The organism is Bradyrhizobium centrolobii (assembly GCF_001641635.1).
Classification (GTDB): Bacteria; Pseudomonadota; Alphaproteobacteria; order Rhizobiales; family Xanthobacteraceae; genus Bradyrhizobium; species Bradyrhizobium centrolobii.
Genome location: NZ_LUUB01000125.1, coordinates 56,302 through 112,260, shown reverse-complemented (window position 1 = coordinate 112,260; position 55,959 = coordinate 56,302). Strand labels below are relative to the sequence as shown.

Below are 55,959 nucleotides of genomic sequence, written 5' to 3'. Positions count from 1 at the left end.
CGGCGTTTCCACGATCGTGTGAATCGATCGCCGCAAGCGGCGGTGCAGCAAGGATTGCGAGCGCTTCTGAGTAATCCTTCGGCGGTATTGTATCGTCTGGCACAAACACCACCTGAATGAGTTGTAGAGGGCATAATCGCTCCGGGAGTGCGAGCGTGGCCAGCCGAAGGGTAAACCAGGATCTCCCCGTCATCGCGCGCTTCGAGGTGCGTCACCGCAATTACCTCGCGCCAGACGGTTCGATCCAGCGGCCGCTTCCTGCCTTTGCCTCTGACGCCAAGCTGCTGATTGCACTTTACCGGTCTATGGTGCTGCTGCGCCTGTTTGACCGGAAGGCTGTTGCGTTGCAGCGCACAGGCCGGCTTGGGACTTATGCCGTTTCGCTCGGCCAGGAGGCAGTATCGGTCGGGATCGCCAGTGCGATGCGGAAAGAGGACGTGCTGTTGCCGTCGTATCGCGACAACGGGGCTCTGCTCTGGCGCGGCGTCAAGCTGGAGGAGATCCTCCTGTTCTGGGGCGGCGACGAACGCGGCAACCGGTTTTCAGGGCCGGTTCACGATTTCCCATTCTGTGTTCCGGTCGGATCCCAGGCGCCGCATGCCGCCGGTGTCGCCTATGCTCTCAAGCTACGCAGGGAACCGCGCGTCGCCGTGTGCCTGTTCGGCGATGGCGCCACCTCGAAAGGTGACGTCTACGAAGCGATGAATTTTGCGGGCGTGCACAAATTGCCGCTCCTGTTTGTGGTTGCCAACAATCAATGGGCCATATCAGTACCGTTGCGACTGCAGACGGCGTGCGAAACGCTGGCGCAGAAGGCGATTGCCGCAGGCTTCGTTGGTGAGCAGGTCGACGGCAGTGACGTGGTGGCGATGCGTGCGGCCGCTGAAGAGGCTATCGCCGCCGCCCGCGACGGCAAGGGCCCCCGCTTCATCGAGGCGGTCACTTACCGGCTCGGCGACCATACAACGTCCGACGACGCGGCGCGCTACCGTTCGGCTGAGGAGGTCCAGGCGCATTGGAAGGAAGAGCCGGTCGCGCGGCTGAGGGCCTATCTTGTCGCGCAGAAAATGTGGAGCAAAGCGGACGAGGAGCAACTCGCCGCCGAATGTCATGAGCGCGTCGAAGCCGCCGCCGAACGCTATCTGGCAACGGCAGCGCGCCGGCCGGAATCCATATTCGATCACCTTTATGCCGATCTGCCCGAGGTCTACGCCGCGCAACGTCGCGAACTTGCGGGAGAGCACGATGCCTGAGGCAACGTTGGTCGAAGCCATCAACTTAGCGCTCGCTCGCGCGATGGAAGATGATCCTGACGTGGTCGTGCTTGGCGAGGACGTCGGCGTCAACGGCGGCGTCTTCCGCGCAACTGCAGGCTTGCAGAAGCGGTTTGGGGCGGAGCGGGTCCTCGATACGCCGCTTGCCGAGCTCCTGATCTCTGGGCTCTGCGTCGGCATGGCGGCGCAGGGACTGAAACCTGTCGGCGAGATCCAGTTCATGGGGTTTATCTATCCCTGCCTGGATCAACTGGTGAATCATGCTTCCCGATTGCGCAACCGGACCCAGGGACGGCTCACCTGTCCAATGGTTCTGCGCACGCCGCACGGGGCCGGCATCCGCGCGCCCGAGCATCATTCCGAAAGCACCGAGGCGATGCTCGCCCATATTCCGGGCTTACGCGTCGTCATGCCTTCCTCGCCGGAACGCGCCTATGGACTTCTGCTCGCTGCCATCCATGATCCCGATCCCGTGGTGTTTCTGGAGCCGACGCGCCTGTACCGCGCGGCCAAAGGCGAGGTGGAGGACAATGGGGAAGCCTTGCCGCTGGATGTCGCGTTTGTCCTGAGGGAAGGAGGAGACGTCACGCTGATAGGCTGGGGTGCCGTGCTGAAGGAAACCATGGCCGCGGCTGATGCACTGTCGGCCGAAGGCATCGCCGCCGAGGTCATCGATCTCGCCACGCTCAAGCCCTATGACGAAGACACCGTGCTGGGTTCGGTCGCAAAGACCGGCCGCTGCGTCATCGTGCACGAGGCGGCGCGCACCGGCGGATTTGGCGCCGAGATCGCCGCTGATATCGCCGAGCACCGCCTGTCCTCGCTGCTTGCGCCCGTGACCCGCGTCACCGGCTACGACACCGTCGTTCCGATGGCCCGCCTGGAGCAATACTATATGCCCTCCGTCGAACGCATCATGACCGCCGCCCGCAAGGTTTGCCAGTTCAGCTAGATCTCAACGGACCGGATTTTAACGGACTTGAGCCCATGCGCCAGTTCACGCTGCCGGATCTTGGAGAAGGGCTCGAGGAGGCGGAGATCGTCAGCTGGTATGTCGGCGAGGGCGATCACGTCGTCACCGATCAGCCCCTCGTTTCCGTCGAGACCGACAAGGCGGTCGTTGAGATACCGTCTCCGTCGAGCGGGCGCATCGCGCGCGTGTTCGGTGCCAAGGGCGACATCGTCAAGGTCGGCGCGCCGCTCGTCGAATTTGCCGAGGGCGCCGAACAGGACACGGGCACCATCGTTGGCGAGCTCGGCGGCGGCGAACATCTGCCCGCTGCAGGAATGCCTTCCGGGCCCCCGACCGCACCGCGGGTGTTTCCGGCCGTGCGTGCACTCGCGCGCAAGCTCGACGTAGATCTTGAGAGCGTGGAGCCCACGGGGCCTGGCGGCACCATCACGCGCGCCGACGTCGAGCGGGCTGCGAAGAGTTTGTCCCAAGCCGGTGACGCCGAGCCGCTGCGAGGCATGCGGCGTGCCATGGCCCAGCGCATGGCAACGGCCCATGCGCAAGTTGTTCCGGCCACGGTGACCGATGAAGCCGACATCGACGATTGGCCGACGGGCGAGGATGTGACGATCCGTCTGGTGCGGGCCATCGCTGCTGCCTGCACGACAGAGCCCGCGCTGAATGCCTGGTACAATGCCGGCGCAGGAGAACGGCGCCTCATGGCGCGTGTCGATCTCGGCATTGCCGTGGATACCGAGGGCGGCCTGATTGTTCCTGTGCTGCGCAATGTCGCGGCGCGGAGCGTATCGGACTTGCGGGTGGGACTTGACCGGCTGCGGGCCGACGCGATGGCGCGCTCGATACCGCCAGAAGAGCTGCGCGGCGCGACGATTACGCTATCGAACTTCGGGATGATCGGCGGCCGGTTCGCAAATCTGATCATCGTGCCGCCGCAGACGGCCATCATCGGTGCCGGACGGATTTCGCCGGGCGTGGTCGCGCATCGGGGGCAGCCTGCTGTGAGGCGCACGCTGCCGCTGTCGCTCACCTTTGATCATCGCGTCGTGACGGGCGGTGAAGCTGCCCGCTTCCTGGTCGCACTCAAGTCGGATCTTGAGCAGATGTCGTGAATGCTGTTTGCGGCGCGCTCGCACCAAAAGTCCTTCGGTCGCCTCTATCCATCGCATCGCACAACGACGCGCCCATGATTCCCTTTGTGGCTGTCCTGGCATTGAGGTTCCGGAACGGGGCGCCATATCTTTCGGCAAGGGAGTGCTTGCCGTGCAGACCATAAAGGCGGCCCTCATTGCGGCGATTGCCATCGTTGCTCTGGTTGTCTCCCATCTTCCCGGTTCGGCGGAGGAGAACGGCCGTCTCGCACTGACAGTCACGATCGACGGAGCCATTGGCCCCGCGTCGGCCAGCTACGTGAAGGAGGCCTTGGCCAAGGCAGGCGAACGTCGCGCAGAGGTCGTGATTCTGAGAATGAACACTCCCGGCGGTCTCAACTCCAGCATGCGCGAGATCATTGCGGATGTGCTCGCCTCACCCATCCCCGTCATCGGCTATGTCGCGCCGTCCGGAGCCCATGCGGCGAGCGCGGGGACCTATATCCTTTATGCGACCCATATCGCGGTGATGGCGCCAGGCACCAATATCGGTGCCGCGACGCCGGTGCAGATTGGCGGACCGCTGCCGGGTCTGCCGAGCGGTACCCCCGACAAGGGCGGCAAGGACAAGAAGGACGGTGACCAGCAGGGCGAGCCGAAGGATGCCATGACGGCAAAGGTGACGAACGATGCCGTCGCCTTCATCCGTAGCCTCGCCGAACTGCGTGGCCATAATGCCGACTGGGCCGAGAAGGCGGTCCGCGAGGCCGCGACCCTCTCCGCCAACGGCGCATTGCAGGCCCATGTGATCGACCTCATCGCACGCGATCCAGCGGACTTGCTCGGGCAGATCGATGGCCGCGTGGTGGAACTTGCAGGCGGCAAGACGCAACGTCTGGCAACGAAGGATGACGTCCTCGAGGACATCGATCCCGGATGGATCTCGCGCTTCCTGGCGGTCATCACCGATCCCAACGTCGCCTTCATTCTCCTGATGGTCGGCATCTACGGCCTGCTCTTCGAATTTATGTCCCCCGGCGCCGTTGCCCCGGGGGTAGTCGGCGCGATCTGCCTGCTGGTCGGCCTCTATGCCCTCAATCTGTTGCCGATCAACTATGCCGGGCTTGCCTTGATGCTGATCGGAATCACGCTGCTCGCCGTCGAAGCCTTCAACCCGACCGTCGTGATCGGCATCGGAGGAGTGATCGCTTTCGTGCTGGGAGCGCTGATGCTGTTCAGGATCGAGGCGCCCGGCTACCGCCTGTCGTGGTGGGTTATCGGCATCACTGCGGCGGTCTTCATCGGCTTTTTTCTCGTCGTGCTTGGCTCGCTTCGCCGCGCTGGCAAGGGTCCTGTACGGGTCGGCGCGCAGGCCATGCGCGGCCTGCCTGCCGAGGTCCTCGACTGGAACGAGAACGAAGGTCACGTGTTCGCCCACGGTGAGCGTTGGCAGGCGCGCAGCGCCGAGACGTTCAAGCCCGGAGAGGTGGTCGAAGTGGCCAACATCGTCGATTTGACGCTGGTGGTGCGGCGGGCGTCCGCCGCCCGCGAAGGAGGACCAGCATGATGCTCGAATATTTGACCTATGCAGCGCTTGCGCTGATTGTCATCATATTTCTATCCCAGGCCATTCGCATCCTGCGAGAGTACGAGCGCGGCGTCGTCTTCACGCTCGGTCGCTTCACCGGCGTGAAGGGGCCAGGCCTCATCATCCTTATTCCGGTCGTACAACAGCTCGTAAAAGTCGATCTCAGGGTGATGGTGCAGGTCGTCCCGCCCCAGGACGTGATTTCGCGGGACAACGTCTCCGTCAAGGTCAATGCCGTCCTGTACTTCCGCATCGTCGATCCCGAGCGCGCCATCATCAAGGTCAGCGACTACATGGCCGCGACCAGCCAGCTCGCCCAGACCACGTTGCGCTCGGTGCTCGGCAAGCACGAACTCGACGAGATGCTTGCCGAACGCGACAGGCTGAACGCCGACATCCAGGAGATCCTCGACAAGCAGACCGACGTCTGGGGCATCAAGGTCACCGGAATCGAGATCAAGGACGTCGATATCAACGAAACCATGGTGCGCGCGATCGCCAAACAGGCCGAGGCGGAGCGGCTGCGGCGCGCCAAGGTGATCAATGCGATGGGCGAGCAGCAGGCTGCCGAAAAGCTCGTCGAGGCCGGCCGGATTCTCGCTCAGGAGCCGCAGGCGATGCAGCTACGTTACTTCGCGGCTCTGCACGACATCGCCGGCGAACGGTCGTCGACCGTCGTCTTTCCGCTACCGACGGGCCTGCTCGACCATTTCATGCCGCGGCGTGACAACCCGTAGCCGGGAACATGCGGGATTGGTGGTACGTAGGATGGGTAGAGCGCAGCGAAACCCATCGCCTTTGCAAAGTGTGAGATGATGGGTTTCGCAAGAGCTCTCTACCCATCCTACGTACAGGTCGCTCCGCAGCAGGATGACCCATCTTCGGCCCAAATGGGCGTATCGAATGTCGATCCCAACTTAAACGGGAGGAAAGTTCGATGATGAAGCATGCCGTCAGACCAGCAAGCCGCCGCCGAAGTCGGAGATTGATGCTCTCCGCCACAGTGCTCACCTTCGCACTCTGGTCATGGGGAATCGGTGGCGCGGCACAAGCCGCAGAGCCAGGCAAGGATGCGACGACCGCCAATCTGCCGCGTATTCTCGTGCTTGCGACGGGAGGGACCATCGCAGGTCAGGCCGACCCACGGGCGACGGGTGCGTACAAATCCGGCCAGGTCACGGGCGACCAACTGGTCCAGTCTGTCCCGGGCCTGGACAAGCTGGCGAGCCTGAACGCCGAGCAGATTTCGTCGATCGGATCTCAGGATATGAACGACAAGGTCTGGTTTGCGCTGGCCCGTCGCATTCAGGACGCCCTCGACAAGAATGAAGCCGACGGAGTCGTGATCACCCACGGCACGGATACTCTCGAGGAGACCGCGTTTTTTCTGGACAATGTGGTCCGCGGCGACAAGCCGGTGGTGATCGTCGGTTCAATGCGTCCAGCTACGGCGGTGAGCGCAGATGGTCCCGGCAATCTCTACGAAGCGGTCCAGGTAGCGGCCGATCCCCGCGCTCGCGGGCGCGGCGTCATGGCCGTGTTGAACGACAAGATCCAGGGGGCTCGCTCGGTGACCAAGACCAACACCACGAGCATCGAGACGTTCAATTCTCCCAATGACGGGCCGATCGGCTATGTCGACACGGCCGGCGGCATTCGTTTCATGGCGCAGGCTCCCGGCTTCAGGCGCACGACCTATCAGCTCCCGGCCGGCGAGCAATTGCCCCGCGTCGAGATCGTGTACTCGCACGCCAACATGGACGCCGTTCCGATCGAGGACGCCATTTCTCACGGCGCGAAGGGCATCGTGCTGGCCGGCGTCGGCGATGGCAACACGTCGAAGCAGGCCCTCGATGCGCTCGAGCAGGCGGCGAAGAAGGGCATCATCGTCGTCCGTTCCACGCGGGTTCGATCCGGCTTCGTCACCCGAAACGTCGAGGTTGACGACGACAAGAACGGGTTCGTCGTTTCCGAGGACCTGAATCCCCAGAAGGCGCGCGTTCTCAGCCAATTGCTGATCGCGAGCGGCGTGACGGCCCCGGCCGAGCTGCAGCGGGCGTTCACCGCGACTTGGTAACTGGACCGGCGTAGTCGCAGGAGTGGCGAGACTTGTTGTGCCGTGCGTAGTGCGTAGGATGAGTACAGCGAAGCGAAACCCATCGTCATCGCAAGTTGCGAGATGATGGGTTTCGCAAGAGCTCTACCCATCCTACGATCCCATAAACGAAAAGGCGCTCCCCTCGGAGCGCCTTTTGTTTGTCGCGCCGTTGCAGGCCCGCTCAGCCCGAATAGTACATCTCGAACTCGACCGGGTGCGGGGTCATCTCGAAGCGCTCGACTTCGGTCATCTTCAGCTCGATGTAGCTGTCGATGAAGTCGTCGTCGAACATGCCGCCGGCCTTGGTATTACGGTATTAGTATTACGGTGACAGTGCACTTAACTATCCTCCGGCCCGAAGCGCGGCTTCGGGCCGCGTTTGGCCGGCTTGAGAACGCGCCGCGTCTTGCGCTCGACGGCATCGAGGAACTTGCGACTGCCGACCGGTCGGCCGATGGTCTCGGCCCGGCGCAGCCGGTTGATCATGTCGGCATCGGCCTCTTCCGACAGGAAGCCAGCGAAATCGGGATAGCGCTCGCGAACCGGCGCAATCGCCGTCACCCCGTCGTCGCGCCCGCCTGTTTGCGCACGCACGCTGGACCAGCGCCAGTCGCGCGCGCGCTCGACCAGCCGCGCCCGCACGGGGTTGAGCGACACATAGCGCAGAGCCGCTGCAAGGTGGTCCTCGTCCATCGCCACGCAGCCGAACCGCCCTTGCCAGAAATGGCCGGTCCGCTTGCGGCGGGCATGAATGATGCCCGCGTAGCGGCGATGCACCGGCGCCAGTGCCCGGCGCAGCCCGTCCGCATCGGGCGGCACGAGGATGAGGTGGACATGGTTCGGCATCAGGCACCAGGCCCAGATCTCCACCCCGGCGGCGCGGCAGGACGCCGCGAGCAGATCGCGATAGAGGGCGTAGTCGTCCTCGCCAAAAAACGTCCGTGCGCGGCCATTGCCGCGCTGCGTGACGTGGTGCGGCAATCCGGGAATGACGACACGGGCTAGACGGGCCATGCCGCCGCACCATGGGCGGCGCACCGCGATAAGTCAATTAAGTGCACTGTCACCGTAATTCCCCGCGAGCAGATCGCGATAGAGGGCGTAGTCGTCCTCGCCAAAAAACGTCCGTGCGCGGCCATTGCCGCGCTGCGTGACGTGGTGCGGCAATCCGGGAATGACGACACGGGCTAGACGGGCCATGCCGCCGCACCATGGGCGGCGCACCGCGATAAGCCAATTAAGTGCACTGTCACCGTAATTCCCGTAGACTTGTCACCGTAACCCAGAGACCTATCTCGCGGAAAGCGCGTTCAGGTTTCTTTGTACTTCGTTCGCGAACTCGTGCGGGTTTCGAGGAAATAGGAAGATGTAGCGCAGCAAGCCGCCCCTCATCTTCAACATCACTCTCGTGAGTCGTGGCCATCCTCCTATGGTTAGCGCGAGGAGCAACGTGGAAAGCCTTCCGTCAAACCAGCTAAAATCAAACAGCTTGCGAGTTTCACACTTTTCGATCTTCTCATATTTCAGCTCAAAGATTTTGAACCTCCGGAAGAGGTGAAAATCGATTCCGCGGACGCCAGGCTCGTAGTCGATCAGATGCGAAATGCCGAAAACAGTGAAGTACAGCACGACCGCCACTGCAGCAAACGTTGTGGTGACAACAGCGAGCCAGGTCATTTTTGTGGACCTACGATCATTGTGTTGCTCAGAATAGTGGTGTTTGTGGGATAGGCACCGGCCGCAACGCCTTCACCGATTCCGAAGCCGGGAGGGCTAACGGAAAGCGTCACGATTCCGCTGCTGCTCCTGCTTAGTTGTCCTCCAACACCCAATCCCAATCCACCGTTAGCACTGCCGGTCCCTGACAAATCCTTCAGATCATTCGCTGTATTTGCATTGGTGGCGCCAAACGATATTCCGGCACCTGCGTAAGCTCCCACGATAACTCCTCCTTGAGACAAGGTGCCAATAGGATTGGTTGGGTCCGAGTATACAGGCCCATTTGATCCGCCTGCGCCGGCGATGCGCTGGTTGGCCTTGTTGTAGCTGTGGCCAAAGGTGATGCTGCTGGCTGTGGTCGCGGCCTGCGCGGGCGCCGGGGTCCAGTGCGTAGGATGGGTAGAGCCCTTGCGAAACCCATCATCTCGCAACTTGCGACAACGATGGGTTTCGCTTCGCTCTACCCAATCCCTGAAACGAAAAGGCGCTCCTCTCGGAGCGCCTTTTGCTTGTTGCGTTCTGTTCGAGCCGCTCAGCCCGAATAGTACATCTCGAACTCGACCGGGTGCGGGGTCATCTCGAAGCGCTCGACTTCGGTCATCTTCAGCTCGATGTAGCTGTCGATGAAGTCGTCGTCGAACACGCCGCCGGCCTTGAGGAAGGCGCGGTCCTTGTCGAGGTTTTCCAGCGCCTCGCGGAGCGAGCCGCACACCGTCGGGATCTGCTTCAGCTCTTCCTTCGGCAGGTCGTAGAGGTCCTTGTCCATCGCCGGGCCCGGATCGAGCTTGTTCTTGATGCCGTCGAGGCCGGCCATCAGCATCGCGGCGAAGCCGAGATAGGGATTGGCGAGCGGATCGGGGAAGCGCACCTCGACGCGCTTGGCCTTTGGCGAAGCGGTGTAGGGGATGCGGCAGGAGGCCGAGCGGTTGCGCGCGGAGTAGGCGAGCAGCACCGGTGCTTCATAGCCCGGGACCAGACGCTTGTAGGAATTGGTCGTCGGGTTGGTGAAGGCGTTGATCGCCTTCGCATGCTTGATGATGCCGGCGATGTAGGACAGGCAGGTCTCCGACAGGTCGGAATACTTGTTGCCGGCAAACACCGGCTTGCCGTCCTTCCAGATCGACTGGTGCACGTGCATGCCCGAGCCGTTGTCGCCGAACACCGGCTTCGGCATGAAGGTGGCGGTCTTGCCGTAGATATGGGCGACCTGGTGGATGCAGTACTTGTAGATCTGCAGGTGGTCGGCCATCAGCGTGAGCGTATCGAACTTCATGCCGAGCTCGTGCTGGGCGGAAGCCACTTCATGGTGATGCTTCTCGACCTTGACGCCCATCTTGGCCATGGCGCCGAGCATCTCGGAGCGCATGTCCTGCACGGAGTCCTGCGGCGGAACCGGGAAATAGCCCATCTTGGTGCGGATGCGGTGACCGAGATTGCCGCCCTCATACTCGGTGTCGGAGTTGGTCGGGAACTCCGAGGAGTCGAGCCTGAAGCCGGTGTTGTAGGGGGTCGCCGAATAGCGCACGTCGTCGAACACGAAGAATTCGGCTTCGGGACCGACGAAGACGGTGTCGCCAACGCCCATCGACTTGACCATCGCCTCCGCCTTCTTGGCGATGCCGCGGGGGTCGCGGTTGTAGGGCTCGCCGGTGGTCGGCTCGAGCACGTCGCAGGTGATGACCATGGTGGTCTCGGCGAAGAACGGATCGATCGTCGCGGTCACCGGATCGGGCATCAGGCACATGTCGGACTCGTTGATCGCCTTCCAGCCGGCGATCGAGGAACCGTCGAACATCGTGCCTTCGGCGAAAATGTCCTCATCGATCATGCTGACGTCGAACGTCACGTGCTGCCACTTGCCGCGCGGATCGGTGAAGCGCAGGTCGACGTATTTGACGTCGTTGTCCTTAATTGATTTCAGGACGTCTTTGGCGGTCTTCATGCATACCCCTTTTGGCTCTGCGGGTCGGTTTCCAGATGAGCAGATTCATTCTCGCTTTTGGCGAGTTCGCGCGTCCGCACACAAACGACATCAGGCCGCCGAAGCAGCCTTATTTCCTGTCAGAGTGTCGCAGAATGCGGGATAGCACCCGCCTTAAATAGCGTCCAGCCCGGATTCACCGGTTCGGATGCGGATCGCCTCTTCGATATTGGAGACGAAGATTTTGCCGTCGCCGATGCGGCCGGTCTGCGCGGCGCGGCGGATCGCGTCGATCGCGCGCTCGACCAGGTCGTCGCCGATCACGATCTCGATCTTCACCTTGGGCAGGAAGTCGACGATGTATTCTGCGCCGCGGTAGAGCTCGGCATGACCCTTCTGGCGTCCAAAGCCCTTGGCCTCGGTGACGGTGATGCCCTGAAGGCCGACCTCCTGAAGCGCTTCCTTCACCTCGTCGAGCTTGAACGGCTTGATGATGGCTTCGATTTTCTTCACTGCGCGCCTCCCGGCCTTTCGATCAAATAGCAACGTCTTCGTCAGGATGCGCTTTTCTTAACGCATGGTCTTGTCTTCGCGGTCCCGGGTCGCCTGACCAGCCCGGCGGCGGCCGGCCACACTCTAGAGGATGCCAGTGAGCACGACGAACCGAAGCGGCTTCCTCGAAAGCAGGGTCTATGCCAAATTGCAAAGCCCCTGATTATTGGAGCGTTATCAGCCTTTTAACGAGCATCTCCGATAGGTGGAGCCGACTGGCTCAAAATAGCGAAGACTACGAAATAGGCAAACGGTTCAATCGCTGTGCAGATTCGCGTTCTGAGTTTCGGTCCGGCACGGAAAATGCCTGTTGAAGAGGCGTTTGTACCAGGGAAGTGGCATGGAAGTTCTGACCAACGCTGAAATGCAGCGGGCCGACCAGCTCAGCATCGCGGCCGGCACCCCCGGCTTCAAGCTGATGCTGAGCGCGGGCCAGGCGGTCGCCGAGGCGGCCCAGGCGCTGGTGGAGGAGGGGCCGATCCTGGTCATCGCCGGGCCCGGCAACAATGGCGGCGACGGTTTTGTCGCGGCCGCCGAGCTTGCCGCCCAGGGGCGCGAGGTCTCGGTGATCCTGATGTGCGAGCGCGATCAGCTCCAGGGCGATGCGGCCTCCGCCGCGCGCGGCTGGAAGCACCCGGTGCTCCCGTTCAATCCGCAGGCGATCGGCAGGCCGGCGCTGATCATCGACGCGCTGTTCGGTGCGGGCCTGAGCCGCGCCGTCGACGGTGAGGCGCACGAGATGATCGCCGCGATCAATGCCAATGGCGCACCGGTGCTCGCGGTCGATCTGCCGAGCGGCATCAACGGCACCAGCGCGGGCGTGATGGGCGTTGCCGTGAACGCCACCGAGACCGTCACCTTCTTCCGCAAGAAGCCGGCGCATCTGCTTCTGCCGGGCCGCGCGCATTGCGGGCGCGTGCGCGTCGTCGACATCGGCATCGACGCGCAGGTGCTCGATGAGATCAGGCCGCAGATCTTCGAGAATGATCCGGACTTTTGGGGCGCAGCCTTTCCGGTGCCGCGCATCGACGGCCACAAATATGCGCGGGGCCATGTGCTGGCGGTCTCCGGCGATGCGGCCGCCACCGGCGCGGCGCGGCTTGCCGCGCGCGGCGCGCTGCGTGCCGGCGCTGGCCTCGTGACGCTGGCCTCGCCGCGCGATGCGCTCGCGATCAATGCCACCGCGCTCACCGCGGTGATGGTCCGCCCCGTCGACACCGCGGTCGAGTTCGCCGAGCTGCTCGGCGATAAGCGCTACAACACCTGCATGATCGGCCCCGGCGCGGGCACCGGCGAGCGCACCTGCGACTTCGTCCACACCGCGCTGTCGGCGCAGCGGCATCTGGTGCTGGACGCCGATGCGCTGACGAGCTTTGCCGCGACCCCTGAGCGGCTGTTTGAATCGATCAAATCCTCGCGGGACACGGCGGTGGTGCTGACGCCGCACGAGGGCGAGTTTCCGCGCCTGTTCTCCGACCTCAGCAACAAATATCCCGGCCGTTCCAAACTCGAGCGCGTGCGCGCTGCGGCCGAGCGCTCCGGCGCGGTGGTGCTGCTCAAGGGCCCGGATACCACGATCGCCGCGCCCGACGGCCGCGCCACCATCGCCGCCAACGCGCCGCCCTGGCTCGCCACCGCCGGCGCCGGCGACGTGCTCTCCGGCATCATTGCCGGGCTGCTGGCGCAGGGCGTGCCGGCCTTCGAAGCCGCCAGCATCGGCGTATGGATGCATGGCGAAGCGGCGAGCGAAGCAGGGCCGGGGCTGATCGCGGAGGACCTGACCGAGACGCTCCCGGCCGTGCACCGGCGGATCTATGATGCGCTGGGGGTGGAGTACTAGTGCTCAGGCAACTCGCGCTCGCCGACATGGGCGCCGCTGCGCAGGTCCATCGGATCGCATTTGACCAGGCGATGCCGTGGCTCGTCGGGTTGCACACGCCTGACGAGGACCGCTGGTTCTACCGCGAGCGGGTCTTCGCGACGTGCCGCGTGTGGGGATGCTTCGACGGTGACGTCCTGAGCGGGATCATTGCTTTCCGTGAAGGCTGGATCGAGCAGCTCTACGTGCTGCCCGCTGCGCAAGGTCGCGGCGCCGGCACCGAACTCCTCGATGTCGCCAAACGCGCATGTAAGCGGCTTGAGCTCTGGACCTTCCAGCGCAACGCGCGGGCGCGGCGCTTCTACGAGGCTCGTGGCTTCACGCTGGTCGAGCAGACCGACGGGGCAAGGAACGAAGAGAGGGAGCCCGATGCTCGCTATGTCTGGGTGCGTCCACCGGCTTGACCGGCAAATGCATGTAGTCGGGCAGGATGGGTAGAGCGAAGCGAAACCCACCATCTCAAATCCTGGCAAGGACGATGGGTCTCGCTTCGCTCTACCCATCCTACGCAGGTCACTCCACCGCGTACCAGCGCACCAGACGCGGCGCGGCCCAGTCGGCCGCGACTGACTCGATCAGCCAGCGGCCGGAAGCGGTCGTCGCGAACGCGATGCGCTGGGTCTGGCCGGGCTCGACGGCCAGCGTGTCGAGCCAATAGGGCTTCCAGCCGTCGTCGAGTCGGTCGAGCAGGCGGAAATGGTGGCCGTGGAGATGGAAGACCGTCGCGACCGGGCCGGGGTTCTTCACCGCCAGCACCACCGTGCGGCCAGCCTTGGCGCGGAAGGCGGGAGCGGACGAGGCCGGGAAGCTCGATGGGCGAACCCAACCGGCCTCGGCAGCCCCCAGCGCGACATCGAACCGCAGGGCACTCCTGAGGTCGAGATTGGCGGGCAGGCCGTTGGAGGGCAGCGCGGCCGGGGGCGACAGGCGGCTCGGCCGTAGCGGCGGCTCGGCCGAAGTCACGAGGCGGGCGACCGGACGGGCCTCCTTGCCGTCGTGCAGCAGGATCGGCGCGGCGGAGCCCGGCGCCGCGGTCCCGTCGAGGAAGACATCAGCCCGGCTGCCAGGCGCCAGCACCAGGGCGCCGTTGCGGGCGATGAAGGGTTCGGCCGGCTGGCCGTCCAGGGCCATGACCAGGACGTCAACGCCATCGAATTTGACCGCAACGACAGCGCGTTGGCAGCCGTTGATCAAGCGCAGCCTCAGCCGCTCGTTCGCACGAAGGATGAAGTCCGGCGCGATCTTGCCATTGACGGTGAAGACCGGTGCGATCTCGCCGCCGCTAGCCCCCGGGCGGATCGCGGCGCCGTCCGGGGCCAGGCGCCAGTCCTCGACCAGGAACAGCTCGTCACGGTCGACCCCCGCCGGGTCGGCCTCCTGAACAACGATGGGAAGCGGCCGGACCGGCTGCTTGAGATCATCGTCGAGCAGGCGCAGGTCGGCCATTAGGGTCCCGGCGTGCGGCATTGAAAGAATTGATGTTTCCGTCCCTCCTGAGGTGACGGCTGCACGCGCAAGCAGCGGTTCGGCAGCGCTCGCCCCATCTAGTCCGTACCAGGCCGGGGCAACCGGGACAGGCAGGTCGTTTCGGAAGCTCACCTCGCAGCGGTCGCCGCGCTTCAGGTGGACGTCCCCGGCGGAGCTCGCTGCGGCCAGCTCCCAGATCGGTGTGGCCGGCTGTCCCGCCTTCAGGACCAGGGTTGCCGATCGCGCCTGAAGGGCGAGCCGCGCCGCCGTGGGCGGGGCCGCGGCGCCCACCACCAGGCCCGCGACTGACGCCCCGAGGCCAGCCATCACCTCGCGGCGGGTCGGGTCAAAAAATCGCATCGTCATGGTCCGATGCGGACCATGCCGCGCTGGATAAGTCCAGCCGCCATGCCTACCTGAAGTGGGCGTCCACACGGCCATTTTTTTGCTGCGAACAGACGGGCACATGCTATAAGCCCGGCCGCCCGCGGCATCGCGGCCGGTCTTGATGCAAATTCACGCGGGCGTGGCGGAACTGGTAGACGCGCTGGATTTAGGTTCCAGTGACGAAAGTTGTGGGGGTTCGAGTCCCTCCGCCCGCACCAAGCGCTTTCAGCGTTTGCACGGATTACCGAAGGGCCTCACTCCTCACGGATGTTTTTCCGTATGGAGCCGGGTCCGATGAACCACCGGCGCAGGGGGCATTGGCCTCGCGCGCCGGATCGATTGATGACAGCGTCCCGACGCATGAGCGCCGGGACCGAACGAGAAGAAGATTGGACGCCATGCAGGTCACAGAGACCCTTTCGGAAGGATTGAAGCACGAGTTCAAGATCAGCGTTCCCGCGTCTGATCTCGACGCCAAGGCCGACGCCAAGCTTGTCGATCTCAAGGACAAGGTCCGCCTCAACGGCTTCCGTCCCGGCAAGGTGCCGGTTACTCACCTCAAGAAGGTCTACGGCCGTTCGGTGATGGCCGAGACCATTGACCAGACCATTCGCGACACCAACACGCAGCTCTTCTCCGAGCGCGGCTTCCGCCTCGCGACCGAGCCGAAGATCTCCATGCCAACCGAGCAGGCCGAGGTCGAGGAGCTGCTCTCGGGCAAGTCCGACCTGACCTACACGGTCGCGATCGAAGTGGTGCCGCCGATTGCGCTCGCCGACTTCAAGAGCTTCCAGGTCGAGAAGCCTGTGGCCGAGGTTTCCGATCCCGATGTCGATGAGGCGATCAAGCGCATCGCGGATTCCAACCGTGGTTATGCCGCGAAGGGCGAGGGCGCGAAGGCCGCCTCCGGTGATCGCGTCACCGTCAACTTCAAGGGCACCATCAACGGCGAAGCCTTCGAGGGCGGCACCGGCGAGGGCATCCAGGTCGTGATCGGCTCCAACACCTTCATTCCGGGCTTCGAGGAGCAGCTCATCGGCATCGCCGCGAGCGAGACCCGCACACTGAAGGTGTCGTTCCCCAAGAACTACATGAACGACAAGCTCGCCGGCCAGCCGGCCGAGTTCGAGACCACCGCGACGCTGATCGAGGCGCCGCAGGATGTCGCGATCGACGACGAGTTCGCCAAGACGCTCGGTCTCGAATCGCTGGACAAGCTGAAGGAAGCCGCGCGCGAGCGGCTTGCCGCCGAATTCGCGGGCGCGACGCGCCAGCGCGTCAAGCGTGCGCTGCTCGACCGTCTCGATGAAGCGCATCGCTTCGAGGCGCCGCCCTCGCTGGTCGACGAGGAGTTCAATCTGATGTGGAACTCGGTCAAGGCCGAGATGGACTCCGCCGGCAAGACCTTCGCTGACGAGAACACCACTGAAGACGCTGCGAAGGAAGAGTACCGCAAGATCGCCGACCGCCGCGTGCGGCTCGGCCTCGTGCTGTCGGAGATCGGCGAGAAGAACAAGATCACCGTGACCGACGACGAGGTGGGCCGCGCCGTGATCGAGCGCGCGCGCCAGATGCCCGGCCGCGAGAAGGAGGTCTGGGATTATTATCGCAACAACGCCAACGCGCTGGCCCAGCTTCGTGCACCGATCTATGAGGACAAGGTCGTCGACTTCATCCTCGAGCTTGCCAATGTGACCGAGAAGAAGGTTTCGCGCGAGGATCTCTACAAGGACGACGAGGCGGACAAGACCGTCGCCTGAGGCTTTGCCAGAGCCTTCTATTAAGGATGATCGGCGGAAGAGGCCCAGCTAGCCAGGTGGCTGGCTGGGCCTCTTTGCACGAATCAGCTTCAAGTCCCCCATGGATTAAGCCTTAATGCGCACCGCACTTGTCTGGCGCGAATTGGGCTATATCTGTGGCTACACCCTCTACCAAAGTTCCTGCATCACGGGACGTGCATCGGCCTTCCGGCAAATCCGGGCAAGACTGGTGATGCTCGCCTCCGAAAACCCTAGGTGACTCATGCGCGATCCGGTTGAAACCTACATGAACCTCGTGCCCATGGTGGTCGAGCAGACCAACCGTGGCGAGCGCGCCTACGACATCTTCTCGCGCCTGTTGAAAGAGCGCATCATCTTCGTGACCGGTCCGGTCGAGGACGGCATGTCGACGCTGATAGTCGCGCAGCTCCTGTTCCTCGAGGCGGAAAATCCGAAGAAGGAAATCTCGATGTACATCAACTCGCCGGGCGGCGTGGTGACGTCGGGCCTTGCGATCTACGACACGATGCAGTTCATCCGCCCGCCGGTCTCGACGCTGTGCACGGGCCAGGCGGCCTCGATGGGCTCGCTGCTGCTCGCTGCCGGCGAGAAGGACATGCGCTTCTCGCTGCCGAATGCGCGCATCATGGTGCATCAGCCCTCCGGCGGTTTCCAGGGCCAGGCCACCGACATCATGCTGCACGCGCAGGAAATCCTGAACCTGAAGAAGCGGCTCAACGAGATCTACGTGAAGCACACCGGCCAGACCTACAAGTCGATCGAGGACGCGCTGGAACGCGACAAGTTCCTGACCGCCTCCGACGCCAAGGAGTTCGGCCTGGTCGACAAGGTCATCGACAAGCGCGCCGAGGAGCCGGCGGTTGTGAAAGTCCCGTAGCATTACCGGGATCGCACCGGCGATCCCCGGGATTAGTGGGGGTCGTCAGGGCGGCGTTCACGTTAAGGACGCGTTCGCAAGGGCGCAAAGGTAGTATTGCGCCCTGCGGCAGGCAGAAAGTTCCGCTTTCGTGCTTCTTTTTTCGTGGTAATCCGGCAACGCACCTGCGATTTCGATCACTTCTCCCGTGCCAAGACGTGAAATCACGGTATTGTCACGGGTAGCCAGCGACCCCCCGATTAGCGAATTCTTGATAGTCGGGTGACAGCATGGTTGGCTACGGTTGATCGGCTATGATCGCGGGAGAATCGAGTGACCGTGATTCGCACGGGATGTAACGCGTAGGGTCTTTATTGGTACGGAATTTGCTCTATTTGAATCTCTATGCCGGCTGTGCCGGAATAGAGCGATCGAGCGGACGGGATCGAACCGCGGACGGAGACAGGAATGAGTAAGGTCGGCACGAGCGACTCCAAGAACACGCTGTATTGCTCGTTCTGCGGCAAGAGCCAGCACGAAGTCCGCAAACTGATCGCGGGTCCCACGGTCTTCATCTGCGACGAATGCGTTGAACTGTGCATGGACATCATCCGCGAGGAGAACAAGTCTTCGCTGGTGAAGTCGCGCGACGGCATTCCGACGCCGAAGGAAATCTGCAAGGTGCTGGACGATTACGTGATCGGCCAGAGCCATGCGAAGAAGGTTCTGTCGGTTGCCGTGCACAATCACTACAAGCGGCTCAACCACCAGACCAAGCACAACGACGTCGAGCTCGCGAAGTCGAACATCCTGCTGATCGGTCCGACCGGTTCGGGCAAGACACTGCTCGCGCAGACGCTCGCCCGCATTCTGGACGTGCCGTTCACGATGGCTGACGCCACGACGCTGACCGAAGCCGGCTATGTCGGCGAGGACGTCGAGAACATCATCCTGAAGCTGCTCCAGGCCGCCGACTACAATGTCGAGCGCGCGCAGCGCGGCATCGTCTATATCGACGAAATCGACAAGATCAGCCGCAAGTCCGACAACCCGTCGATCACCCGCGACGTGTCGGGTGAGGGCGTGCAGCAGGCGCTGCTCAAGATCATGGAGGGCACGGTGGCTTCGGTCCCGCCGCAGGGCGGCCGCAAGCATCCGCAGCAGGAGTTCCTGCAGGTGGATACCACCAACATCCTGTTCATCTGCGGCGGCGCCTTCGCCGGCCTCGAGAAGATCATCTCGGCGCGCGGCCGGTCGACCTCGATCGGCTTCGGTGCCCAGGTGCTCGCTCCGGAAGACCGCCGCACCGGCGAGATCTTCCGCCACGTCGAGCCTGAGGACCTCCTGAAGTACGGCCTCATCCCCGAGTTCGTCGGTCGTCTGCCCGTCGTGGCGACGCTGGAGGACCTCGACGAGACGTCGCTGAAGAAGATCCTGACCGAGCCGAAGAACGCGCTGGTGAAACAGTACCAGCGGCTGTTCGAGATGGAGAACATTGAGCTGACCTTCGCCGACGAGGCGCTTGGCGCGGTCGCCCGCAAGGCGATCGAGCGCAAGACCGGTGCGCGCGGGCTGCGCTCGATCCTCGAGGCGATCCTGCTCGAGACCATGTTCGACCTGCCGGGGCTGGAAGGTGTGGAAGAAGTCGTGATTTCGCGCGAAGTCGTGGAAGGTACGGCGCGTCCGCTCTACATCTACGCCGATCGCTCCGATCGCGCGGTCGAGAACGCCAGCGCCTGAGATCAGGGCGCTGGAGGCTCAGAATCGTCCTGTCAGTACTGACGGCTGCGGAATGTGTTTCCGCAGCCGGTGTTGCGTCGCTTATCTGCGTGCGTAAGCGCCGAATGGCGCGCGTTTTTCAATGACTTGACACCCCCCGGGGCGATAGCCACCTAATGTCGGCGGCGAGCGAGAATTCTCTTCAAGATTCGCCTCAGTTCCGATCCGGCGATGCCGGTCCATCTTTCGAAGGACCGACCGGTTTTGCGGATCACCTCGGCACCTTGTGGCGGTTGCGCATGAGCAAGGCGGGCTGCGTGCAAGGGGGCAAAGCAAAAGGAAAAGGCCATGACTAATCCCAAACCCCGGCCAACCATCGTCCATGGCGAAGCGCACGCTTATCCCGTGCTGCCGCTGCGCGATATCGTCGTCTTCCCGCACATGATCGTGCCGCTCTTCGTCGGCCGCGAGAAGTCGATTCGCGCGCTCGAAGAGGTGATGAAGAACGATGCCCTGATCATGCTCGCGACGCAGAAGAACGCGTCCGACGATGATCCGGCGCCCGGTGCGATTTACGAGACCGGTACGCTCGCAAGCGTGTTGCAGCTCCTGAAGCTTCCCGACGGCACCGTGAAGGTGCTGGTCGAAGGGCTCGAGCGCGCGCGCGTGCAGAAGTACACGGACCGCGCCGACTACTATGAAGCGACCGCTGTTGCGCTTGCCGACACCGATGCGAAGTCGGTCGAGGCGGAAGCGCTGGCGCGCTCGGTCGTGTCGGACTTCGAGAGCTATGTGAAGCTCAACAAGAAGATCTCGGCCGAGGTCGTTGGCGTCGTGCAGGCGATCACCGATTTCGCTAAGCTCGCCGACACTGTCGCCTCGCATCTCGCCGTCAAGATCGCCGATCGCCAAGGCATCCTGGAGACGCTGTCGGTCACGCAGCGCCTGGAGAAGGTGCTGGGCCTGATGGAGAGCGAGATCTCCGTGCTCCAGGTCGAGAAGCGCATCCGCTCGCGCGTCAAGCGCCAGATGGAGAAGACCCAGCGCGAGTACTATCTCAACGAGCAGATGAAGGCGATCCAGAAGGAACTCGGCGACGACGACGGTCGCGACGAACTCGCCGATCTCGAAGAGAAGATCTCCAAGACCAAGCTCTCCAAGGAAGCGCGCGAGAAGGCGCAGCATGAATTGAAGAAGCTGCGCCAGATGTCGCCGATGTCCGCGGAAGCGACCGTCGTGCGCAACTATCTGGACTGGCTCTTGTCGATCCCGTGGAACAAGAAGTCCAAGGTCAAGAAGGACCTGGAGGCCGCGCAGGCCATCCTGGACTCCGATCATTACGGGCTCGAGAAGGTCAAGGAACGTATCGTCGAGTATCTCGCGGTGCAGTCGCGCGCCAACAAGCTGACGGGTCCGATCCTGTGCCTCGTCGGGCCTCCCGGCGTCGGCAAGACCTCGCTCGGCAAGTCGATCGCGAAGGCGACGGGGCGCGAATTCGTGCGCGTCTCGCTCGGCGGCGTGCGCGACGAAGCCGAGATCCGCGGTCACCGCCGCACCTATATCGGCTCGATGCCCGGCAAGATCATCCAGTCGATGCGCAAGGCCAAGTCGTCGAATCCGCTTTTCCTGCTGGACGAGATCGACAAGATGGGCGCCGATTTCCGCGGCGATCCGTCCTCGGCGCTGCTTGAGGTTTTGGACCCCGAGCAGAACGCGACCTTCAACGACCACTACCTCGAGGTCGACTACGATCTGTCCAACGTGATGTTCATCACGACCGCGAATACGCTCAATATTCCGGGCCCGCTGATGGACCGCATGGAGATCATCCGGATCGCGGGCTACACCGAGAACGAGAAGGTCGAGATCGCGCGCAAGCATCTGATTCCGAACGCGGTGTCCAAGCACGGCCTGGACTCGAAGGAGTTCTCGATCGACGACGAGGCCCTGCTGCTGCTGATCCGGCGCTACACCCGCGAAGCGGGCGTGCGCAATCTGGAGCGTGAGCTCTCGACACTCGCCCGCAAGGCGGTGAAGGAGCTGATGATCTCCAAGAAGAAGTCGGTCAAGGTCACCGAGAAGACTCTCGAAGAGCTGCTCGGCGTGCCGAAGTACCGCTTCGGCGAGATCGAAAGCGAGCCGCAGGTCGGCATCGTCACCGGCCTTGCCTGGACCGACGTCGGCGGCGAGCTGCTGACGATCGAAGGCGTCATGATGCCCGGCAAGGGCAAGATGACGGTCACGGGCAATCTGCGTGACGTCATGAAGGAATCGATCTCGGCGGCGGCGTCTTACGTCCGCTCGCGCGCGATCACCTACGGCATCGAGCCGCCGCTGTTCGACCGGCGCGACATCCACGTGCACGTGCCTGAGGGCGCGACGCCGAAGGACGGTCCGTCGGCCGGCGTGGCAATGGCCACCGCGATCATCTCGGTCATGACCGGCATCCCGGTCCGCCATGATGTCGCGATGACCGGCGAGATCACGCTGCGCGGCCGCGTGCTGCCGATCGGCGGTCTGAAGGAGAAGCTGCTTGCCGCGGCCCGCGGCGGCATCAAGACGGTGCTGATCCCCGAGGACAACGCCAAGGATCTCACGGAGATTTCCGATGCGATCAAGGGCGGCATGGAGATCATCCCGGTCTCCCGGTTGGACGACGTCGTCGCCAAGGCGCTGGTGAAGAAGCCGGTACCGATCGTCTGGGAAGAGGACACCAAGGTGACGGTGAAGCCGGAAGGCGACGAAGCCGCCGGCGGCCTGACCGCTCACTGAGACTGCACGGAAGATGATAAAACGGCGCCTTCGGGCGCCGTTTTTGTTTCAGGGGATGGCCATGCAGATCGACGGGCAATGCCATTGCGGCCGGATCACCTATGAGGCCGAGATCGACCCGGAGGCGGTGTCGGTCTGTCATTGCCGGGACTGCCAGACCCTGACCGGTTCGCCGTTCCGGGTGACCGCAATCTGCTCGGGGCGGGCGATCCGCCTGACCGGCGGCACGCCGAAGATCTACGGCAAGCGCGGCGACAATGGCCGGATGCGCTTCCAGCATTTCTGCGGCGACTGTGGTTCCCCGCTGTTCACGAGCGGCGAGGGCGACCAGGCCGACGATTGGGGCATCCGCTGGGGCAGCATCCGTCAGCGCGACGCCTTGCGGCCCGCCAGGCAGATCTGGTGCCAGTCGGCGGCGGTGTGGATTGACACGGTGCCCGTCTTGCCGGGCCGGCCGCAGGATTGACGTTCGGCCCTTGCTCCTGCCGGGGACCTGGCGCTAAAGAGGCGGCGAGGGGCGGTTAGCTCAGCTGGTTAGAGCATCTCGTTTACACCGAGAGGGTCCGCGGTTCGAATCCGTGACCGCCCACCAGCCTGCGCTCGCGCAGCGAGGCAGGCTGCCACGCCGAAGCCCGACGGGCGAAGGTGGGCTTTTCGGCGCGAGCTTCGGCTCGGCAGGCGGGCCGACGACCGAACCCGATTTGGTGGTTGTCGGGCCCCTTGCGTGCCTTCGCCTGGCACCCGACGCCCCGAAAGAGCCCTCGTGGGGTCCAAAATTACCTTTTTTCGGTCATCTTTTCGATCGCGGTTCGAACCAACGTTCCGGCTCCCTATGTCAGCGTGGAGTATCGCCGTGATGAGTGATCTTCGCATCAAGCTGGAAAGGTACGAATCCAAAGCCGTCCACTGCATGAGAGCGGCTCAGGAAGCTCCTGATGAGGCCGGCCGGGCCTTTTATGAGGAGCTTGCTCACTACTACGACGAGCTGGCAGCGGACTTCCGCCGCGTCCTTGCGAAGCGAACCGGGGCCTCGCTCGCGGCTGAATGACCTGGCGTAGCGCAGGTCGGCAGCCAAATCCCCTTATCGTCCGTCAACCTCTGACGCCGTGTCGCGCGGCGTGCACGCAAAAGCGTGTCGCCGAAGAACCCGCCTCAGTTGACGGCGTCTTCGCATTTCGGCATCGGGGTCTTTCGACCAAGCTGCCGGAGGCGCATCCATGGAACAGCCAAGCGGACACGAGCAAAACGCCGACCAGATCGCCTATTGGAACGGACCCAGCGGGCAGCGCTGGGCGGATCGCCATGCGGCGCAGGAGAATTTACTGGGGCCCATTGCCGACGTGCTGATCGACCGCGCCAAGCCCAGACCGGGTGAGCGCGTGCTCGACGTCGGCTGCGGCTCCGGTGCGACGACGTTCGCGTTCGCGAAGGCGGTGGCGCCGAACGGGTTTGCGCTCGGCCTCGACGTGTCCGACCCGATGCTGTCGCAGGCCCGCGCGCTGGCGCCGACGGGCCTGCCACTGGATTTCGTGCTGGCGGATGCCACCGTCCATCCGTTCGAGCCGGCGAGCTTCGATCTCCTGGCCTCGCGCTTCGGCGTGATGTTCTTCGCCGATCCGATCGCGTCCTTCACCAATCTCCGTCGTGCGTTGAAGCCCTCGGGGCGGCTGGCCTTCGCCTGTTGGCGCGAGCCGCGCGAAAATCCCTGGATGATGGCCCCGCTGATGGCGGTCTACAAACACGTGCCGAAGATGCCGCCGGTCGGGCCCGAAGAGCCCGGTCCCTTCGCCTTTGCATCGGAGGAGCGCGTGATGCGTATCCTCAAGGGCGCCGGCTTCGTGGACGCGGCGATGGAGCCGCAGAATCTGGCGATGGATGTCGCGATCGGCGGCGGCCTCGAGGCGGCCGTCGATGGCTCGCTCCAGATCGGCCCCGCCAGCCGTGCCCTCCAGGGCCATCCGCCGGAGACCTATGAGGCCGCCAAGGCCTCGATCCGCGAGATGCTCGCGCCATACGTGAAGGGGCAGTCGGTGGCCCTGCAGGGCGCGATCTGGATCGTGACGGCGAAGGCGGCGTAGGGTCGCTTGCTCTCAGCCTTCATTGTGAATGAGTTGGAAGCATCGTGCCGCATAGTCAGTGTCGTCCCGGCCTAGTGCGCAATTGCGCACGGGGGGCACAGGGACCCATAACCCAGGGAGAAGTTGCGGCGCGATCGGGTAACCGCGAGTCTTCGCCAAACCACGCCCTGTGGTTATGGATCCCGGATCGGCGCTTCGCTTGTCCGGGACGACACCTGCGATTGGGGCGACGGCGCAACTCACCCTCACACCACATGATCCGGCGCCAGCGCGCAGCCGTTATCGGGGCGCGTCTCCACCTGAAGCGTGGTGTGGCCGATGCGGAATGACGTCTTCAGCAGTTGCGCCGTCTCCATCAGGAACGCGTCGCCCGTGGCGCCGCCGGGCATGACCAAATGGCACGTCAGCGCCGTCTCGGTGGTCGAGATCGGCCAGACGTGGAGGTCGTGGATCGCGTCGACGCCGGGGCGGTCCAGGAGGAATGTCCTGATGGCGTCGAGGTCGGTGCCCTTCGGTGCGGCGGCCATCGACATGTCGATGGAGCTGCGCAGCAGGCTGGTCGTGCTCCACAGGATGGTGGCGCAGATGATGAGGCTGGTTACGGGATCGAGCCAGAGCCAGCCGGTCCAGATGATCAGCGCCGCCGCGACGACGACGCCGAACGAGATCGCGGCGTCGGCGGCCATGTGCAGGTAAGCGCCTTCGATGTTGATGTCCTCTTTCCGCCCGCTCGCAAACAGCATGGCGGTGGCGCCGTTGATGAGGATGCCGATGCCGGCGACCACCATCACGGTGACGCCGGCGATCGGCTCCGGCTCGCGCAGGCGCAGGATCGCCTCCCAGCCGATCGCGCCGGTCGCGACCAGCAGGAACACCGCGTTCGCCAGCGCCGAGAGAATGGTGGAGGCGCGCAGGCCATAGGTGAAGCGGCCGCTCGGCGCGCGCTTGGCCGCGATCGACGCACCCCAGGCCACGACGAGACCGAGCACGTCGCTGAGATTGTGGCCGGCATCGGCGAGCAGCGCGGTGGAATTGCCGATATAGCCATAAACCGCTTCCGCCACGACCAGCGCGCTGTTGAGCGAAATGCCGATCGCGAAGGCCCTGCCGAAATTCGCGGGCGCGTGGACATGCGCATGGCCGTGGCCGTGATCGTGACCAAGACCATGCGCGTGGTCGCCATGGTCATGGTGGTGATGACCGTGATGGTCATGGCTGCTCACGTCTATTGCTCCTCCGAAGCGGCCAAATCGGAGCTCATTGTAGGCGTTTCCCCGGTCGCGTCACGGCGGAACAGGACGTAAAGCGCCGGCAGCACCAGCAGCGTCAGCACGGTCGAGGAGATGATCCCGCCGATCACCACGGTCGCAAGCGGCCGCTGCACCTCGGCGCCGGCGCCGGTGGCGAGCGCCATCGGCACGAAGCCGAGGGAGGCGACCAGCGCGGTCATCAGCACGGGGCGCAGGCGCGTCAGCGCACCCTCGCGCACCGCATCCGCGACGGACCGCCCCTCGCGGCGCAGCCGCTCGATGAAGGCGATGATGACGAGGCCGTTGAGCACGGCCACGCCCGACAGTGCGATGAAGCCGACGCCGGCGCTGATCGACAGCGGAATGCCGCGCAGCAGCAGCGCGGCGACGCCGCCGGTCAGCGCCAGCGGCACGCCAGAGAACACGAGCAGCGCGTCCGCGGCCGATCCCATGCTCATGAACAGCAGCAGGAAGACGAGGAGCAGCGCCACCGGCACCACGATGGTCAAGCGCTTGGTGGCCGAGACCAGCTGCTCGAACTGTCCGCCCCAGCCGATCCAGTAGCCCGGCGGTAGCTTGACCTTCTGCGCCACGGCCGCCTCGGCTTCAGTGACGAAGGAGCCGAGGTCGCGCCCGCGCACGTTCGTTGCGACCACGACGCGGCGCTTGCCGTTCTCACGGCTGATCTGGTTCGGTCCGGGCGCGACCTCTACGGAGGCCACGGAGGATAGCGGCACGTAACGTAGCGGCGCTCCGGTTGTACCGGTCCATGCCGTCCTGGTCAGCGCCGCACCGTCCGGTGCGGGCGGCAGGGAAATGGGAATGGCCTTGATCGCATCAAGGTTGGCACGCAGGCTCTCCGGCAAGCGTAAGACGATATCGAAGCGGCGATCGCCCTCATAGAGCTTGCCCGCAGGCTTTCCGCCGACCGCGATTTCGACCACGTTCTGCACGTCGGCGACGCTGAGGCCATAACGTGACAGCGCTTGCCGGTCGAGCTTGATCGTCAGGATCGGCAGGCCAGTAACCTGCTCGGTCTTGAGGTCGGCCGCGCCTTCAATTCCGTGCAGGACGGATTGCACCTGCTGCGCGATCCCGAGCAGGATATCGAGGTCGTCGCCGAATATCTTGACGCCGACGTCGCTGCGCACGCCCGCAATGAGCTCGTTGAAGCGCATCTGGATCGGCTGCGTCATGCCGTAGGTCGTGCCCGGCAGCGTGTTGGCGACACGCTCGAGCTCCTCGACGACATCAGCCTTGGACTTGCCGGGGTCGGGCCATTGCTCCTTCGGCTTCAGCATGACGTAAGTATCGCCGGCATTGGGCGGCATCGGATCGTTGGCGACCTCCGCGGTGCCGAGCTTGGAGAACACGGTGGCGACCTCAGGCACCTCTTTGAGCGCGCCCTCGAGCCGTAGCTGCATCTCGACGCTTTGCGTCAGGCTGGTTCCGGGAATCCGGATCGCCTCGATCGTTACGTCGCCCTCATCCAGGCTGGGGATGAATTCTCCGCCCATCCGGGTTGCGGCAAACAGGCTGGCGGCCACGATCACGAGACCGGCGAGGGCAACGCCGAGACGGTGACGGATGACCCGGTCGAGAAGCGGGATGTAGATCCGCTTCGCGGCCCGCATGAAGACATTCTCCTCCGACACCTTGCCGCTGACCAGGATCGCGATCGCGGCAGGTACGAAGGTGACGGACAGCAGAGCCGCGCCAGCCAGTGCCATCAGCACGGTGAGCGCCATCGGCGTGAACATCTTGCCCTCGGTGCCGGTCAAGGTCAGGACCGGGAGGTAGACCACGGCGATGATGAGCGTTCCGAACAGGCTCGGCTGGATGACCTCGCTGGTTCCGGCGCGGATCGTTTCGGTGCGTTCGGCAAGCGACAGCAGGCGTCCGCGCCTATGCTGCTCCTGCGCAAGCAGACGGAGGCAGTTTTCGACGATGATGACGGCACCGTCGACGATGATGCCGAAGTCGATCGCGCCGAGACTCATCAGATTGGCGCTGACCTTGGTTCCGACCATGCCGGTGATCGTCAGCACCATCGAGAGCGGAATGACGCAGGCGGTGATCAGCGCCGCGCGGATGTTGCCGAGAATGAGGAACAGGACGACAATGACAAGGGCGGCGCCCTCCAGCAGGTTCTTCTGAACCGTCTCGATCGTCGCTTCCACGAGATGCGTACGGTCATAGACCGCGTGCGCGACGACGCCGTCCGGCAGCGACTTGGCGATCTCGCGCAGCTTGGCCGCGATCCGCTGCGCGACCGAGCGGCTGTTCTCGCCGATCAGCAGCATCGCGGTGCCCAGCACGGTCTCCTTGCCGTCGACGGATGCTGCGCCGGTTCGCAGATCCTTGCCTTCCTGCACGTCGGCGACGTCGCGAACGCGAACCGGCACGCCGCCGCGGGAGCCGATCACGATATCGCGGATTTCATCGATGGTTGCGACCTGGCCGGGCGCACGGACCAGATATTGCTCGCCGTTGCGCTCGATGTAACCGGCTCCGACATTGGCATTGTTGGCGGCTAGCGCGCTCAGCACGTCCCGGAAGCCGAAATTGTAAGCCATCAGCCGGCCCGGGTTTGGAAGCACGTGGAATTGCCGCTCATAGCCACCGATCGAGTTGACTTCGACAACTCCCGGAACGGTGCGAAGCTGGGGCTTGATGATCCAGTCCTGGATCGTGCGGAGCTCGGTGGGCGTGTACTCGCGGCCGCTCGCGGATTTCGCGCCCGGCTCGGCACTGACGGTGTACATGTAGATTTCGCCAAGGCCCGTCGATATCGGTCCCAGCGCGACTTCGGCCCCGGCAGGCAGTTGATCCTTCACCTGCTGAATGCGCTCGCCTACGAGCTGACGGGCGAAGTAGACGTCAGTGCCTTCCTGAAACACGACCGTGACCTGGCTCAGGCCATAGCGCGAGATCGAGCGTGTATAATCGAGCCTCGGCAGGCCACTCATTACGGTTTCAATCGGAAAGGTGATGCGCTGCTCGGCCTCGAGCGGAGACAGGCCCGGAGCGTTCGTATTGATCTGGACCTGGACGTTGGTGATGTCCGGGACCGCATCGATTGGCAGACGTGCGAAGTTCCAGGCGCCGAAGGCGCCGGCCGCGAGCACGAGGAGAACCACCAGCCAGCGCTGACGGATCGAGAAGGCGAGGATGCGCTCAATCATGCTCGGCCTCTCCCTTGCCCATCTCCGCCTTGACGACGAAGCTGTTCTCGGCGACGTAGCGCTCGCCGGCCGACAGCCCCGCCTTGATCTCGACATAGCGCGGATCGGTTTCGCCGAGCTCGACCGGGCGGGCCTCGATCTTGTCGCCGTCCTCGCGGACGAAGACGATGGTCCGGTTCTCCAGCGTCTGGATCGCGCTCCTGCGAACGGCGACGGCAACGTTGCGCGCGGCGAGGATCAGCCGCGCCGTGACGAACAGGCCGGGACGGAGCCGGCCGTCGGGATTCTGCAGGACGACGCGCGCGAGCGCGGTCTGGGTCTCGCTGGAGCCGATCGGCGCGAGGTAGGAGATCGCACCCTTGATCTCGCCGCGGCCGTCATCGGGATCGATCAGCACCTCGTCACTGATGCGAACACGCCGGAGGTCCTGGCGGTAGATCGAGAGGTCGACCCAGATGGTCGAGAGGTCGGCGACGACGAAGGCCGGCTTCTGTTCCGAAGCGTATTCGCCGAGCGAGATCTGCCGCTCGATGATGGTGCCGCCGATCGGCGCCTTGAGCTCGTAAACCGTGAGGCTCTGGTTGCTCTCGATCGCGGCGAGCAGGTCGTCCTTGGCGACCTTGTCGCCGATCCGCTTCAGGATTGACTTGGCGATGCCGGGAAAGCGCGGCGTTACCTGCACCACGGCTTCCTGGTTGGCGCGCAAGATGCCGTTGAAGGCGAGGGTGTCTGTCAGCGTGGCGCTCGCAGCCTCCGCCAGCATCACGCCGGCGGCGGCGAGCTTGACGTCGGAGATCCGGATGCGATCGGCGCCGTGCTCGTCCTGCTCGACGTGGTCGTTCGGCTTCTCAGCCTTTTTCTCTTCATGACCGGCCGGCTCGACCTTGCCGGGCGCGAGCATCGCATAGCCGTAGGCGCCGAGCGCGGCGGCGACGAGTGCGGCGAGGACGGTGGAGGATGTCTTCATCTTGCGCTCTCCCGGGCGAGCGTGAAGGGATTGCCGACGAGGCCTTCGATGGTCGCAACCCCTGCGTGGAAATTCTGCAGCGCCTCCTGCTCGCGCAGGCGCGCCCGGGTGACGCTCGCCTGGGCGTCGAGGACCTCGAGCAGCGTGAAGCGGCCCTGGCCGTAGCCTTGCGAGATCGCGTCCGTCGCTTCGGTCGCCTTCGGGATCGCGGTCTCGCGCAGGACGGCAAGCTCGCGCAGCGATCCCTCGAGCGAGTCGTAGGCGCGACCCGCAACCACGATCAGGGTGTTGCGGTTGGTGTCGCGTTCGGCCCGGGTCTTGGCGAGGCTCTCCTGCGCGGAGAGGATGTTGCCCTGGTTCTGGTCGAATACCGGAATCGGGACCGAGACGGTGAGGCGCACCGCGTCGTCATTGGTCTCGTTGAAATGCCGCCAGCCGGCGGCGACCCGCACGTCCGGGTAGGGCTTGAGTCGCGCCAGCAGCAGCTCGGCGTTGCGCTGCGCATAGACGGCGGTCCAGCGCACCAGTTGCGGATTGGCATCGATCGCGGCGACCACCGACTTGAACGAGGGCGGCCGTCCCGTGGTGTCGAGCCGACCGGAGACCTCTGCGAATTTTGCCGCGGGATCGCCCATCAGCACGGCAAGCTCGCGCCGGGCGCTGGCCAGGGTTGCCTTGAGGCGCTCGCGATCGGCCTTGACCAGCGCGGAGGCAACCTCGGCACGGCCGGTTTCGGCCGGAGAGGAGGCGCCGGCCTCGACGCGGCGGCGCAGAAGCGGCGTCAGCCGATCGATCGCGGCAATCTGCTCGTCGAGGATCTGGATACGCCGCTGCGCGCCGAGCACGCTCAGGAAGGCGATCGCGGTTTCCGACAGCACTTCGAGCCGGATCGCCTTGCGCTGGATGGCGGCGACCTCGAGGCCGGCCGCTCCTGCGGCGATGCGCGCCTCGCGCTTGCCGAACAGCTCGAAGGCCTGGCTGATCTGAAGCGTGGTCTCGGCCGATTTCGTTCCGCGGTAGATGCCGGAGCCGAAGGAGTTGTCCTGTTCATAGGACAGTTCCGGATTGAGGAGTGCGCCGGCCTGGATGCGCTGGCCCGTGGCGATGCCGACATCGCGCTCGGCCGCGGTGAGCCGCGGGCTGGCCGCGAGCGCGCGCGTCAGCGCAGTGCGCATCGTCAGGGTCTGGGCGTGTGACGTCAGCACCAGGGATGGGCTGATGAGAAACGCCATCGCGCACGCCATGCGCGCGGCCGTTCGCCTGCAAAACATGAATACGACCTGTGAAGGAGGATCGATGGGCGCATGCGGCGCCCGGCTATCCGTTCAGGTCAGATGTTTGGGGGGCGGGGAGTCCGTATCGGGCGCAATGCCGGCAAGCGCCGCTTGAAGCGGCAGCCGCGACGCAGCGGGGAGCTCGGCCACGGCGTCCGGTTGTACCGGCTGGATGACTGCGACCAAGAAGCAGCCGTGGCAGTGATGGCCCGCGAGCGCCTTGTGGTCGCCGTGGCCCGCAAGGCCGTCGTCGAGGATCGAAGCGATTTCCGAGCCGCCGGACGGACTGGTCACGTCGATATCATGTGCACCATGCAGGACGCCGGCGAGCAAATACGTGATCGCGATGAGCACAGCCAGCAGCCCGCGCCAACCGCGCGCGTCGCAAAGTCTCGGAGGCTGGCGGTTCAGAAGCACGAATTCACTCTGGTTGACGTTGGACTGCCTTAGCACGGCAACGAGAGGAGTGTCGATGTGCAACATTGTTACGCGGCTAAAACAGCCGCCCCGACGAACAGGAATTTTCCGAGCTCGTGCTCAGTCGTTGCCGCGGCCATAGTAGCTCTTGATCAGCCGGTACTGACTGCCTGTTGAGAGGTACTCTTGATGCAGGCAGCCGGCGGAGTTGCAAAATCCACCGCCGTGATCACAGTGCAGATGCTCGAAATGCAGCCTGATGATGCGTGAATTATCCAGGTAAGTTGCGAAATAATGCGCAGCCCGTGGCATTCCCCCACACATGTGGGTCACGGCGTTCCTGACGTTGAGCGGCAGCTGATCGATGTGTTCTGGATTCCAGGGATCGTCGTGTCCGACCTGACTGCCTCGACCGAATGCCTGTGAGGTGATGATCAACGACAACAGGGCAGCTGCAATTCCCGGATTCAGGGTGCGAATGTTCAACATGCCAGCCTCCATCGTGACGGATGACTCGCGGTGTTCGCTGGCTGAGACTATCACAGGATTGGCGATCGGCACCAAGGAGACTTGGCATCGCCCTGGCAATCCTGCGGACGGGACGAGGACGGCTCGTTTGACGCTTCTGTCAGCATCGTGTCTCGATCTTCTTGCTGATCTCTTCCGGTGAAGCGAAAATCACGTCGGCGCGGTCGCCCATCATCCCTGCAGGGATAATCGCCGGTGAATCGCTTTGCGGGCCGTCTTTGCTGGAATCGGTCTTCAGGCGCAAATTGCGCTCCCAAAAAGCGTGCGTCTTGCCGTCCGCCGTGGTGACACGATAGGTATCCCGACAATGGGCAATGCGGGTCACGCGCTCGGAAGCCTGGGGCTCCCTCAGGTTCGGCACGCGTCCGCCTCCCATCATGCCGCCGCCCACCATTCCGCCCATGCCGGATTGAGCTGCGACTGCAGGCGCTGCTCCGGGTTTGGTGGCGTCCTTGAGAAAGGCGAGCAGGTCGGCGCGGTCACGCCGCTCCTTAATGCCCTCAAATGGCATGGCGTTATCCGGTACCATGCGATCCGGATCGGTCAGCCAGGTATCCAGCGAACGATCGTCCCAGATGATCCCGGAAGATTTCAGCGCGTCCGAGTATCGTTCGAAGCTCGCTAGACCACCCGCCTTGCGATCCCATAATTCGGCAAGGCTTGGGCCGGTCATGTTCCGGTTGGGTTCGAGGGAATGACAGGTGGCGCAGACCCTGAACACTTGTTGGCCGCGGGCTACGTCGCCTTGTTGGGCTAAGGCTACGGTCTGAGATGCGATCAGGACCAACAGGGCGGCAAGCCTACTCATGGCTGATCCCTTCCCCGCCGGGAGCGCAGGTATTTGATGAGAGCGGCTGCCGCAAGAATCGGGACGACAACGACCAGCAGCCAGATCAGCCCCATGCCCCACATCATTCCGTTCATCATCATGGCCTACCTCGCGTGGGTCGCGGGCAACGGCCCCACGTGTCACGCGGCCCCGCTATTGATCCGCGGTTGCCGTGCTGCGAGACGGGAGCCCATTCTGTGAAGTTGGTATCTTGCGATCGGGCTGGCCGATTCCGCACCTCAGACATTTGTACATCATCAGCATACAGGGCAGCGCGGTTAGTATGCGGACCAGTTCGGCCGTGGTCAGCCAATGCCAGTTGAAGGCGATGCTGAAAGCGACAACGGCGCCAAGCGTCGGATAAAGGGCGAGGCGATATTGATCCAGATAGTCGCTCAATCGGCCGCGCAGCGTATCCAGGAGGTTGGTTGCTGTTGTGATGCGCTCGCTGAGAACCATACGGAGCTCCCTATGTTGACGTCAATTCGGGGAGGAGGAACTGCGGAAGTCGGCTCCTATCCGCAGTCTCCTGTACGGAGATGTTCTCAACGTCCCGCTAGTGGGACTTTGGACCTCCATAATACCGCCAGGGCGAGCGATCTCTGGTCGCAGCCGTTGCAGGCGTCGAGACCGCAGGCCCGCGGTCGTAGGCAAACGCCGAGCCGACGCGATCCTGCGCGAAGCCAGCATAGGGCGCACTGCGTCTGGCCTCGTTCGGCCAATAGCTCTTGTCCGTGATCGTCGAGCCCGCCTGGGCGGTCGGAGACAACGCTGCCAGCGGCAGCAAGAACGAAAGTGTGAGAAGGGTCTTCTTCAACATAGTCCCGGCTCCATCATTGGTAGGAGCGCGTCATGTGCGCGCTTCTAAAGAGGAGTTCGGAACAAACCGTCTGGCGGTTACAGGCTCACACCGACGTGAAGTCTGCGGTTACCAGCGCAGCAAACGCGGCCCCAACACTGCGCCCGCAATGGTGCACAGCAAGATCGTGCCGCCGTACCAAACGGCAATGAACGGCAACGAGTCGTCGGTGCAGTGCAGCGCGTAAGCCAGTGCGCTTACGCCGCCGGCAACGAGGCCTGTGAACGCGCCTGCGCGGACGAGATTAGTGGGGGCGGCCCTTCGCACGGCCCATACCAGGACGACAAAAGGTACGATCGCAATGACAGGTATCGATAGGAGACATTCCAGCCATTCATCCCCAACGATCATTCTGTTCCAGTGCGAACTAGGCGCAGATCCAAGACTGACGGCGGCGAGTAGGATGGTCGCGGCGAAAGGCACAAATGCCCAGAAGGCAGGCCTCCCGCGTTCCCCTCCGGGAGATGACAGCCGTATTAGGTAGACAGATGCAATGCTGATGACCGTAACCGCAAAGGCGAGCTTTGCGATGAGGAACGCAGCAGCATAGGCCGTCACGAAGTCAGTGCGCACGCCAAGCCAGAGTGCCATCACGCTAAATGCCACGATGATCGCAACAGCGACAGCAAGACCGACGGTTCGTCGGATGAGCCCCCGATCGACCGGCTCGAGATGCCTGCTGAGCGCCGTGACGAGCTCGTCCGTCTTCATGATTTGACCTCTTTGGCGATCAGGTCCGCCAATGCCTTCAACCCGCGATGGATGCTGACCTTTATTGCGGGTTCCGAGAGCCGGTACCTTCGTGCTGCCTCAGCGACGCTCAATCCCTCGAGCTTTACTGCGCCGATGGCATATTGCATGTTTCTTGGCAGTTTCTCGATCAGGCGCCGGATGTCGTAGCTGTTCTCTGTAGCGACATGGTCGTCATTTGCCATGATATCGTCGGCTTCATCGATCGGCACGTCGGCGCGCGACGTCCGCGACCTCCGCAGGAAGTCAATCAGCTTGTAGCGCGCGATCGCATGTACCCAGGGCGTCAACAGTTCCGCCGGATCGTAACTGTGCCGCTGTATATGAATAGCCAGTAGTGCTTCCTGAACCAAATCCTCCGCCTCCGTCGCGCCCTTGCCGAAGCTCGCAAGCTTGCGTTTGTAGTAGGCCCGCAAATGCCGGCTCAACCGCTCGAGCAACCTCCGGTGAGCCGCAGCGTCGCCGCTCTGACTGGCCAGCATCAAGGCCTTGAGTTCCGTCTCGGGGGTCGTCATGCCTGCCTATCTCGTTAGTTCGTTGGCGCGGCAGATTTGGGTACAGCTTCGAGGGAGGGCCGAGGCGAAAAACCAGGATCTGTACCAATTCAAGCATCCGAGGTCGCCGAGTGCATGATCCCGTCATTCGGCCGCTTCCGAACGATCAACGCCGACCGGCCTCTCGCCGTGGCCATTCGGCCGATCGGCCGACGACGATTCCTTCGATAGCCGGCCCCCCTTCACCAGGCCGAAGATCGCGGGGATCACGATCAGCGTCAGGAGCGTCGACGAGACCATGCCGCCGATCATGGGCACTGCAATGCGCTGCATGATCTCCGACCCCGTGCCGCTGCTCCACATGATCGGCAGCAGGCCGGCCATGATCGCAACCACTGTCATCATCTTCGGCCGGACGCGCTCGACGGCGCCTTCCATGATGGCCTCGTAAAGGTCGCCGCGTGTCATGGCCCGGCCTTCGCGCGCGCAGTGCGCTTTGGTCTCGGCAAGCGCCTGGTTGAGGTAGATCAGCATCACCACGCCGGTTTCGGCCGCCACGCCGGCAAGCGCGATGAAGCCGACCGCAACCGCGACCGAGAGGTTGAAGCCGAGCCACCACATCAGCCAGAGGCCGCCGACGAGAGCGAACGGCAGCGAGAGCATGACGATCATGGTCTCGGTGACCGAGCGGAAGTTGAGGTAGAGCAAGAGGAAGATGATCAGCAGCGTCACCGGCACGACGATCTTCAGCCGCGCGGTGGCGCGTTCCAGATATTCATACTGTCCGCTCCAGACCACGTAATTGCCCGGCGGAAACTGGATGCTCGCCTGCACCGCACGTTGCGCGTCAGCGACGTAGCCGCCGAGGTCGCGGTCGCGGATGTCGACATAGATGTACGTCGCGAGCTGCCCGTTCTCGGTGCGGATCGTGGTCGGCCCGCGCGTCGGCGAGACGCTTGCGACCTCGCCGAGAGGAACCGCGCCGCCGCCCGGCATCGGGACCAGGATATCGCTGGCGATCGCCTTCGGATTGTCGCGCAGGTCGCGCGGATAGCGCATGTTGACGGTGAAGCGCTGCCGGCCCTCGACGGTCGTGGTCACAGCCTGGCCGCCGAGCGCCGTTGCGATCGTGTCCTGCACGTCCTGCACCATGATTCCATAGCGCGACAGCGCCTCGCGGTTCGGCGTGATCTCGAGGTAGTAGCCGCCGAGGCCGCGCTCGGCATAGGCCGAGGAGGTACCGGGGACCGCCTTGAGAACCTGCTCGATCTGCTTGGCGAGCCTATCGATGCCGGCGAGGTCGGTGCCGATGACCTTGACGCCGATCGGAGTGCGGATACCGGTCGAGAGCATGTCGATGCGCGCCTTGATCGGCATGGTCCAGGCGTTGGAGACGCCCGGAAACTGCAGCGCCTTGTCCATCTCCGCGATCAGGCTGTCGACGGTTACGCCTGCGCGCCACTGCTGCTTCGGCTTGAGGTTGACGATGGTCTCGAACATCTCCGACGGCGCGGGATCGGTCGCGGTCGCCGCGCGGCCGGCCTTGCCGTAGACCGAGGCGACCTCGGGAAACGAGCGGATGATCCGATCCTGGGTCTGCATCAGCTCGGCCGCCTTGGTCACGGAAATGCCGGGCAGCGTCGTTGGCATGTAGAGCAGGGTGCCCTCATTGAGGTTCGGCATGAACTCGGTGCCGAGCTGGCGTGCCGGCCAGACCGAGGCGGCGAGCACGCCAAGCGCAAGCAGGATCACCAGGATCTTGGCGCGCAGCACGCCAGTGATCACCGGGCGATAGGTGAAGATCAGGACGCGGTTGATCGGATTCCTGTGCTCCGGGACGATTTTGCCGCGGACGAAGATCACCATCAGCGCCGGCACCAGCGTGACCGAGAGAAGCGCCGCCGCTGCCATCGCAAAGGTCTTGGTGAAGGCGAGCGGGCTGAACAGCCGGCCTTCCTGAGATTCCAGCGTGAAGATCGGCATGAACGAGACGGTGATGATCAAGAGGCTGAAGAACAGCGCGGGGCCGACCTCGGCGGCGGCCTCGATCAGGATCGCCACCCGCGATCGGCCGGGCTCGGCGCGCTCGAGATGCTTGTGCGCATTTTCGATCATGACGATCGCGGCATCGATCATGGCGCCGATCGCAATCGCGATGCCACCGAGGCTCATGATGTTCGAGCCGATCCCGAGCAGCTTCATCGCGCCAAAGGCCATCAACACGCCGACGGGAAGCATCAGGATCGCGACGAGTGCGCTGCGCACATGCAGCAGGAACACGATGCAGACGAGGGCGACGACGATACTCTCGTCGACCAGCGTGTGCTTCAGCGTATCGATGGCCGCATAGATCAGGTTCGAGCGGTCGTAGACCGGGACGATCTCGACCGATTTCGGCAGGCTGGTCGCGATCTCCCTGAAGCGCTTCTTGACGTTCTCGATCACGTCGAGCGCGTTCACGCCGAAACGCTGGAGCACGATGCCGCTCGCGACCTCGCCCTCGCCATTGAGCTCGGCGATGCCGCGTCGCTCATCCGGTCCGAGCTCGACGCGGGCGACGTCGCGCAGCTTGACCGGTGTGCCGTTGTCGGTCTTCAGCACGATGTTGCCGATATCGTCGATGCTCTTGAGATAGCCCTTGCCGCGGATGACATATTCGAACTCGGAGAGCTCGACGGTGCGGCCGCCGACGTCGGCATTGCTCGCGCGTATGGCCTCGCGCATCTTCTGCATGGTGATGCCGAGGTCGCGCATGCGCTGCGGGTCGAGGATGACGTTGTATTGCTTGACGAAGCCGCCGACGCCGGCGACCTCCGCCACGCCCTCTGCCTTGGCGAGGGCGAATTTCAAATTCCAGTCCTGGATCGTCCTCGTCTCCGCGAGGTTCAACTCTTTCGACATCACGGCGTATTGGTAGACCCAGCCGACGCCCGTCGCGTCGGGACCGATCGTCGGCGTCACGCCGGCGGGCAGCCGCGAGGCGGCGCCGTTGAGGAACTCCAGCACGCGCGAACGCGCCCAATAGATGTCGGTGCCGTCCTCGAAGATCACATAGACGAAGGACACGCCGAAAAACGAGAAGCCGCGCACCACTTTCGATTTCGGCACGGTCAGCATCGCGGTGGTGAGGGGATAGGTGACCTGGTCCTCGATCACCTGGGGGGCCTGGCCGGGATACTCGGTATAGACGATGACCTGGGTATCGGAGAGGTCGGGAATGGCGTCCAGCGGCAGGTGGACCAGGGCATAGAGGCCCGCAGCGGCGGCAAAGCCGGTGCCAAACAAGACCAGCAGCAGGTTGCGCGCCGACCACGCAATGACGCGCGCGATCATGGCTTGGGTTCCATCGCCTTGCCGCCGACGCTGTCGGCCTCAGGCGCGTTGCCGGCCTCGGCAAACCCTTTGAGCGCCGCCTTCAGATTGCTCTCGGCGTCGATCAGGAAGTTGGCGGTGGTGACGATTGCATCGCCCTCGGCAAGGCCGTCGCGAATCTCGACGTAGCCGTCGCCCCGCCGCCCGAGCTTCACCTCGCGCGGTTCGAAGCGGCCCTGTCCCTTGTCGACCAGCACGGCCTGCCGGCTGCCGGTGTCGAGCACCGCGCTCTCGGCGACGCTGAGCACCGGCGCCGGATTGCCGGTGTCGATCTCGGCGTCGACATACATGTCGGGAAGCAGGGCGAGATCGGTATTCGCGAGCTCGACGCGCACCCGCGCGGTGCGCGTCTCCTTGTTCACCAGCGGATAGACCACGCTGATCTGGCCCCCAAAATCCCGGCCGGGATAGCTGCGAGCCCGAACCGTCACGGGCTGGCCGACTTTGATGTTGCCGAGGTCGCGCTCGGCGACATCGACGGTTGCCCACACCTGCGAGATATCGGCGATGCGGAACAGCACGTCGCCGGGCTGGGCACGCATACCCTCGATTGCGTTGCGCTGGAGCACGATGCCGTCGCGCGGCGACGACCACTGGATGGTGATCGGCACCGAGTGGCTTTTCTCCATCTCGGCGATGACGGGTTCGGGCACGTCGAGATTGACCAGCCGTTGCCGCGAGCCGCGGCCATAGGGCTCGATGCCGGCCGTGGTCTTCGACGTGATGGTTGCGAGATATTCGGCCGCTGCCGAGGCGACCGCGGAGCTGTAGATCTCCATCAACGGTTGCCCCTTCGTCACGCGGCTGCCGGTCGTCACATCCGCGACCTTTTGCACGAAGCTCTCGGCGCGCATCGCGACCACCGAGATCCGGCGTTCATCGAGCTGGATCGTGCCGGGGGCGCGGACCTGTATCTTGATCCGGCGCAATTTGGCCGGCTCGGACTTCACCCCGGTGCGCTGGATTTTGCCGGGCGACAGTCTCACCGATCCATCATCGCTGTCGTCGCCCTCATAGACGGGGATATAGTCCATCCCCATCGAGTCCTTCCTGGGCACCGGGGAAGTGTCGGGCAGGCCCATCGGGTTGCGGTAGTATTTGATCTTGCGATCGCGCTTTGCGTCGGCAGTTGCCATGTTAGGAGCCTGCTCGGGCTCGTCGAAGCTGACGTCCTCGCCGGCATGTATGGCGCGGTAGTCGCGGCCGTCGGGCGTCTTCTTGGGGGTGAGCGAGTAGAACGGCTTGCCGTCCGGATCGCGAAAATAGATCGGCGCGCCTGCATCCGCTGCGCTTGCGGCGGACACGAGATGATCGATTTCGGACTGCGGTCTCATACCGTCGCCGACGAAAAGCGCGACACCTGCCGCTGCGAGAAACGCGGCGGCAGTGCCGATGAGGCGGGTGCGGGTCATTGCTCGGCCGTGACGACGAGCTTGTTTTCCACCGTCCCGGTTTCGCCCTGCACCTTGGCGCCGAGCGAAAGCTGCCACCGCCCGGCCATTCCGAAGGTCGCCTTGAAGCGGTAGGTCCCGGGCTCCGTGCCCGGCATCGGCGTGACCTTGGTAGCCATCTCCTGCATGCCGTCCGGCGCCATGTCGAGACGGCTGGCGAAGACCACGGCGTCGGACACGGGCTTGCCGGTGGCCTTGTCGACCAATCGCACCGTTACGATGCGATCGGCTCCGGCCTTGATTGTCGGCTGAATGAGCTGGAACTCGTAGTTCTTGATTTCGGCATGCGCAGTACCCGCAAGGGCAGCGCCGATCAACACGGCCATGGCGGCGCGTGCGACGTTGAACGTTGTCATGACTTCAATTCCTCGATTGGTCTGATGGAGCCGCCGGGGCCGCACGCGACAAGCCGCAAGGCGGCAGGCCGCGGTGCGTGCACCGGGGTTCGGCACGCGGGATCGTCAGGCGCGTGAGCGCCGATCAGACCTGGGTTCGAGGGGGATGGTCCGGGGGCTGTGCGCCGAGGCCGTCGACGGGAAGATCATTGCGCAGCACGCGCGCGCTGTGCCGAGCTTGGCGCTCGATCAGCGCAACAGCTCCGGACGGAGCGGGGACTGAGATGTTCAGCAGGCAGAGCGCCACGAAGGGGCAAGGTCCGCCATCCCCGCCCTTGGTCTGTCCGGGACAGCACGGCATGTCCGCCATCGCCTGCATGTCATCCGACGAAGCCTGGACGTCATCCGGCATGACTTGCATGTCGTCTGACATGGCGTGCATGGCCTGATGATGAGAGCCGTCGGAGACGGGCGCGGCAAACGCGGGGGCGGCCAGCGGCGCGAGCAGAAGCCCGAGCGCGACCAGCAGCATAACCACAGCGTTGGCAAACCATTTCAGGAGCATCCGTCATTGTCGCACGTCGTGACGGAACCTGCAAACCGCGCCCCTATCACGATTTGGCCAGAGGTCAAACCACCGCGACAAATATAATTCGCCCTACGCGAATGGGGATTCCTGAGAGGAATGCGATCAGCCACCACGCTCGGGTCGTTGCGGCAATGCCGCGTCGGCTGCCGCCTCTTGCGCCGCGTCCTGAACGGGCCAGCCGTCTTTGGCGTCGATCGTGACCGCGACGCGACGGCTCGCTTCCATCGCTCGTTCCAGCCATTTGATGGCTTCGTCGATCCATTCGTCATGGTGCGCGGGATCGGCGATGGCCTTCTCCCGGAATGCGTCTGCCTGGTTCAGGCAAGCCGTTCTGCGATCCACGCGGTTCTCCCCGATCTGGAGGTTCCGCCCCGCTCGCATCTTTGATGATCCCGGGATTGCCGTCGTTAACATAGGACAGGTGATGCGACGCAAAAGCGAACGGGGAACGGCGACCGCGGTCTTTACGAGCGTGGAAGGGCCCGACCTTCATATATGAACGCCATCGGCTTTGGTCCCGCCATATAGCCGACATTGAGATCCTGGACGGCGAAGCCGTTGCTGCGGATCAGGTCTGCGATGGCACGATTGAGATGGCAGCCCCCAGTGAAGGACTTCCAGGGCGGGGTCAAACGATCCTGCCACCATTGCACGCTTGGCTCGGGCGCGCGGCCATGCTCGACGAACAGCAGTTGCCCGCCCGGCTTCAGGATGCGTCGCGCCTCCAAGAGTGCGCGACTGACGTCCGGGATGCTGCACATGGTCCACGTCGTCACGACGGTGTCCACGCTCGAATTTTCCAGCGGAATGGCTTCCGCGGAGCCTTGGATCAGCTCGAGCCGGCTCGCATGCTGTCGACCGGCGTCGCGCGCGATCTCCAGAAGCTTCGGTGAGGGATCAATGCCAATGATCTGCGTCACGCTCGGCCCGTAGAATCCGAGATTGAGCCCCGGACCAATTCCGAGCTCGAGGACGCGGCCCGTTGCGCGCGATGCGACCCGGGTGCGGTACGGCACGAGCTGGGCCTGGCGCATGGCGAGATGCGTCAGCCACGGCAAGATCCTGTCCTGATAGAAGCTCATGCGCGGTCCTCGGACAACATGTTCTTGGCTCTGCCCCGCGGGCGTGCGGGGCCCCGCGTCTTTTCGCAGCAAGCCTACGCGCGTTCCTCCCAGATCATCGCGAGATGCACGATGGTCTGCACCGCCTTCTCCATGTCCTGCCGGCTGACCCATTCCAGGCGCGAGTGAAACGCGTGCTCGCCGGCGAAGATGTTGGGGCAGGGCAGGCCCCTGAAGGACAGGCGGGAGCCGTCGGTGCCGCCGCGGATCGCGGTGCGCATCGGGCGCAGGCCGGCGCGGCGGATCGCCTCGATGGCGTATTCGAGGATGTGCGGGTGACGGTCGATCACCTGCTTCATGTTGCGGTACTGCTCCCTGACCTCGAACCGGTAGGTCGAGCGCGGATAGTCCTTCATCACGTCCGTGACGATGCCCTCGAGCAGCGTCTCCTTCTCCTTCAGGCCCTCTTCGGTGAAGTCGCGCACGATGAAGGCGAGCGTCGCCTGCTCGAGCGCGCCGGTGATGCCGATCGGATGCAGAAAACCCTGCTTGCCGGACGTGGTCTCGGGCGAGCAGCCTTCCTTCGGCAGCCGCTCGACGATGGCGGCTGCGATCTTGATCGCGTGCTCCATCTTGCCCTTGGCGTAGCCGGGATGGGCGCTGACGCCGTTGATGGTGATGGTGGCGCCGTCGGCCGAGAAGGTCTCGTCCTCGACGCTGCCGGCGCTCTCACCGTCCATGGTGTAGCCGAAATCGGCGCCAAGCTTCTTGAGGTCGACATTGTCGACGCCGCGGCCGATCTCCTCGTCGGGTGTGAACAGGATCTTGATGGTGCCGTGCTTCACGTCGGGATTGTTGATGAAGAAATGCGCGGCATCCATGATCTCGGCGACACCGGCCTTGTTGTCGGCACCCAGCAGCGTGGTGCCGTCGGTGGTGATGATGTCGTTGCCGATCTGGTTCTTCAGCGCCGGGTGCTCGGCAAAGCGGATCACCTGGGTGGGATCGCCGGCCAGGGTGATATCGCCGCCGCGATAGTTCTTCACGAGCTGCGGCTTGACGTCCTTGCCCGAGCAGTCGGGCGAAGTGTCCATGTGCGAGCAGAAGCAGATCACCGGCACTTTCTTGTCGGTGTTGGCCGGAATCGTCGCATAGACGTAGCCATAGTCGTCGAGATGGGCGTCTGCGACACCCATGGCCTTGAGCTCGGTCACGAGCACGCGGCCGAGATCCTTCTGCTTCTCGGTCGAGGGCGAGGTGGGAGATTCGGGATCGGACTGGGTATCGATGGTGACGTAACGCAGGAAGCGCTCGGTCACGGTATGCGTAAAGGTGAGGGAGGACATTCTGGTCAAACCGCCGGGTCAGATGAGCAAGGCGGTATAGCAGAAAAGCGTCATTCCGGGGGCCGTGTTGGAGCGCGGGCGACGCTGGATCAGGCTTAACGAAGCGTAGCGTTCAGATCGACTCTTTAAGTTCCTTGACCGGGCGGAAGGCGACCTTCTTGCTGGCCTTGATGTGGATCGCCTCGCCGGTCGCGGGATTGCGGCCGGTGCGCGCGGCGCGCTTGCGGACCTGGAGGATGCCGAGGCCCACGATACGGACACGGTCGCCCTTCTTCAGGTGCCTGGTGATCAGGTCGACCATGTCGGTGAGGATCGCCTCGGCATGCTTTTTCGAGAGGTCCTGGCCTTCCGCGATGGCGGCGGCGAGGTGCTTGAGCGTGATGGTGGCTGGAGTGGCTGCTTTCTTCGCCATGTCTGGCCTCCTCGATTCGTGCCGGTGTCGTAACGGGGAGACGACCTCGGAACCCGCAAGTTCCCGGAGGCGTAGACGATTCGGGACTGGACTGACTACGCCGTCGGCGCGGCGAAGGGATATGTCTGCGCGCGCCGCTCGCGGAAATCCGGGCGTTGCGACTGTGGATGCAACGTCCTTGACTTCACCATGTCCCGCCTTTAAGTCCCCCCTCGTTCCGCGGACATCTGCGCGTCACGCGGGAGTAGCTCAGTTGGTTAGAGCGCCGGCCTGTCACGCCGGAGGTCGCGGGTTCGAGCCCCGTCTCTCGCGCCATTTTTGGCAACAATCTCAATCACTTCCCGCCCCGCCCATTTTGCTGCACCGCACTGAACGTGTCGGGATGCCCAGCGGCTTGACATTTTTGTCCGGCTTTTGTTCGTGCAGAAGCTTCGCCCCGTCGACGCGCGCCTGATCGAATCGCCTGACGCTGGCGAGGTTCACCGGGTTGTAGGTTTTGCGCAGTCGCTTGTTGGTGGCGATGCTGTTCGCCATTTTGTTGGACTGGTCCGCCTCGGAATAGGCTGCCCCGGACCGGTTGCGGAAGATCGACGCATTGGGCGCGATGTCGACGCCCAGCTTGCGCACATGGGCCGTCAGGATCGCCGGCGACCAGGGCGGCAGCGTCGCCGCAACGTCCTTGCCGGTCTTGGCGCGGCCCAGCTGATAGTCGGAAAATATACTTAAGAGAGGCGGATGCGTTGGGACTGGTCCAGTCGTTGCCACCCTTCGACAACAGCCCCAAGCATCCAAGCCATTGTTGGAACAAAAACCCTCTGAGCTAGTTCGGATTTGTTGGTGCTGGGGCTTTATTTCCGGGAGGATGACTATGACCCGAAGCATCCTTGTCAGCCTTGCTATCCTCGCGCTCTCCACTTCCGTCGCTTTGGCCGCGCAACGGACTCATCATACCCGCGCGGTGAAGCCAAGCGCATCTGCCGCCGCGATGAACCCAACCCCATACGCCCGTCCGACCCCAAACGCCGCATTTGCGCGTATGGGTCCATCTCCAGTCTGGCCGGGCGGTGTGAGCAGCAAGGATCATGCCTTGTATTTGAAGAATCTCCACGACTCCGGGTATGATCCGAAGAACGATTACGCCAACGGGCTCATCAAGACGCAATAGCGCCCGGTCGCTCGTCGTCTATGTTCGTCTTGCCTTCTGGGGTGAGGGCATACTTTTTCATGCCCTTGCCCCAAAATTCTTTCTGCGCGTCGACTCCGCGGTTGGTCGCCATTTTATTCCTCGCCTTGAATCAAAGACTTGTCTGGTGATCTTCAGCCTTCGTCGAAAAGCAAAAGGCCGCCCGAGGCGGCCGTTTCGTCTCAAACCGAACTTTTCTCAGGCCGTCAGCGAACCTCCGACGAGCCCGAGCTGGTGACCACCACCGGCTTGCCGGCCTTGATCACCTGGGTCGACTGGGCGGTCTGGCTGTAATCGGCGCCGGTGCGGGCTGCGATCCCGAAGGCCGCGACCCCGATGCCAGCCACGAGCGCCACCACCACGATTTTCAGGTGGGTCGCACGGTCAGCAGAGTGAATTGAGTGGTTCATCTGAGCCTCCCGACGGGCTTTGCCGCCGTCTGTTGGCTCTTGTCTTAAGGACGATCTGTTTCCGGATGGTTTCGCGGGTTCCGCAAAATGGTTTCAATACGCCGGGAGGGGGACTGAGCTAGGCCGCCGCGCGGGCGATATCGGCCCGGATCGGGCGGGCGGCCCAGACGAACAGGAGGGCGCCGAGCGTGGTCGTGATCGCCGCCGAGAGCAGGGAATAACGCACCGCATCGGCGCCGAAGCTGCCTTTCAGCGCGTCGTTCACCATTCCGACTGCAAGCGGGCCGATACCCTGGCCGAAGCAGGTCGCGGTGAGCGCGATCAGGGCGGAGGCCAGCGCCCGCATGCTGGGCTTCGCCACGGTCTGCGCGATCGCGAAGATCGGTCCGAGATGGAAGCCCACCAGGAACGAGGTCAGCGCCAGCGCAGCCACCATGGTCGCGAAATCCTGCGTCAGCAGGCACAGCGCGAACACGGGTCCAGCTAGCCCAGAGGTGATCGCGGGCGCCCACAGCTTCCAGCGGTCGTCGCGGCGGCTGACCCGCGCCACCACGAAGCCGCCGAGCAGGGTGCCCGCCATGCCGGCGAGCCCCTTGAACGTGCCGGCATAGGTGCCGATCTCCGCGCTCGACAGATGATGCACGCGCGCGAGGAACGGCGGGATCCAGGCCGCAGTCGCGTAATTGGTGTAGGTGGTGAGGCAGAAGCCGATCAGCACGACGACAAAGCTTCGTTGCGAGGCGAGGAAGCGCAGGGTCGCGCCGAGCGGCTCCGGCACAAAGCTCTCCTGCATTGCACCGCGCTTCGGCTCGGAGATCGTCAGCCACAGAATGGCGGCGAGCAGGATGCCGGGGACGCCGGCAATATAAAAGGCCATTCGCCAGCCATAGTGCTGGTTGACGTAGCCGCCGACGAAATAGCCGAGGAAGACGCCGAGATAGGTGCCGACGGCGTAGATGCCGAGCGCGCGCGGGCGCTCGTTCTTGGCAAAGAGATCGGCGACGATCGACTGCGAGGCCGGCGAGCCCGCGGATTCGCCGATGCCGACGCCGATCCTGGCAAGCGCCAGCGAGGTCACGCTCGTGGCCGCGCCGCACAGCGCCGTCATCGCGCTCCAGAACGCAAACGCGATCGCGACGATGTTGCGCCGGTTGAGCCGGTCGGCGACGCGCGCGATGGGGATGCCGAGCAGGGAATAGAACAGCGCGAAGCCGAAGCCTGCGAGCAGGCCCATCATGGTGTCGCTGAGCTGAAACTCCTTCTTGATCGGCTCGATCAGCACGTTGAAGATGGTGCGGTCGAGGAAGTTCAGCGCGTAGATGATGGTGAGCAGTCCCAGCACGTAATAGCGCCGCGCCGACGGCGTTGCCGCGGCGGCCGTTTGCACCGACACTTGTGACGTCACATCGACCATCGCTTCCCCCAATTTGTCTTTGTTGTTGTCGTCGGTCCAGCTCTTGTTGGAGCTGGCTGCTCAGCCTTCGCGGATGTAATTCCCCGCTTCGAACTCGACCGGCGGCGCGCTTGGCTCGAAGGAGACGCCGATCGGATCGCGGCCTGCCGCAAGCGCGTCTAGCTGGTCGCTCAGCATGCGCCGGATCATCAGGATGCCGCGGTCGCTTTGGCCAAAATGCTCCTCGGAGTGGACGGTCACGGGGCCCTGGCCGACCTGGGCCTCATAGTCGCCCGGGAATTGCTGGTGCTCGGCCTCCGTCATGTCCCACCAGAACTTGCCGTTGAACTTCGAGCGCATGCGGCTGATGTCGCCGGGATTCTTGACGCGGCCGGCGACGTAGATGCGGAAGGAGGTATCGTCGATCGGAAGAACCCAGCCGATCGACTCGACGCGGGCGAATTGCGCGACGCGGGGGTTCGGCACCACGCGCAGCGTCGGCAGCGCTGCCTCGCTGACGCGGTAAAATACCTTGCCGTCGTCCTGCTTGCGTTCCGAACGCACGAGGACACCGCGCGGGGATTTCTCGAACTTCACCTCCGGCATCGAAGCCATCATGTTGGTGAATTGCGGGCCGCTGAACGAGCCGTGCAGCACCGGCACGTGGTAGGGATCGACCACGTTCTCGAAATGCTGCAGCCAGTTGCAGGGGATGATCGCGGGGCCGCCGCCGCCGATCGAGGAATCATCGGCCTCGACGAGTTCGCCATCGTCCATATTCTCCAGGCACTCGTAAGCCGGCAGCACCGGGCGTTTCGCGGCCGGGCCCATATAGGCGAAGATCAGCCCGTAGCGCTCTTCGACCGGGTACCAGGGCTGGCGCACCTTGTCCTTGAACTGGCCGCCGTCGGGCTCGCAGGGCTGCTCGAGGCAGTGGCCTTCCGTGCCGAACTTCCAGCCGTGATAGCAGCAGCGGATGCCGTCTTCCTCGACCTTGCCATAGTAGAGCGTGGTGCCGCGGTGGCAGCAGCGGGCGTGGAGCAGGCCGACGCGGCCGTGCTTGTCGCGGAACAGGACGAGATCCTCGCCCAGCGCGCGAACTTTCTTCGGCGTGTCGGTGGCGTCACCGGCGAGCCCGACCGGGTGCCAGTAGCGGCGGAGCAGCTCGCCCATCGGCGTGCCGCGCACGACCGAGGTCAGCTCAGTGCGCGTGTGCGCCGGCTTCATCGCATAGGCCGTGCCGAGATCGCGATCCCGCTGGGTGATGGTCATGCTGTTTCTCCCGCCGCAGGCCTTCGTGGCCGCGGTCGCTTTGATGTGTTGACCCCAGTCAAGGGTAGATCGATGACAATGTCAACGATATTCAAGACGCCTCTTAGTTGCATTTGGAGGACGCCGGTGGATGCCGCCGCCCGGACTTGACCCGCCCAGACTTGGCAGGCCGCGGCTTTCTTGGCAGAGGTGGGCCATGAGCCAGATACCGAGCAGGGGCGGGTCGACGCCCGAAGCGGACGAAGGCGAGCCGCCGGCACCGATCACCGTGATGCTGTCGTCGCGGCTGATGGTGCTCGCCAATCTGCTCAAGCGCGGCGCCATCCTGCGCTACAAGCGCCTCACCGGATTGTCCTCGGTCGAGTTCGGTCTCGTCGCCTCGCTCGGCCGCGGGCCGCCCCTGAGTGTGGCGCGGCTCGCCGAAGCCGTGGGCCAGGACAAGGGGCAGATCAGCCGTGCGCTCGCGGGCCTCGTGTCACGCAAGCTGATCGCGAAGACGGCCAATCCCAAAGACAGCCGCGAGGTGCTGGTCTCGCTGACCAAGGCGGGGCTTGCCGCGCATGATGTGATCGTCGCCGGTGCGCAGGAGCGCAATCGGCGCCTGCTGGAACATCTGAGCGAAGACGAGTTGCAGACGCTGCTGCGACAGATCGATGAGCTCACGACGATCGCGGCCGAGATGCTCGAAGCCGAGAAAGTTCCGCGCTGATCCTCGCAGCAATATCCGGAAATATTGGAGCGGGTCTAAGACTCTCTCTAAGAACCTTTCAATTAGGGATATCCCGCTCACTCACATAAAGCGTCACCACAACGCATGTCGTCATGGGACTGACGGCATGAGGAATGAACTACGCAGTTTGGGGTGGCGCGTTGAACAGTCTTCGTATGCTGCGGTCAGCCGTGTTGGCGACCGCGTCCGCTTGGGTCCTGGTGCCGCAGGCATCATTCGCGCAAACTTCCACGCAGACCGGCGCGCAGAACCTGCCGCCGGTGACGGTTGCGGCGCCGGAAGCGCGCCGGCGCGCGACAACCGCGGCGCCGCGCCGCGCGCAGCGTTCCGCGCAGACTGTCAGCAACCCAAAGCCGGAGCCGCCGCGTAGTGTCGGATTCGTCGAGACCGCGCGCGGTCCGGTGCATGGCTACGTCGCCAACCGGAGCTCGTCCGGCACCAAGACCAGCACGCCGATCATGGAGACGCCGCAGGCGGTCTCGGTCATCGGCGCCGAGCAGATCCGCGACCAGAAGCCGAACAAGCTCGACGAGGCCCTGCGCTATACCGCCGGCGTGCGCGCCGGAACCTTCGGCGCGGACACGCGCAACGACTGGTGGCTGATCCGCGGCTTCAAGTCAGACGACGTCGGGCTGTTCCTCGACGGCATGCAGCTGTTCTACACGTCCTATGCAAGCTGGAAGCTCCAGACGCCCAACATGGAGCGCGTCGAGGTATTGCGCGGTCCGTCGGCGGTGCTCTATGGCGGATCGAGCCCGAGCGGCATCGTCAACGTCATCAGCAAGATGCCGCCGGCCGAGCCGATCCGCTATATCGAGACCGGCGTCAACAATTTCGGCAACGCCTATGTCGGCTTCGATGTCGGCGGGCCGGTCGCGACGCAGCCCCAGGACGGCAAGCTGTTCTACCGCGTGGTCGGCCAGGTGCAGAACGGCCCCACGCAGGTCAACTTCACGCCTGACAACAATTACTTCATCGCGCCGTCGGTGACCTGGAAGCCGGATGCCGACACGACGTTCACGGTGCTGGCCTCGGCCTCGAAACAGGACACCCGCGGCATCAACTTCCTGCCCTATCAGGGCACGGTGACGAACGCGCCGTTCGGCAAGATCCCGACCAGCTTCTTCGTCGGCGATCCCAACGTCGACAAGTTCACGCGCGAGCAGGAGATGCTCGGCTACCTGTTCGAGCGCAATCTCACCGACGACCTGACCTTCCGGCAGAATGCGCGCTTTGCCCATGTCGACGTGACCTATCGCGGCTATGTCGGCAACGGTTGGTCCGACATCAATACGGCCAATCTCGCTCGCTACAATTGGTATGCGAAGGACACCGCCAATCAGGCCAATCTCGACAACCAGTTGGAGTATCGCTTCGACACCGGCCCTGTGAAACATACGATGCTGTTCGGAGTGGACCTGAAAGGCTATCAGATCGACGACTATCAGGCGTTTCAGATCGGTACCGTTCCCTCGATCAACGTCTTCAATCCCGTCTATGGTCTGCCCGACATTCCATTCACGGGCCCGCCGTTCCGCAACTTCCTGATCACGCAGAAGCAGGCCGGCACCTATCTCCAGGATCAGATGAAGCTCGGCAACTTCACGCTGGTGCTGAGCGGGCGCAATGATTGGGTCGAGACGACGCAGGCCGCCCGTGACACCGGTGCCACGGTCGCCAGCCAGAATGACAGCCAGTTCAGCGGGCGCGCCGGGCTGATCTACAATTTCGACAATGGCATCGCGCCGTACATCTCTTATGCGACGAGCTTTAATCCGATCATCGGCCTCAACGCGTCGAACCAGTTGTTCGTGCCGGAGACCGGTCAGCAGGCAGAGGTCGGCTTGAAGGTACAACCGGGGGGATTCGACGGCTATTTCACGGTCTCGGCCTTCGACCTGAAGCGTCAGAATGTGCCGACGACTGCGCCGGGCATTGTTCCGGTACTGCAAAACCAGAGCGGCGAGTTGACCTCGCGCGGCATCGAGCTCGAAGCGGTGGCCAACGTCACGCGTGAGCTGAAGCTGATCGGCGCCTTCACCTCCTATCATCTCTTCACCAGCAAGGACCTCGATCCGACCATGGTCGGAAAGACGCCGACCAACACGCCCCAGCTCCTGGCGTCGGGTTGGGCCGATTACACCTTCAAGGACGGGCCGCTTGCGGGATTTGGCTTCGGCGGCGGCGTGCGCTATGTCGGCTCCTCCTGGGCCGACGCGGCCAACACGCTTGAGGTTCCCGCGGTGGTGCTCGGCGATCTCGCGCTCCACTACGAATGGCAGAACTGGCGCACGGCACTCAACGTGATCAACTTGACCGACAAGGTCTATGTCGCGAGCTGCTCGTCGGCCTCGTCCTGCTTCTACGGCGATCGCCGGCGCGTTACCGCCAGCGTCTCTTACAAGTGGTGACGACAGGCGAGGGCACAGCGTCATGAAGGCGCGTACGGTCAGGCTCTGGTCGGTGGTCCACATTTGGACCAGTCTGATCTCGACGCTGTTCCTGCTCTTGCTCTGCCTGACTGGCCTGCCGCTGATCTTCCATCACGAGATCGATGAGCTCCTGGGCTATGCCCCCCAGCCAGAAGCTCACGCGAGCGCGGCCCATGCGACGCCCCAACGCGTGGCCGACGCCGCGCTCGCCGCTGATCGGGGCCGGGTGCTGCAATATGTCTCCTGGGACAAGGACGAGCCCGGGATCGTGATGGCGTTCACCAACAGCGCCCCCGACGGGGCTCCTGACAACGCCACCGTGCGCGCCTTCGATGCGGTATCATCGAAGTTGCTCGGGCCGGTCGGCGTCGGCCCCATGCTGATCGTGCTCAAGCTGCACACGGACATGTTCGCCGGCCAGGCCGGAAAGCTCTTCCTCGGCGCGATGGGCCTGTTGTTCGCCGTCGCCATCATCTCCGGTGTGGTGCTGTACTGGCCGTTCACGCGCCGCCTGCGCTTTGCCACCATCCGCGACAGCGCCTCCCGTCGCGTCGTGTGGCTCGACTGGCACAATCTGATCGGGGTCGTGACGGTGGCCTGGGCGCTGGTGGTGGGGCTGACCGGCGTCGTCAACACCTGGGCCGAGCTGATGCTGAACCAGTGGAAGGCGACCGAGCTCGCCAGCATGGTCGCGCCCTATGCCGGCAAGCCTCCGCCCACCCATCTCGCCTCGCTCGATGTCGTCGTCGCGCGCGCACGGCAGGCCGCTTCCGGCATGGAGATCGCCTTCATCGCCTTTCCGGGTACGCCCTTCACCTCCTCGCACCATTTCGCGGCCTTCATGCGCGGGGATACGCCGCTGACGTCGCGGCTGCTGAAACCGGTGCTGCTGGACGGCGAAACGGGAGAGGTGGCCGACAGTCGGGCGCTGCCGATGTACCTCCAGGCACTGCTGATCTCGCAGCCGCTGCATTTCGGCGACTACGGCGGGATGCCGCTGAAGGTGATCTGGGCCGCGCTCGACGTGCTGACGATCATTGTGATCGGCAGCGGTCTCTATCTCTGGCTGGCGCGGCGGCGGAGGCGGGGAGCCGCTCGGGTCAACGCATTCGCGAAACGAACCCCGGTCCCGTCATGATGCATGGCTCGTCTGCTGGTTCGTGCCCGTGGATACAGGTCTTCGGCGCGCCGATTCTGATCGCAGTGGCGACGTCGATCGGTCTGTTGGCGGCCCTGTTGTGGGGCGATGTCGGCACATATATCTCGTGGGTCACGGTGGGAGCCCCCGTGCTGGTCACCGTCGGGGTTTGGGTGCGCCCCCGCGCCAAAAAAGCCGAGCATTTCGGGCAGACGACGCACGGCCGATAACCGCCCGGACCTGTGCACTGCCTGCCGCTCTGCCGAACCCTGACCGCCCTTGCTGGGGCGGACGATCTGCTCCATACCAGCGCGGGGCGATTCCGGGATTTCCACTGTTCCCGGGGGCGGTAAAGGGCCTAAAAATAGCGTGTCTTGCGCCCATTGGTGCACTGCGCTAAGGCTCAGAATAATTCCAAACCGGGACGAATCCGTGGCTCCCCCGAGGCCGTGGGAAAAAGGGCTCGCCATGAGCGGCATTCTGCAGAACTATCTTCCACTCGTCGTCTTTATAGGGGTAGCGGGCCTCATCGGCCTCGTGCTGCTGATCGCGCCCTTCATCGTGGCGTTCCAGCAGCCGGACCCGGAAAAACTGTCGGCGTATGAGTGCGGTTTCAACGCCTTCGACGACGCGCGGATGAAGTTCGACGTCCGCTTCTACCTGGTCGCCATCCTCTTCATCATCTTCGACCTCGAGGTGGCGTTCCTGTTCCCGTGGGCGGTGGCGTTCGGCAAGCTTGGTGCGACCGGCTTCTGGTCCATGGTGGTGTTCCTCGCCGTGCTCACGGTGGGGTTTGCCTATGAATGGAAGAAAGGGGCACTCGAATGGGATTGAACCCTCCCACGCAGTCCTTGGGTCCGGTGGTAGCGCCGGCCGCGAAGGGCATTCTGGATCCATCGACCGGCAAGCCGGTCGGTGCCAATGATCCGTTCTTCCTCGAGGTCAATCACGAGCTGTCCGACAAGGGCTTCTTCGTCGCGGCGGCCGACGACCTCATCACCTGGGCGCGCACCGGCTCGCTGATGTGGATGACCTTCGGTCTCGCCTGCTGCGCGGTCGAGATGATGCAGGTCTCGATGCCGCGCTACGACGTCGAGCGCTTCGGCTTCGCGCCGCGTGCCTCGCCGCGCCAGTCCGACGTGATGATCGTGGCGGGCACGCTCACCAACAAGATGGCGCCGGCGCTGCGCAAGGTCTACGACCAGATGCCCGAGCCGCGCTACGTCATCTCGATGGGCTCCTGCGCCAACGGCGGCGGCTACTACCACTATTCGTACTCGGTCGTGCGCGGCTGCGACCGCATCGTGCCGATCGACATCTATGTGCCGGGCTGCCCGCCCACGGCGGAAGCGCTGCTCTACGGCGTGCTGCTGCTTCAGAAGAAGATCCGGCGCACCGGCACCATCGAACGCTAAGGTTTCACGTCATGGACGACGGCAAGCTCGACGCCCTTGGGCAAACGATCGTTAGCGCGCTTCCGGGCGCCGCCACCGGTCACACGGTGGCCTTCAATCAGCTTACGGTTGATGTCGAGGCCAGCAAGATCGTCGAGGTGGTCAAGTACCTCCGCGACGATCCGAATTGCCGCTTCGTCAACTTCACCGACGTGACAGCGGTCGATTACCCGGAGCGCGAGAAGCGTTTTGATGTCGTCTATCATCTGATGTCGCCGACCCTGAACACGCGCATCCGGCTCAAGGCTCAGGCCGACGAGACCACGCAAGTGCCGTCGCTGATCGACGTGTTCCCGGGCGCCGACTGGTTCGAGCGCGAGGCCTACGACCTCTACGGCGTGTTCTTCGTCGGCCATCCCGACATGCGCCGCATCCTCACCGACTACGGTTTCGAGGGGCATCCGCTGCGCAAGGACTTTCCGCTCACCGGCTTCGTCGAGGTCCGCTACGACGACCAGGAGAAGCGGGTGGTGTACGAGCCGGTGCGCCTCAACCAGGAATTCCGCAAGTTCGATTTCCTCTCGCCGTGGGAAGGGGCGGACTATCCGCTTCCCGGTGACGAGAAGGCGGGGCCGAAGGTCTGACCATGAACGAGCAACCTGAAAACCTCCGAAATTTCACCATCAATTTCGGGCCGCAGCATCCGGCGGCACACGGCGTGTTGCGCCTGGTGCTGGAGCTCGACGGTGAAATCGTCGCCCGCGTCGATCCGCATATCGGCCTACTGCATCGCGGCACCGAGAAGCTGATCGAGCAGAAGACCTATCTCCAGGCGATTCCTTACTTCGACCGGCTCGACTACGTCGCGCCGATGAACCAGGAGCACGCTTTCTGCCTCGCCGCCGAGAAGCTGCTCGGCATCGAGGTGCCGCGCCGCGGCCAGTTGATCCGCGTGCTCTATTGTGAGATCGGCCGTATCCTGTCGCACCTCCTCAACGTCACCACGCAGGCGATGGACGTCGGCGCGCTCACCCCGCCGCTGTGGGGTTTTGAAGAGCGCGAGAAGCTGATGGTGTTCTACGAGCGCGCCTCGGGCAGCCGTATGCATGCAGCCTTCTTCCGCGTCGGCGGTGTGCATCAGGACCTGCCGCCGAAGCTGATCGACGACATCGAGGCCTGGTGCGATCCGTTCCTGAAAGTGGTCGACGACCTCGATCGTCTGCTCACCGCCAACCGCATCTTCAAGCAGCGCAACGTCGACATCGGCGTGGTGCCGCTGAAGGAAGCCTGGGAGTGGGGTTTTTCGGGCGTGATGGTGCGCGGCTCCGGCGCGGCCTGGGACCTGCGCAAGTCGCAGCCTTATGAGTGCTACGCCGAGATGGAGTTCGACATTCCGATCGGCAAGAACGGCGACTGCTACGACCGCTACCTGATCCGCATGGAAGAGATGCGCCAGTCCGTGCGCATCATGAAGCAGTGCATCCAGAAGCTGAAGGCGGCTGACGGGCAGGGCCCGGTCGCGGTCGCCGACAACAAGGTGTTCCCGCCGCGCCGCGGCGAGATGAAGCGCTCGATGGAAGCGCTGATCCATCACTTCAAGCTCTATACCGAGGGTGTCCACGTGCCGGCCGGCGAAGTCTATGCCGCGGTCGAGGCGCCGAAGGGCGAGTTCGGCGTCTATCTCGTGTCCGACGGCAGCAACAAGCCCTACAAGTGCAAGATCCGCGCGCCGGGCTTTGCCCATCTCCAGGCGATGGATCACATCTGCAAGGGCCATCTGCTCGCCGACGTCTCGGCGATCCTCGGCTCGCTCGACATCGTGTTCGGAGAGGTCGATCGGTGATGGCGCAGGCGCCAATCCAGTTTGACCGCGTCTCAGGGGCCCTTGAAGGGGCCAACCTGTGGGAGCGGACGGCTGCGCTGGCGCTGGTGACGGGATCGAAGATCTCGTCGCATTTCTCGCACATGGGTTACATCGCCTGTGCCAATCTGCTGCGCAAGGCGCTGCCCGAGCGCAACATCGCGATCAAGCTCAACCAGGACGCGGTGTTCGAATTTCCCTATGGCGACGGCTACTGGAGCAAGCTGCTCAACCGCTCGTACAATTACGAGGACGAGCTGGAGCTGCTGTTCGTCGACGCTGCCGACGTCGACTACACGCTGATCGATTGCGGTGCCAACTACGGCTACTGGTCGGTGTTGGTCTCCAGCGCGCCGTTCGGTGCCCACAAGGCGATCGCGATCGAGCCGTCCTCGGACAATTTCGCAAAACTCTCCAACAACGCGGCGGTGAACGGACATCGCTTCGAGTGCATGCGGGTGGCGATCGGCGCCTCGCGCGGCACGGCGCGGCTGTCCGGCACCAAGCACGAGAAATTCAGCATCGCGAGCGACCACGCGGGAGGCGGCGAGGAGGTGCCGGTCATCGCCCTCGACAACCTCATCGACGACGGCAAGGTCGCAGCCAGCGGCAAATATCTGATCAAGCTCGACGTCGAGGGCGTCGAGATCGAGGCGATCAGGAGCGGCGCCCGGCTGCTCCAGGCCGACAGCGTCATCATGTGCGAGGAGCACGGCAGCGACCGTTCGCACGCGGTGTCGCGCTACATCCTCGAAGAGACCCCGCTGAAGCTGATCGTGTTCGATCCGCGCAGCAACCGGCTGGAGACCGTGACCGAGCTGTCGATCCTCGACCGCATCAAGGTCTCGACCCACGTCGGCTACAACGTTTTCGGC

The 55,959-nt window shown here is 63.9% G+C and carries 55 protein-coding genes, 3 tRNA genes and 1 pseudogene (1 of these 59 only partly in view); 27 read left to right on the top strand and 32 right to left on the bottom strand.

Features of this window, described 5'->3' with window-relative positions; genetic code table 11:
- Positions 1-155 precede the first annotated feature (155 nt).
- The 6 genes from pdhA (at position 156) to AYJ54_RS44745 (ending at position 7,000) form a co-directional block, all read left to right on the top strand.
- Positions 156-1,253 (top strand): pyruvate dehydrogenase (acetyl-transferring) E1 component subunit alpha, encoded by a 1,098-nt coding sequence (gene pdhA, locus AYJ54_RS44770; RefSeq protein ID WP_063708859.1) that lies wholly within the window; start codon positions 156-158, stop codon positions 1,251-1,253.
- The gene (locus AYJ54_RS44765) at positions 1,246-2,226 is read left to right on the top strand and encodes an alpha-ketoacid dehydrogenase subunit beta (RefSeq protein ID WP_063708858.1); all 981 of its coding nucleotides are present in this window, start codon (positions 1,246-1,248) and stop codon (positions 2,224-2,226) included. The genes pdhA and AYJ54_RS44765 overlap by 8 nt, the downstream gene beginning before the upstream one ends.
- A gap of 35 nt (positions 2,227-2,261) precedes the next feature.
- Positions 2,262-3,356, top strand: a complete 1,095-nt coding sequence (locus AYJ54_RS44760; RefSeq protein ID WP_063708857.1) for a dihydrolipoamide acetyltransferase family protein — start codon at positions 2,262-2,264, stop codon at positions 3,354-3,356.
- 151 nt (positions 3,357-3,507) lie between these two features.
- Positions 3,508-4,902 carry an NfeD family protein gene (locus AYJ54_RS44755; RefSeq protein ID WP_063708969.1) on the top strand — a complete coding sequence of 465 codons (1,395 nt, stop codon included), beginning with the start codon at positions 3,508-3,510 and terminating at the stop codon, positions 4,900-4,902.
- Complete coding sequence (locus AYJ54_RS44750; RefSeq protein ID WP_063708856.1) at positions 4,899-5,660, top strand: slipin family protein; 762 nt, start codon at positions 4,899-4,901, stop codon at positions 5,658-5,660. Before AYJ54_RS44755 ends, AYJ54_RS44750 begins: the two co-directional genes overlap by 4 nt.
- Positions 5,661-5,911: 251 nt before the next feature.
- On the top strand, positions 5,912-7,000 hold the full coding sequence (locus AYJ54_RS44745) for an asparaginase (protein WP_201724337.1): 1,089 nt from the start codon (positions 5,912-5,914) through the stop codon (positions 6,998-7,000).
- A gap of 202 nt (positions 7,001-7,202) precedes the next feature.
- Here the strand turns inward: AYJ54_RS44745 and AYJ54_RS48605 are convergent.
- The 6 genes and pseudogenes from AYJ54_RS48605 to AYJ54_RS44725 form a co-directional block, all read right to left on the bottom strand.
- Positions 7,203-7,325: pseudogene (locus AYJ54_RS48605) on the bottom strand (hypothetical protein); the annotation flags it as partial.
- 35 nt (positions 7,326-7,360) lie between these two features.
- Complete coding sequence (locus AYJ54_RS44740) at positions 7,361-8,035, bottom strand: transposase (protein WP_063708854.1); 675 nt, start codon at positions 8,033-8,035, stop codon at positions 7,361-7,363.
- A gap of 33 nt (positions 8,036-8,068) precedes the next feature.
- Positions 8,069-8,221, bottom strand: coding sequence for a hypothetical protein (locus AYJ54_RS50380; RefSeq protein ID WP_245329332.1), 153 nt, complete (start codon positions 8,219-8,221; stop codon positions 8,069-8,071).
- A 90-nt stretch (positions 8,222-8,311) separates the two neighbouring features.
- Entirely contained in the window at positions 8,312-8,698 is a 387-nt protein-coding gene (locus AYJ54_RS44735; protein ID WP_063708853.1) for a hypothetical protein, read from the bottom strand.
- A 574-nt stretch (positions 8,699-9,272) separates the two neighbouring features.
- Positions 9,273-10,682 carry a type I glutamate--ammonia ligase gene (glnA, locus tag AYJ54_RS44730; protein ID WP_063708852.1) on the bottom strand — a complete coding sequence of 470 codons (1,410 nt, stop codon included), beginning with the start codon at positions 10,680-10,682 and terminating at the stop codon, positions 9,273-9,275.
- 153 nt (positions 10,683-10,835) lie between these two features.
- Positions 10,836-11,174 carry a P-II family nitrogen regulator gene (locus AYJ54_RS44725; RefSeq protein WP_007603495.1) on the bottom strand — a complete coding sequence of 113 codons (339 nt, stop codon included), beginning with the start codon at positions 11,172-11,174 and terminating at the stop codon, positions 10,836-10,838.
- A gap of 379 nt (positions 11,175-11,553) precedes the next feature.
- Between AYJ54_RS44725 and AYJ54_RS44720 the strand changes: the two genes are divergently transcribed.
- Together AYJ54_RS44720 and AYJ54_RS44715 are read left to right on the top strand one after the other, a co-directional pair.
- Positions 11,554-13,053, top strand: coding sequence for a bifunctional ADP-dependent NAD(P)H-hydrate dehydratase/NAD(P)H-hydrate epimerase (locus tag AYJ54_RS44720; RefSeq protein WP_063708851.1), 1,500 nt, complete (start codon positions 11,554-11,556; stop codon positions 13,051-13,053).
- Positions 13,053-13,496, top strand: a complete 444-nt coding sequence (locus AYJ54_RS44715; protein ID WP_245329331.1) for a GNAT family N-acetyltransferase — start codon at positions 13,053-13,055, stop codon at positions 13,494-13,496. The genes AYJ54_RS44720 and AYJ54_RS44715 overlap by 1 nt, the downstream gene beginning before the upstream one ends.
- 109 nt (positions 13,497-13,605) lie before the next feature.
- Here the strand turns inward: AYJ54_RS44715 and AYJ54_RS44710 are convergent, their stop codons facing one another.
- Positions 13,606-14,925 (bottom strand): multicopper oxidase family protein, encoded by a 1,320-nt coding sequence (locus tag AYJ54_RS44710; RefSeq protein ID WP_063708850.1) that lies wholly within the window; start codon positions 14,923-14,925, stop codon positions 13,606-13,608.
- Between the two features lie 154 nt (positions 14,926-15,079).
- On the opposite strand from AYJ54_RS44710, the gene AYJ54_RS44705 reads away from it, so the two are divergent.
- From AYJ54_RS44705 to AYJ54_RS44665, 9 genes are all read left to right on the top strand, one after another.
- A tRNA-Leu gene (locus AYJ54_RS44705) sits at positions 15,080-15,164 on the top strand.
- Positions 15,165-15,344: 180 nt separating this feature from the next.
- Positions 15,345-16,706, top strand: coding sequence for a trigger factor (tig, locus tag AYJ54_RS44700; protein WP_063708849.1), 1,362 nt, complete (start codon positions 15,345-15,347; stop codon positions 16,704-16,706).
- A gap of 262 nt (positions 16,707-16,968) precedes the next feature.
- Positions 16,969-17,604 carry an ATP-dependent Clp protease proteolytic subunit gene (locus AYJ54_RS44695; RefSeq protein WP_063708848.1) on the top strand — a complete coding sequence of 212 codons (636 nt, stop codon included), beginning with the start codon at positions 16,969-16,971 and terminating at the stop codon, positions 17,602-17,604.
- Between the two features lie 447 nt (positions 17,605-18,051).
- Positions 18,052-19,323, top strand: coding sequence for an ATP-dependent Clp protease ATP-binding subunit ClpX (clpX, locus tag AYJ54_RS44690; RefSeq protein WP_008547851.1), 1,272 nt, complete (start codon positions 18,052-18,054; stop codon positions 19,321-19,323).
- 327 nt (positions 19,324-19,650) lie between these two features.
- Positions 19,651-22,074: an endopeptidase La gene (gene lon, locus AYJ54_RS44685; protein WP_063708847.1), complete on the top strand. Its 2,424-nt coding sequence runs from the start codon at positions 19,651-19,653 to the stop codon at positions 22,072-22,074.
- A gap of 61 nt (positions 22,075-22,135) precedes the next feature.
- Positions 22,136-22,540 (top strand): GFA family protein, encoded by a 405-nt coding sequence (locus AYJ54_RS44680; protein WP_063708967.1) that lies wholly within the window; start codon positions 22,136-22,138, stop codon positions 22,538-22,540.
- Positions 22,541-22,589: 49 nt separating this feature from the next.
- Positions 22,590-22,666: transfer RNA gene (locus tag AYJ54_RS44675), tRNA-Val, on the top strand.
- Between the two features lie 264 nt (positions 22,667-22,930).
- Positions 22,931-23,122: a hypothetical protein gene (locus tag AYJ54_RS44670; protein ID WP_136624364.1), complete on the top strand. Its 192-nt coding sequence runs from the start codon at positions 22,931-22,933 to the stop codon at positions 23,120-23,122.
- A 169-nt stretch (positions 23,123-23,291) separates the two neighbouring features.
- Positions 23,292-24,152, top strand: coding sequence for a class I SAM-dependent methyltransferase (locus AYJ54_RS44665; protein ID WP_063708845.1), 861 nt, complete (start codon positions 23,292-23,294; stop codon positions 24,150-24,152).
- A gap of 245 nt (positions 24,153-24,397) precedes the next feature.
- Here AYJ54_RS44665 and AYJ54_RS44660 read toward each other — a convergent pair whose 3' ends face one another.
- From AYJ54_RS44660 to AYJ54_RS44570, 20 genes are all read right to left on the bottom strand, one after another.
- Entirely contained in the window at positions 24,398-25,375 is a 978-nt protein-coding gene (locus tag AYJ54_RS44660) for a cation diffusion facilitator family transporter (protein WP_063708844.1), read from the bottom strand.
- A 2-nt stretch (positions 25,376-25,377) separates the two neighbouring features.
- Positions 25,378-28,587 carry an efflux RND transporter permease subunit gene (locus AYJ54_RS44655; RefSeq protein WP_063708843.1) on the bottom strand — a complete coding sequence of 1,070 codons (3,210 nt, stop codon included), beginning with the start codon at positions 28,585-28,587 and terminating at the stop codon, positions 25,378-25,380.
- Positions 28,580-29,554, bottom strand: coding sequence for a divalent metal ion exporter adaptor subunit IhpB (gene ihpB / locus AYJ54_RS44650; protein WP_063708842.1), 975 nt, complete (start codon positions 29,552-29,554; stop codon positions 28,580-28,582). Before ihpB ends, AYJ54_RS44655 begins: the two co-directional genes overlap by 8 nt.
- Positions 29,551-30,825: a divalent metal ion exporter subunit IhpA gene (gene ihpA / locus AYJ54_RS44645; protein ID WP_063708841.1), complete on the bottom strand. Its 1,275-nt coding sequence runs from the start codon at positions 30,823-30,825 to the stop codon at positions 29,551-29,553. Before ihpA ends, ihpB begins: the two co-directional genes overlap by 4 nt.
- Before the next feature lie 54 nt (positions 30,826-30,879).
- On the bottom strand, positions 30,880-31,311 hold the full coding sequence (locus tag AYJ54_RS44640) for a hypothetical protein (protein ID WP_347337253.1): 432 nt from the start codon (positions 31,309-31,311) through the stop codon (positions 30,880-30,882).
- Positions 31,312-31,365: 54 nt separating this feature from the next.
- Positions 31,366-31,734, bottom strand: a complete 369-nt coding sequence (locus AYJ54_RS44635; protein ID WP_063708965.1) for a hypothetical protein — start codon at positions 31,732-31,734, stop codon at positions 31,366-31,368.
- Positions 31,735-31,873: 139 nt separating this feature from the next.
- Entirely contained in the window at positions 31,874-32,581 is a 708-nt protein-coding gene (locus tag AYJ54_RS44630) for a c-type cytochrome (RefSeq protein WP_063708840.1), read from the bottom strand.
- The gene (locus tag AYJ54_RS53645; RefSeq protein WP_283808777.1) at positions 32,578-32,703 is read right to left on the bottom strand and encodes a hypothetical protein; all 126 of its coding nucleotides are present in this window, start codon (positions 32,701-32,703) and stop codon (positions 32,578-32,580) included. The genes AYJ54_RS44630 and AYJ54_RS53645 overlap by 4 nt, the downstream gene beginning before the upstream one ends.
- 52 nt (positions 32,704-32,755) lie before the next feature.
- Positions 32,756-33,061: a hypothetical protein gene (locus AYJ54_RS44625; RefSeq protein ID WP_063708839.1), complete on the bottom strand. Its 306-nt coding sequence runs from the start codon at positions 33,059-33,061 to the stop codon at positions 32,756-32,758.
- Positions 33,062-33,158: 97 nt separating this feature from the next.
- A complete protein-coding gene (locus AYJ54_RS44620; protein WP_063708838.1) occupies positions 33,159-33,422 on the bottom strand; it encodes a hypothetical protein in 264 nt (87 codons plus the stop codon).
- A 108-nt stretch (positions 33,423-33,530) separates the two neighbouring features.
- Positions 33,531-34,172, bottom strand: a complete 642-nt coding sequence (locus AYJ54_RS44615) for an NrsF family protein (protein ID WP_063708837.1) — start codon at positions 34,170-34,172, stop codon at positions 33,531-33,533.
- Entirely contained in the window at positions 34,169-34,726 is a 558-nt protein-coding gene (locus tag AYJ54_RS44610; protein ID WP_063708836.1) for a sigma-70 family RNA polymerase sigma factor, read from the bottom strand. The genes AYJ54_RS44615 and AYJ54_RS44610 overlap by 4 nt, the downstream gene beginning before the upstream one ends.
- 123 nt (positions 34,727-34,849) lie before the next feature.
- Positions 34,850-38,038 carry an efflux RND transporter permease subunit gene (locus AYJ54_RS44605; RefSeq protein ID WP_063708835.1) on the bottom strand — a complete coding sequence of 1,063 codons (3,189 nt, stop codon included), beginning with the start codon at positions 38,036-38,038 and terminating at the stop codon, positions 34,850-34,852.
- Positions 38,035-39,489: an efflux RND transporter periplasmic adaptor subunit gene (locus AYJ54_RS44600; RefSeq protein ID WP_063708834.1), complete on the bottom strand. Its 1,455-nt coding sequence runs from the start codon at positions 39,487-39,489 to the stop codon at positions 38,035-38,037. Before AYJ54_RS44600 ends, AYJ54_RS44605 begins: the two co-directional genes overlap by 4 nt.
- On the bottom strand, positions 39,486-39,884 hold the full coding sequence (locus tag AYJ54_RS44595; RefSeq protein WP_063708833.1) for a FixH family protein: 399 nt from the start codon (positions 39,882-39,884) through the stop codon (positions 39,486-39,488). Before AYJ54_RS44595 ends, AYJ54_RS44600 begins: the two co-directional genes overlap by 4 nt.
- Before the next feature lie 124 nt (positions 39,885-40,008).
- On the bottom strand, positions 40,009-40,428 hold the full coding sequence (locus tag AYJ54_RS44590) for a hypothetical protein (RefSeq protein ID WP_063708832.1): 420 nt from the start codon (positions 40,426-40,428) through the stop codon (positions 40,009-40,011).
- A gap of 126 nt (positions 40,429-40,554) precedes the next feature.
- Positions 40,555-40,794, bottom strand: coding sequence for a hypothetical protein (locus AYJ54_RS44585; protein ID WP_063708964.1), 240 nt, complete (start codon positions 40,792-40,794; stop codon positions 40,555-40,557).
- A 122-nt stretch (positions 40,795-40,916) separates the two neighbouring features.
- A complete protein-coding gene (locus AYJ54_RS44580; protein WP_063708831.1) occupies positions 40,917-41,534 on the bottom strand; it encodes a class I SAM-dependent methyltransferase in 618 nt (205 codons plus the stop codon).
- 74 nt (positions 41,535-41,608) lie between these two features.
- Entirely contained in the window at positions 41,609-42,859 is a 1,251-nt protein-coding gene (pepT, locus tag AYJ54_RS44575) for a peptidase T (RefSeq protein WP_063708830.1), read from the bottom strand.
- 112 nt (positions 42,860-42,971) lie between these two features.
- Complete coding sequence (locus tag AYJ54_RS44570) at positions 42,972-43,271, bottom strand: HU family DNA-binding protein (protein ID WP_063708829.1); 300 nt, start codon at positions 43,269-43,271, stop codon at positions 42,972-42,974.
- A gap of 238 nt (positions 43,272-43,509) precedes the next feature.
- Here AYJ54_RS44570 and AYJ54_RS44565 point away from each other — a divergent pair.
- Positions 43,510-43,586 (top strand) — tRNA-Asp (locus AYJ54_RS44565).
- Positions 43,587-43,601: 15 nt separating this feature from the next.
- On the opposite strand, the gene AYJ54_RS44560 is transcribed toward AYJ54_RS44565, so the two are convergent.
- Positions 43,602-43,898, bottom strand: coding sequence for a hypothetical protein (locus AYJ54_RS44560; protein ID WP_136624363.1), 297 nt, complete (start codon positions 43,896-43,898; stop codon positions 43,602-43,604).
- A gap of 241 nt (positions 43,899-44,139) precedes the next feature.
- On the opposite strand from AYJ54_RS44560, the gene AYJ54_RS50370 reads away from it, so the two are divergent.
- Positions 44,140-44,436, top strand: coding sequence for a hypothetical protein (locus AYJ54_RS50370; RefSeq protein ID WP_136624362.1), 297 nt, complete (start codon positions 44,140-44,142; stop codon positions 44,434-44,436).
- Here the strand turns inward: AYJ54_RS50370 and AYJ54_RS53640 are convergent.
- The 4 genes from AYJ54_RS53640 to AYJ54_RS44545 form a co-directional block, all read right to left on the bottom strand.
- Positions 44,423-44,548: a hypothetical protein gene (locus tag AYJ54_RS53640; protein WP_283808776.1), complete on the bottom strand. Its 126-nt coding sequence runs from the start codon at positions 44,546-44,548 to the stop codon at positions 44,423-44,425. The genes AYJ54_RS50370 and AYJ54_RS53640 overlap by 14 nt on opposite strands.
- A 112-nt stretch (positions 44,549-44,660) precedes the next feature.
- Positions 44,661-44,864, bottom strand: coding sequence for a hypothetical protein (locus tag AYJ54_RS44555; RefSeq protein WP_063708827.1), 204 nt, complete (start codon positions 44,862-44,864; stop codon positions 44,661-44,663).
- Between the two features lie 118 nt (positions 44,865-44,982).
- Positions 44,983-46,278, bottom strand: coding sequence for a spinster family MFS transporter (locus AYJ54_RS44550; RefSeq protein WP_063708826.1), 1,296 nt, complete (start codon positions 46,276-46,278; stop codon positions 44,983-44,985).
- A gap of 60 nt (positions 46,279-46,338) precedes the next feature.
- Positions 46,339-47,529, bottom strand: coding sequence for an aromatic ring-hydroxylating dioxygenase subunit alpha (locus AYJ54_RS44545; RefSeq protein WP_063708825.1), 1,191 nt, complete (start codon positions 47,527-47,529; stop codon positions 46,339-46,341).
- Between the two features lie 196 nt (positions 47,530-47,725).
- Between AYJ54_RS44545 and AYJ54_RS44540 the strand changes: the two genes are divergently transcribed.
- The 8 genes from AYJ54_RS44540 to AYJ54_RS44500 form a co-directional block, all read left to right on the top strand.
- The gene (locus tag AYJ54_RS44540; RefSeq protein WP_063708824.1) at positions 47,726-48,238 is read left to right on the top strand and encodes a MarR family winged helix-turn-helix transcriptional regulator; all 513 of its coding nucleotides are present in this window, start codon (positions 47,726-47,728) and stop codon (positions 48,236-48,238) included.
- Between the two features lie 176 nt (positions 48,239-48,414).
- Positions 48,415-50,670, top strand: a complete 2,256-nt coding sequence (locus AYJ54_RS44535; protein ID WP_063708823.1) for a TonB-dependent siderophore receptor — start codon at positions 48,415-48,417, stop codon at positions 50,668-50,670.
- 22 nt (positions 50,671-50,692) lie between these two features.
- A complete protein-coding gene (locus tag AYJ54_RS44530) occupies positions 50,693-51,829 on the top strand; it encodes a PepSY-associated TM helix domain-containing protein (RefSeq protein ID WP_063708822.1) in 1,137 nt (378 codons plus the stop codon).
- 468 nt (positions 51,830-52,297) lie between these two features.
- Positions 52,298-52,663 carry an NADH-quinone oxidoreductase subunit A gene (locus tag AYJ54_RS44520; RefSeq protein WP_008136158.1) on the top strand — a complete coding sequence of 122 codons (366 nt, stop codon included), beginning with the start codon at positions 52,298-52,300 and terminating at the stop codon, positions 52,661-52,663.
- Positions 52,654-53,244 carry a NuoB/complex I 20 kDa subunit family protein gene (locus AYJ54_RS44515; protein WP_063708820.1) on the top strand — a complete coding sequence of 197 codons (591 nt, stop codon included), beginning with the start codon at positions 52,654-52,656 and terminating at the stop codon, positions 53,242-53,244. Before AYJ54_RS44520 ends, AYJ54_RS44515 begins: the two co-directional genes overlap by 10 nt.
- Positions 53,245-53,255: 11 nt before the next feature.
- A complete protein-coding gene (locus AYJ54_RS44510) occupies positions 53,256-53,867 on the top strand; it encodes an NADH-quinone oxidoreductase subunit C (protein WP_063708819.1) in 612 nt (203 codons plus the stop codon).
- A gap of 2 nt (positions 53,868-53,869) precedes the next feature.
- Positions 53,870-55,066 (top strand): NADH-quinone oxidoreductase subunit D, encoded by a 1,197-nt coding sequence (locus tag AYJ54_RS44505; RefSeq protein WP_063708818.1) that lies wholly within the window; start codon positions 53,870-53,872, stop codon positions 55,064-55,066.
- Positions 55,066-55,959: the 5' portion of an FkbM family methyltransferase gene (locus AYJ54_RS44500; RefSeq protein ID WP_063708817.1), read on the top strand. 69 nt of this gene lie beyond the right edge of the window; 894 of the gene's 963 nt are visible here — the first part of the coding sequence; it begins with the start codon at positions 55,066-55,068; the stop codon falls past the right edge of the window. Before AYJ54_RS44505 ends, AYJ54_RS44500 begins: the two co-directional genes overlap by 1 nt.

Excerpts from the sequence above, each read along its gene's own strand:
- AYJ54_RS44765 (WP_063708858.1), top strand. The coding sequence starts at position 1,246 with ATGCCTGAGGCAACGTTGGTCGAAGCCATCAACTTAGCGCTCGCTCGC.
- AYJ54_RS44760 (WP_063708857.1), top strand. The coding sequence starts at position 2,262 with ATGCGCCAGTTCACGCTGCCGGATCTTGGAGAAGGGCTCGAGGAGGCG.
- AYJ54_RS44750 (WP_063708856.1), top strand. The coding sequence starts at position 4,899 with ATGATGCTCGAATATTTGACCTATGCAGCGCTTGCGCTGATTGTCATC.
- AYJ54_RS44745 (WP_201724337.1), top strand. The coding sequence starts at position 5,912 with ATGCTCTCCGCCACAGTGCTCACCTTCGCACTCTGGTCATGGGGAATC.
- AYJ54_RS44740 (WP_063708854.1), bottom strand. The coding sequence starts at position 8,035 with ATGGCCCGTCTAGCCCGTGTCGTCATTCCCGGATTGCCGCACCACGTC.
- AYJ54_RS50380 (WP_245329332.1), bottom strand. The coding sequence starts at position 8,221 with ATGGCCCGTCTAGCCCGTGTCGTCATTCCCGGATTGCCGCACCACGTC.
- AYJ54_RS44735 (WP_063708853.1), bottom strand. The coding sequence starts at position 8,698 with ATGACCTGGCTCGCTGTTGTCACCACAACGTTTGCTGCAGTGGCGGTC.
- glnA (WP_063708852.1), bottom strand. The coding sequence starts at position 10,682 with ATGAAGACCGCCAAAGACGTCCTGAAATCAATTAAGGACAACGACGTC.
- AYJ54_RS44720 (WP_063708851.1), top strand. The coding sequence starts at position 11,554 with ATGGAAGTTCTGACCAACGCTGAAATGCAGCGGGCCGACCAGCTCAGC.
- AYJ54_RS44710 (WP_063708850.1), bottom strand. The coding sequence starts at position 14,925 with ATGACGATGCGATTTTTTGACCCGACCCGCCGCGAGGTGATGGCTGGC.
- tig (WP_063708849.1), top strand. The coding sequence starts at position 15,345 with ATGCAGGTCACAGAGACCCTTTCGGAAGGATTGAAGCACGAGTTCAAG.
- AYJ54_RS44695 (WP_063708848.1), top strand. The coding sequence starts at position 16,969 with ATGCGCGATCCGGTTGAAACCTACATGAACCTCGTGCCCATGGTGGTC.
- clpX (WP_008547851.1), top strand. The coding sequence starts at position 18,052 with ATGAGTAAGGTCGGCACGAGCGACTCCAAGAACACGCTGTATTGCTCG.
- lon (WP_063708847.1), top strand. The coding sequence starts at position 19,651 with ATGACTAATCCCAAACCCCGGCCAACCATCGTCCATGGCGAAGCGCAC.
- AYJ54_RS44680 (WP_063708967.1), top strand. The coding sequence starts at position 22,136 with ATGCAGATCGACGGGCAATGCCATTGCGGCCGGATCACCTATGAGGCC.
- AYJ54_RS44670 (WP_136624364.1), top strand. The coding sequence starts at position 22,931 with ATGAGTGATCTTCGCATCAAGCTGGAAAGGTACGAATCCAAAGCCGTC.
- AYJ54_RS44665 (WP_063708845.1), top strand. The coding sequence starts at position 23,292 with ATGGAACAGCCAAGCGGACACGAGCAAAACGCCGACCAGATCGCCTAT.
- AYJ54_RS44655 (WP_063708843.1), bottom strand. The coding sequence starts at position 28,587 with ATGATTGAGCGCATCCTCGCCTTCTCGATCCGTCAGCGCTGGCTGGTG.
- ihpB (WP_063708842.1), bottom strand. The coding sequence starts at position 29,554 with ATGAAGACATCCTCCACCGTCCTCGCCGCACTCGTCGCCGCCGCGCTC.
- ihpA (WP_063708841.1), bottom strand. The coding sequence starts at position 30,825 with ATGTTTTGCAGGCGAACGGCCGCGCGCATGGCGTGCGCGATGGCGTTT.
- AYJ54_RS44640 (WP_347337253.1), bottom strand. The coding sequence starts at position 31,311 with ATGTTGCACATCGACACTCCTCTCGTTGCCGTGCTAAGGCAGTCCAAC.
- AYJ54_RS44635 (WP_063708965.1), bottom strand. The coding sequence starts at position 31,734 with ATGTTGAACATTCGCACCCTGAATCCGGGAATTGCAGCTGCCCTGTTG.
- AYJ54_RS44630 (WP_063708840.1), bottom strand. The coding sequence starts at position 32,581 with ATGAGTAGGCTTGCCGCCCTGTTGGTCCTGATCGCATCTCAGACCGTA.
- AYJ54_RS53645 (WP_283808777.1), bottom strand. The coding sequence starts at position 32,703 with ATGATGATGAACGGAATGATGTGGGGCATGGGGCTGATCTGGCTGCTG.
- AYJ54_RS44625 (WP_063708839.1), bottom strand. The coding sequence starts at position 33,061 with ATGGTTCTCAGCGAGCGCATCACAACAGCAACCAACCTCCTGGATACG.
- AYJ54_RS44620 (WP_063708838.1), bottom strand. The coding sequence starts at position 33,422 with ATGTTGAAGAAGACCCTTCTCACACTTTCGTTCTTGCTGCCGCTGGCA.
- AYJ54_RS44615 (WP_063708837.1), bottom strand. The coding sequence starts at position 34,172 with ATGAAGACGGACGAGCTCGTCACGGCGCTCAGCAGGCATCTCGAGCCG.
- AYJ54_RS44610 (WP_063708836.1), bottom strand. The coding sequence starts at position 34,726 with ATGACGACCCCCGAGACGGAACTCAAGGCCTTGATGCTGGCCAGTCAG.
- AYJ54_RS44605 (WP_063708835.1), bottom strand. The coding sequence starts at position 38,038 with ATGATCGCGCGCGTCATTGCGTGGTCGGCGCGCAACCTGCTGCTGGTC.
- AYJ54_RS44600 (WP_063708834.1), bottom strand. The coding sequence starts at position 39,489 with ATGACCCGCACCCGCCTCATCGGCACTGCCGCCGCGTTTCTCGCAGCG.
- AYJ54_RS44595 (WP_063708833.1), bottom strand. The coding sequence starts at position 39,884 with ATGACAACGTTCAACGTCGCACGCGCCGCCATGGCCGTGTTGATCGGC.
- AYJ54_RS44590 (WP_063708832.1), bottom strand. The coding sequence starts at position 40,428 with ATGCTCCTGAAATGGTTTGCCAACGCTGTGGTTATGCTGCTGGTCGCG.
- AYJ54_RS44580 (WP_063708831.1), bottom strand. The coding sequence starts at position 41,534 with ATGAGCTTCTATCAGGACAGGATCTTGCCGTGGCTGACGCATCTCGCC.
- pepT (WP_063708830.1), bottom strand. The coding sequence starts at position 42,859 with ATGTCCTCCCTCACCTTTACGCATACCGTGACCGAGCGCTTCCTGCGT.
- AYJ54_RS44570 (WP_063708829.1), bottom strand. The coding sequence starts at position 43,271 with ATGGCGAAGAAAGCAGCCACTCCAGCCACCATCACGCTCAAGCACCTC.
- AYJ54_RS50370 (WP_136624362.1), top strand. The coding sequence starts at position 44,140 with ATGACCCGAAGCATCCTTGTCAGCCTTGCTATCCTCGCGCTCTCCACT.
- AYJ54_RS53640 (WP_283808776.1), bottom strand. The coding sequence starts at position 44,548 with ATGGCGACCAACCGCGGAGTCGACGCGCAGAAAGAATTTTGGGGCAAG.
- AYJ54_RS44555 (WP_063708827.1), bottom strand. The coding sequence starts at position 44,864 with ATGAACCACTCAATTCACTCTGCTGACCGTGCGACCCACCTGAAAATC.
- AYJ54_RS44550 (WP_063708826.1), bottom strand. The coding sequence starts at position 46,278 with ATGGTCGATGTGACGTCACAAGTGTCGGTGCAAACGGCCGCCGCGGCA.
- AYJ54_RS44545 (WP_063708825.1), bottom strand. The coding sequence starts at position 47,529 with ATGACCATCACCCAGCGGGATCGCGATCTCGGCACGGCCTATGCGATG.
- AYJ54_RS44540 (WP_063708824.1), top strand. The coding sequence starts at position 47,726 with ATGAGCCAGATACCGAGCAGGGGCGGGTCGACGCCCGAAGCGGACGAA.
- AYJ54_RS44535 (WP_063708823.1), top strand. The coding sequence starts at position 48,415 with ATGCTGCGGTCAGCCGTGTTGGCGACCGCGTCCGCTTGGGTCCTGGTG.
- AYJ54_RS44530 (WP_063708822.1), top strand. The coding sequence starts at position 50,693 with ATGAAGGCGCGTACGGTCAGGCTCTGGTCGGTGGTCCACATTTGGACC.
- AYJ54_RS44520 (WP_008136158.1), top strand. The coding sequence starts at position 52,298 with ATGAGCGGCATTCTGCAGAACTATCTTCCACTCGTCGTCTTTATAGGG.
- AYJ54_RS44515 (WP_063708820.1), top strand. The coding sequence starts at position 52,654 with ATGGGATTGAACCCTCCCACGCAGTCCTTGGGTCCGGTGGTAGCGCCG.
- AYJ54_RS44510 (WP_063708819.1), top strand. The coding sequence starts at position 53,256 with ATGGACGACGGCAAGCTCGACGCCCTTGGGCAAACGATCGTTAGCGCG.
- AYJ54_RS44505 (WP_063708818.1), top strand. The coding sequence starts at position 53,870 with ATGAACGAGCAACCTGAAAACCTCCGAAATTTCACCATCAATTTCGGG.